The organism is Cupriavidus sp. 10L45 (assembly GCF_056395225.1).
In genome coordinates this window covers 1-55,595 of sequence record NZ_JBFTJC010000005.1, presented here as the reverse complement: position 1 = coordinate 55,595, position 55,595 = coordinate 1, and the positions used below count along the sequence as shown (strand labels likewise).

Sequence of the window (55,595 nt, the reverse complement as noted above, 5' to 3'; positions counted from 1 at the left end):
GCGCGGGACTCCGCCGACCTGATCTCGAAGTGGCACAACAAGGGCCGGCTCGCCTACGCGATCACGCCGCGCTTCGCGCCGACCTCCACCGAGGCGCAACTGGCCGCCTGCGGCGAACTGGCGCGCGCGCATCCGGACGCCTTCATCCAGACCCACGTGGCCGAGAACCGCGACGAGGTGAAATGGGTGGCCGAGCTGTTCCCCGACGCCCGCAGCTACCTGGACGTGTACGACCGCTACAGCCTGTTGCGCCCCGGCGCGTTCTACGGCCACGCGATCTACCTCGACCAGGACGACCGCCGCCGGCTGGCCGACAGCGGCGCCGCCGTGGCGCACTGCCCCACCTCGAACCTGTTCCTGGGCAGCGGCTTCTATGACTTCCACCAGTCCGATGCCCACCGCCTGAACGTGACGCTGGCCACCGACGTGGGTGGCGGCACCTCGTTCTCGATGTTCCGCACCATGAACGCGGCACACAAGGTGGCGCGCATGGGCGGCTACCACCTGACCGCCCTGCGCATGTTCTACCTGGCCACGCGCGGCGCGGCCGAGGCGCTGGGCTGGGCGGACCGCATCGGCAGCTTCTCCGTGGGCTGCGAGGCCGATTTCCTGGTGCTGGACCCCGAGGCCACGCCGCTGATCGCCCGCCGCAGCAGCCGCTCCGAGACGCTCGAAGAGCAGTTGTTCGCCTTCGCCATGCTCGGCGACGACCGCGTAGTGGACAACGTCTACATCATGGGCGAAGCCACGCGGGAACTGGCGGGTTGATCGCTTTTGGGCGACGGACGGCAGGCAAATACGTGTTGTCGCCCGTCCGCCTTGACCAGCATCAACACAACCGTCATCAAAGCCTTCTAGGCTGTCGCATTGCCCGCCCCCGGCTATCGGGTGCGCCAAGACAGACCCAAAAAGACTGACATGACTGCCCGATCTCTGGATGTATCGCCGGCCCAGACTGCTGAGCCGGCTTCCCACCCTGCCCACCCGCCCCGCAAGCTCGCCGGCGTTCCCCTGCCGGAACCCATCGCCTTCGAGGCCCCCTTCCCTAACCGCAAGACCATCCGTGGCTGGCTGATTCCGCTCGGCGAGCGCAGCGTGGCACGCGCGCTGACGCTGTTCGCGCTCGACTACGCGATCTTCGCCGCGGTGCTGGCCGGCGTGGTCCTGGCGCCGCAGGGGTGGGCCAAGCTCGGCCTCGGCGTGCTGCTGGGTCTGGTGATCGCCCGGCTGTTCATCATCGGCCACGATGCCTGCCACCAGAGCCTGACGGACCGCCGTGGCCTGAACAAATGGCTCGGCCGGCTGACGTTCCTGCCGTCGCTCACGCCCTACAGCCTGTGGGAAGTCGGCCACAACGTGGTCCACCATGGGTACACCAACCTCAAGGGCTTCGACTTCGTCTGGGCGCCCTACTCGCTCGAGGAATTCCGCGCGCTGCCGCGCTGGCGCCGGGTGATGGAGCGGGTCTACCGCAATGGCTTCGGCGCCGGACTCTATTACCTGATCGAGATCTGGTGGTTCAAGCTGTTCTTCCCGAGCAAGCGCCAGATGGCCACGCGCCGCGCGATCTTCATGTGGGACTGCACGCTGGTGGCCACCTTCGGCGCCATCTGGATCGGTGCGCTGGCCTGGCTGGCCGTGGCCACGGACCAGTCGGTCCTGGGGCTGGTCGGCGCCGGCTTCGTGCTGCCCTTCCTGATCTGGAACCTGACCGTGGGCTTCGTGCTGTATGTCCACCACACGCACACGAGCGTGGCGTGGTACGACACCAAGCCGATGTGGGCCAAGGCCCAGCCGTTCGTCTCGACCACCGTGCACCTGCGCTTCCGCTTCGGCATCGGCGCCGCGCTCCACCACATCATGGAGCACACCGCGCACCACGTGGACATGAGCGTGCCGCTGTACCGGCTCAAGCGCGCCCAGGCCCTGCTGGAGCATGCGCTGCCGGGCCGCATCATCATCGAGAACTTCTCGTGGCGCTGGTACTTCCGCACGGCGCGCCGCTGCAAGCTGTACGACTTCAAGGCCCTGTGCTGGACCGACTTCCGCGGCCGCCAGACCAGCGACAACTCGCCCGTGCCGGTCTGACCTGACCCGCATTGCCCAACAGCCATGCCAAAGGCGGTGGACAGTGTCCGCCGCCTTTTAGTACAATTACGACTTCCATTGGGGAGTAGCCGCCCTCGTCTCACCGCGCCGCGCAATGCGGCACACGGCAGACAGGGGCGTACGTCAACAGACTTGACCGTGGTGTCCAGCATCAACGGTTATGGCGTACGCAGCGCAGGACCCGAGCGGGCTTCGTGCCTGACTCCTATGTCCAACGCCTGGCGAGACCGATGACCATACCTTTCTGGCCGGGCCGGGAAAGGTGTGCGTCATTGGCATCTCGCGATGCGTGTGCGGCCCGGTATCAATCCTATAAGAATGGAATCGTTCCTCGTCTCCACAGGTATCGTCGCGCTCGCAGAAATGGGCGACAAGACGCAATTGCTGTCGCTCGTGCTGGCCGCGCGCTATCGCAAACCCCTGCCGATCATCGTCGGCATCCTGATCGCCACCCTCGTCAACCATGGCTTCGCCGGCGCGCTCGGCGGCTGGATCACGCAGGTGCTCGGCGCCAACCTGCTGCGCTGGATCCTCGGCCTCGGCTTTATCGCCATGGCCGGCTGGATGCTGATTCCGGACAAGCTCGACGAGGCAGAGGAAGCCAAGCCGGCCAACGGTGCCCTGAGCATCCTCGGCACCACGATCGTCGCCTTCTTCTTCGCCGAAATGGGCGACAAGACGCAGATCGCCACTGTGGCCCTGGCAGCACGCTTCCATGGCGAAGTGCTGGCCGTCGTGGCAGGCACCACGTTCGGCATGATGCTGGCCAACGCGCCCGCCGTGCTGCTCGGCGACCGTTTCGCCAACCGGATGCCGATCGCCCTCGTGCACAAGATCGCCGCGGTGATCTTCCTTGTGCTCGGCTTGCTGGCGCTGTTCAACGTCGGCGGCCACTGAGACAAGCCAGAGTCGTCGCGCTATAAAAAAACGGGGCTTGCGCCCCGTTCAAACCCTCGCCGGTCCGGTACTGCCGGCCGCCGGGACTGCACAGCCCCGGACCGTCGATCACCGATGCCCGGTCAAATTCAGTTGGTGGTCTTCGCGCCGCCCTCGAACCACTGGCCCAGCAGCGCGCGCTCGTCTTCCGTGATCTGCGTGACGTTGCCCAGCGGCATGGCCTTCTGCTGCACCGCCTGCTGGTAGATCAGCTGCGCATGCGCCTTGATTTCGTCGACGGTATCGAGCTTGATGCCCTTGGCGGCAGTCGGCATCATCTTGGGCGCCTCCGCGTGGCACTGCACGCAGCGGGCGTTCACGATTTCCTGCACCTTGGCGAAGCTCACCGCGTTGGCGGCGTCGCCCGCGGCGTTGCTGGCCACTTGCGGACGCGGCTGCGGCGCAATCATCACCGCCACCACACCCAGCAGCGCCACGCCGGCAGCCGGCCACGCCACGTTGATCTTGCCCTTGTGCTTCAGGATGAAGAACTGGCGGATCAGCACGCCGGCCAGCATGATCAGGATCAGCACCAGCCAGTTCTGCTTGTGCGCGTACGTCATGCTGTAGTGGTTCGACAGCATCGCGAACAGCACCGGCAGCGTGAAGTAGGTGTTGTGCACGCTACGCTGCTTGCCGCGCTTGCCGTGGATCGGGTCCACCGGCTGGCCGGCCTTCAGCGCCGCCACGACCTTGCGCTGGCCCGGGATGATCCAGATCAGCACGTTGCCGCTCATGATCGTGGCGATCATCGCGCCGGTCAGCAGGAACGCCGCGCGGCCCGAAAAGATGTGGCAGGCCGCATACGCCGCCACGCCCACGAACACCGCCACCAGGATGCCCACCAGGCGGTCGCTCTTGCCGAACAGCCGGCAGATCGAGTCGTAGACCACCCAGCCGATGATCAGGTACGAGACCGCGAAGCCGACCGCCGCGCCGGGCGACATGTCGAACACGTTCTTGTCGATCAGGTAGGTGCTGGCGTTGAACAGGTACAGCACCACCAGCAGGCCGAAGCCGGTCATCCACGTGGAGTAGGACTCCCAATAGAACCAGTGCAGGTTCTCGGGCAGCGCCTTGGGCGCGGTCATGTACTTCTGCGGGTTGTAGAACCCGCCGCCATGCACGGCCCAAAGTTCGCCGCCGACGCCCTTCTCCTTCAGGGCCGGATCGCCGGGGGGCGTCAGGCTGTTGTCGAGCCAGACGAAATAGAACGAGGAACCGATCCACGCGATGGCCGTGATGACGTGCACCCAGCGCAACAGCATGTTGGCCCAGTCGAGAATGTAACCTTCCATGACTTGTCTCCTTTTCCCGTCCGCCTGGTACTCAGCTGCCGCGGTAGGTCGAGTACGACCACGGCGACACCAGCAGGGGCACGTGGTAGTGCGCAGCGGTGTCGGCAATGCCAAAGCGCAGCGTCACCACGTCGAGGAATGCCGGTTCGGGCAACTGCACGCCCTGGGCACGGAAATAGTCGCCGGCGCCGAACTCGAGTTCGTACACGCCTGCCACGAGCGCATCGCCTTCCAGCAGCGGCTGGTCGCAACGGCCATCGTGGTTGGTCACGAGGCGCTTGAGCGTCTCGCGGCGATTGTCGACAATTTTATGAAGGGTGACCGACATCGCCTTGCCGGGCGTGCCGGCGGCCGTGTCGAGAACGTGAGTGGTCAAGCGTCCCATCCTGTTCTTCCTTTGCGGGTGTGGGTTGTGAGGGGCGCCGCTGCCTTCACTAGCACCATTTGTGGGAATGATGCCCGCTCGGTACGTCATTTAACGCATCCCGGCGCTGGATTGGTGCGTGGCGACAATGCGCCCGCCCAACCCGGATGACAACTCGGGGATTTCCCGTACTTGTCGAAAACCTTCTCAGGTTTTGTTGACAATAGTGCTTGCATATCCAAATAATTGTCAACAATTTTTAGATCCACGCGATGACATGACCAGTATCAAGACGCCTGATGTCGGCTTGATACCCACTCGCCAGGATCGTTGCGCCTCCCGATCATCCCCTCTGTCTCCCTTGCGAGTGCCCTGGATGTCCAAGAATCTCAAACTGATTGCCGCCGTGGCCGAAGCCCAGTCCACCCCCTCCGACAACAAGCCAGCCCGCAAGGGCTCCGTGGAGGAGCGCATGTACCACGAGATCTACGACGCGATCATGGAGCACCGGCTGCCGCCCCGCACCAAGCTGACCGAGCATTCGCTTTGCGAGATCTATGCCACCGCGCGCCACACCGTGCGCAAGGTGCTCTCCCGGCTGGCCGCGGACGGCATGGTCGATCTCGAACCGAACCGGGGCGCCTTCATCGCCAGCCCGTCCACCGACGAGGCGCACGACATGTTCGAGCTGCGCCAGATGCTCGAGCGCGCCGTGCTGGAGAAGCTCGCCAGCCTGCCCAACGTCCGCACCGTGATCGCCCCGCTGCGCAAGATGGTGGAGTCCGAACGGCAGGCCTTCCTGACGCATGAGCGCCCGCGCTGGATCCGGCTCTCGGCTGAATTCCACACCGCGCTGGCCGAGCTGTCCGGCAATGCCCTGCTGGTGACGATGATGCGCCGGCTGGTCTCGCGCACCACGCTGATGATCGCCAGCGTGGAGGCCCCCGGCCACAACGCGTGCTCGTTCGACGAACACGACGACATTCTCGACGCACTGGAACAGGGCGACGCCGCCCTCGCCCAGTCACGCATGGCGCACCACCTTGGCGCCTGCGCGGACCGCGTGCAGCCGGACGAACCCGGCAATTTCGATCTTCGCAGCGTGCTGGGCCGCTCCACCTAGCGCGATGTTCCCGCCGCCGGACAACAGCAGACCCCTGTTGCCGATGCCAGGCCCACAAATCTCGACGCCCCCAACGCCCGCCAGAGGCACGGCGCGAGACCCTCATAACAACAAGAGGCCATGGACCCCGGCGCGCGTTCCCATCAAAACCAAAGGAGAGGAGACACACCCATGACTTCCGCAAGCACCACGGTCCCCACGGACCTCACCAACGAGCGGCTGCCCTCCGGGCGCCTGCTGGCGCTGGGCCTGCAACACGTGCTGGTGATGTACGCCGGCACCGTTGCCGTGCCCCTCATCGTCGGCGGGGCGCTCAAGCTGCCCAAGGACCAGCTGGCGTTCCTGATCAATGCCGACCTGTTCGCGGCCGGGCTCGCCACGCTGATCCAGGCCATCGGCTTCTGGAAGTTCGGTATCCGCATGCCCGTGATGATGGGCGTGACGTTTGCCTCGGTGGCGCCGATGATCGCCATCGGCAACGACCCCAACGTGGGCCTGCTCGGCATCTACGGCGCGGTGATCGCGTCAGGGGTGTTCGGCGTGCTGATTGCGCCGATGATGGGGCGCATGCTCGGGCTGTTTCCGCCCGTGGTGACCGGCACGGTGATCACGCTGATCGGGGTGTCGCTGATGCGGGTGGGCATCAACTGGGCCGGCGGCGGGCAGCCGACCACGCGCAGCGTGATCGACGGCGTGGTCAAGGACGTGCCCAACCTCGCCTACGGCGACCTCGGCAACCTGGCCATCGCCGGCCTGGTGCTGCTGGTGATCCTGCTGCTCTCGCGCTATGGCCGGGGGCTGATCGCCAACTGCGCGGTGCTGCTCGGCATCGTGATCGGCACGGTGGTGGCGGCGGCGTTCGGCAAGGTCTCGTTCGAGGGCCTGGGCGACGCCAGCTTCGTGGCCGTCATCACGCCGTTCCACTTTGGCATGCCGACGTTCGAGATCACGGCCATCCTGTCGATGTGCATCGTGATGCTGATCACGCTGGTGGAGTCCACCGGCATGTTCCTGGCCCTCTCCGACATCACCGGCCGCAAGCTGAGCCGCAACGACCTGACCGCCGGCCTGCGCGCCGACGGCCTGGGCACCGTGATCGGCGGCATCTTCAACACCTTCCCGTACACCTCGTTCTCGCAGAACGTAGGCCTGGTCACCGTGACCGGCGTGCGCTCGCGCTACGTGGCGGCGGCCGGCGGCGTGATCCTGATCGCGTTCGGCCTGTTCCCGAAGATGGCGCACATCGTGGCGTCGGTGCCCCAGTTCGTGCTCGGCGGCGCCGGCATCGTGATGTTCGGCATGGTGGCCGCATCGGGCATCCGCATCCTGGGTAGCTGCGACTTCACGCGCAACCGGCACAACCTGTTCATCGTGGCGATCTCCATCGGCTTCGGCATGATCCCGACGCTCTCGCCCACGCTGTTCCAGTACCTGCCCAAGTGGACCGATCCGTTCACGCACAGCGGCATCGTGCTGGGCACCATCGTCGCGGTCGTGCTGAACCTGTTCTTCAACGGCATGCAGTCCGCCGACGAGGCCATGCGCAACGCGGCGGCCAACTCCCACGGCACGGAGTGAGCCCGACAATCCTGATCCAACAATCGTATTCAACATTTTTGTCCGACAGTTCTTGACGGTATTTGGTACGCAACCATCGCTAAAACATGTCAACAACGCCGGACTCGCATGAGACGCCTCTGGCACGCGCTTTGCGTAAGTGAAGTCGCTTCAGCCAGGGGCGATGACAACAATCGAAACCTTCGCTCATGCGAGCAGCAGATTTCTCCTGAAGCAGACATATAAGAGATGACACACGATAACTATCCACGCGATCTCATCGGCTACGGCGCCCACCCGCCGCACGCCCGCTGGCCGGGCGGCGCGCGCATCGCGCTGCAGTTCGTGCTCAATTACGAGGAAGGCGGCGAGAACAACGTGCTGCACGGCGACGCCGGCTCCGAGCAGTTCCTGTCCGAGATCATCGGTGCCGCGGCCTATCCCGAGCGGCACATGAGCATGGAAGGCGTGTATGAGTACGGCTCGCGCGCCGGGGTCTGGCGCATCCTGCGCGAGTTCGAGCAGCGCAAGCTGCCGCTGACGATCTTCGGCGTGTCGATGGCGCTCCAGCGCCATCCTGAGCTGACGCGCGCGTTCGTCGAGCTGGGCCACGAGATCGCCTGCCACGGCTGGCGCTGGATTCACTACCAGAACATCGACGAAGCCACCGAGCGCGAGCACATGCGCATCGGGATGGAAATCATCAAGGAATTGACTGGCGAAATGCCGCTCGGCTGGTACACAGGCCGGGACAGCCCCAACACGCGCCGGCTGGTGGTCGAGCACGGCGGCCTGCTGTACGACGCCGACTACTACGGCGACGACCTGCCCTTCTGGACCGAGGTGGAAGTCACCGGCGGCAAGAAGAAGCCGCATCTGGTGGTGCCGTACACGCTCGACTCGAACGACATGCGCTTCGCCACGCCGCAGGGCTTCAACACGGGCGACCAGTTCTTCCAGTACCTGAAGGACGCGTTCGACGTGCTCTATACCGAGGGCGACCCCCAGGGCCAGGACCGTCCCAAGATGCTGTCGATCGGCATGCACTGCCGGCTGCTCGGCCGCCCGGGGCGCTTCCGCGCGCTGCAGCGCTTCCTCGACTACGTGCAAGCGCACGACAAGGTATGGATCTGCCGGCGCGTGGACATCGCCCGACACTGGATCGAGACCCATCCGCACGGGAGCCAGGCATGAGCACGACCTACACCCTCGCCCAACTCAACACGATGCCCGAGGTCGAATTCGTCGAAGTACTAGGCGGCATCTACGAGCATTCGCCCTGGTTCGCCGAGACGGCCGCACGGCAGCGCCCGTTCGCCGATGCCGCCGCGCTGGCCGCTGCGCTGCGCGGTGCCGTCGATGCCGCGGGCGAGGCCGCCCAACTCAAGCTGGTGCGCGCCCACCCGGAGCTGGCCGGCAAGGCCGCGGTGCGCGGCGAGCTGACTGCGGAATCCACGCGCGAGCAGGCCGGCGCGGGACTCGACCAATGCACGGCCGAGGAGTTCGAACGACTGCAGGCGCTCAACGCCGCCTACAACCAGAAATTCGGCTTCCCGTTCATCCTGGCCGTTCGCGGCTATGACCGCCACGGCATCATCGACGCTTTTGCAAGCCGCCTCGAAAACCCGCCCGAGGTGGAGTTGCAAAGTTGCATCAATCAGATTCATCGCATTGCGCAGTTCCGGCTGAACGACTTAGTATCCGCGACTTAGTCGCCGCGTCACCCATCGCGCGGCAACTGGAGAAGAGAGAGAGAAAGATAGGCAGCAACGTTCGGCACACCAGAGAGACCCAGAAGGGTTCCGGCACACACAAGAAACGTTCTGAGCAGGCATCACAACCACGGAGGTCTTTACCATGCAGAAGCAGTACAACTACAAGCCGGCGTCCAAGCCGGCGATCAAGCTGGCGGCCGTCGCCGCCATGCTCTTTTCCGGCGCGGCCATGGCCCAGTCCAGCGTCACGCTGTACGGCCAGGCCGACATGTTCGTCGGTGGCGTCAAGAGCCCGGGCAACGGCGACCGGGCCTTTGTGGCCAATTCGGGCGGCATGCAGACGTCGTACTGGGGGATCAAGGGTGTCGAGGACCTGGGCATGGGTACCAAGGCCATCTTCGACCTGAACGGCTTCTTCCGCACCGACACCGGTTCGATGGGCCGCTTCAACGGCGACTCGATGTTCAGCCGCAATGCCTACGTCGGCCTGCAGAACAACACCTACGGCTCGGTCAAGCTCGGCCGCAACACCACGCCGTACTTCGTCTCGACGATCCTGTTCAACCCGCTCGTCGACTCGTATGTGTTCTCGCCGCAGATCTTCCACACGTACTTCACGGTCAACAACGGCCGGCTGTACGATCCGGGCATCATCGGCGATTCGGGCTGGAACAACTCGATCGTCTACTCCACGCCGACGTTCGGCGGCCTGACCGCCAACTTCATCTACAGCCTGGGTGAGTCGGCCGGCAACAACAGCAAGAACAAGTTCGGCGCCAACCTGACGTACTTCGCCGGCAACTTCGCCGCGACGGTGGCCTACCAGCAGGTCAAGTTCGACAGCACGCCGGGCGACCTGACCGGCTCCACCGGTAGCCCCAACAGCCCGTACATCCAGGGCTTCGACAAGCAGAACGCCGTGCAGGTCGGCCTGTCGTACGACTTCAAGGTCGTGAAGGTGTTCGCGCAGGGCCAGTACATCAAGAGCGACGTCAACGCCAACGTCAACGGCGACATCAAGCACATGGACGGCCAGGCCGGCGTCTCGGTGCCGGTGGGCGCGGGTAACGTGCTGGCGTCGTACGGCTACGTGAAGACGCTGAACGAAGTGGCCAGCTTCAAGCGCAACACGTTCGCGGTGGCCTACGACTACAACCTGTCGAAGCGCACCGACGTGTACGCAGCGTATTTCTACGACAAGATCACCGGCCTCGAGCACGGCGATACCTTTGGCGTGGGCATGCGCCACAAGTTCTGATCCGGGTCACCGGTCAGTAAGAGGCCGTTTCGGCGGCGATGCCGTCCAGCCAGGTGCTGGACGGCATTTTTTTTGGGCCGCACACGGACGGTGCATCATGATGCACGCCCCATCGCGTCCTCATTCCGGCTACCAGCGGCGATTGGCGCGATCGGGCCTTTCGGCCAAGCGAATCCTTGCAAAAATCCGCCTATAAATAGGTCAGGCTGGCGGCACTTTGCGAGGAACGACGCCTCATGAATCCGAATCAGATCGCCATCGAGAACGCAGCGGAAACACGCGAGCCCGTGCTCGATGTCGTCGATCGCGTGTCAGAGATGTTGTTTGGACTGTTCATGGCCCTGACGTTTGTGGGCGCCGTCTCCACTTCGGTCGGTCCAGACGCAGGGCACCTGATGCTACGCGCGGCCTTGGGCTGCAACCTTGCCTGGGGGCTCGTCGACGCGGTCATGTTCCTCGTGCGGACGCTGGCCAACCGCGGCCAGCGGATCAAGCTGGCGCTGGCGGTGCAGCACGCCGCCGATCCCGCGGAAGCCGTGCGGATCATCCGCGACACGCTGCCGCCGGTGATGAGGACGCTGGTCGACGACGCCGAACTCGAAGCCATCCGCACCCGGCTGGCCGGCGCGACCACCCTGCCGTCGCGCCCCGCCCTCGACGCCGCCGACTGGCTTGGCGCGGTGCGCATTTTCTTCATCGTCGTGCTGTCGACGTTCCCGGTGGCACTGCCGTTCGTTCTGATCGACCACGTGCCGCTTGCGCTGCTGATCTCACGCGCGCTCTCGATGATCATGCTGTTCGTGGGTGGCATGGCGCTCGGGCACTATGCAGGCTTTGGCGCCATACGCGCTGGCATCGGCATGCTGGCGTTGGGTCTGGCGCTGACCATGGCGGTCATCGCACTGGGTGGCTGACATGAGCCCCCGATGCCGGGCGATAGTCGGCGGCGTCGGCGGCGTCGGCATGGCAATGGCAATCGCCATGGCCTGCCAGGACGCGCATGCCGAAGCGGGGGAAAACGAGAAGGAAGCCGGCGGCCCGGAGAAAAGCCTCGCCGCCACGGCCTACTGGAACATACCGCGTCATGGCGAGCAGTATGTGACCGGCATCGTCGGCGCGAATGTTGGCGCGCTGCGTCTGGAGACGCGGGTCAACTACGAGGCGCGACGCGCAATGTCGGCCTTCGTCGGGTGGACGTTCGCCGGCGGCGAAGCCCTCACCTACTCCGCTACGCCGATCGTGGGCTGGGTCGGCGGCGACGTCCGAGGCCCGATCGGCGGCCTGGAGGCCAGTCTTGCCTGGCGGAAGTTCGATTACTACATCGAGATCGAATACGTGCATGACCAGCGCGAGCGCGAATCGAGCTACGTCTACGCGTGGAGCGAACTCGCCTATCGGCCGGCGGACTGGCTCCGGCTCGGCCTGGCGGTGCAGCGGACGCGCGCCTATCAGTCGGATCGCGACATTCAACGCGGTCCGTTTGCGCAGGTGACGTTCAAGCGGGTCACCGCGGGCGTGTACTGGTTCAATCCTGCTTCGTCGGCGCAGGTGGTGGTGGTGTCGATGGGGATCGCGTTCTAGCGCAGCGGATGGCCAGGACGGCGGCGATTGCTGCGCTGCGGGATAGATGCCAGGATCGGAAGCCGGCGCTCCATAGGCGGATTCAATTGGCGACTGCCCCGCCCGCTGCATAGATTAATTGTCCGGACTGTGGGCCGGACCACGAACCAGCGCGAATCCCGCGGCGAACCAAAGAGGTGACTCATGAGGCGCTATGCGAAGACCCGGTCGGAATTGATGGCTATCCTGAGCCAGTGCCTGGACAACAACCCTGAATGCGGCGAGGCGGAACTTCACGCGATGCGCGTGCACCAGCCGGACCATACGGGTTGCAACTGGAGCGCTGAGGTTGATTTTCGCGAGGATACCTTCGACGACCTGTCCCATCGCATGGCAGCGGCACGCTCGATCATCGTGGTAATGCGGGAGCAGTACAACGTGCTGCAATAGTGCAATCGCCCCGCCGACGCGCTGGCAACCCCGGCAGACGCTGCCAGCGCACCGACATGAAAAAACCGGGCCTGAGTTTCCTCAGGCCCGGTTTTTCTTTGGTACCGGCGGTTTCGGCAGGTAGCGCGGCTTAGCGCACCGCGCTCGACTCCGCGACGGCCACGGCCGTCATGTTGATGATACGCCGCGTGGTGGCCTGCGGGTTCAGGATGTGCACCGGCTTGGCCGCGCCCAGCAGGATCGGGCCCACCGTCACGCCCTGTCCGCCCGTGATCTTGAGCAGGTTGAAGGCGATGTTGGCGGCATCCAGCGTCGGCATGACCAGCAGGTTGGCGCTGCCGGCCAGCTTGGTGTTCGGCAGGAAGTGACGGCGCACGTCCTCGACCAGGGCGGCATCACCCTGCATCTCGCCTTCCACTTCCAGTTGCGGCGCCACCTTGGCCAGGATCGCGGCGGCGTCGCGCATCTTGCGTGCCGACGGGCGGTTCGACGAGCCGAACATCGAGTGCGACATCATCGCCACCTTCGGGTGCAGGCCGAAACGCTGGATTTCCTCGGCGGCCAGTTGCGTGATGGCGGCCAGTTCCTCGGCGCTCGGGTCGTCGTTCACGAACGTGTCGGTGATGAACAGCGTGTACTTCTCGAGCATCAGCGCGTTCATCGCGGCGAACACCTTGGCGCCCGGCGCCAGGCCGATCACGTCGCGCACGTGCTCCAGGTGGGCTTCGAAGCGGCCCACGGTGCCGCACAGCAGTGCATCGGCATCGCCCATATGCATCAGCATGGTGCCGATCAGCGTGTTCGAGCGGCGCAGCGCCACCTTGGCCATGTCCGGCGTCACGCCATCGCGGCCGCGCAGCGTGTGGTAGGCCTCGTGATAGGCGCGGTAGCGCGGATCATCCTCGGGGTTGATCAGCTCGAAGTCCACGCCCGGGCGCAGGCGCAGGCCGGCCTTCTCGATGCGCATCTGGATCACGTGCGGACGGCCGATCAGGATCGGCTTGGCCAGGCCCTCGTCCACCACGCCCTGCACGGCGCGCAGCACGCGCTCTTCCTCGCCCTCGGCGTAGGCCACGCGCTTCGGCGCAGCCTTGGCGGCCGAGAACACCGGCTTCATGATCAGGCCGGTGTGGTAGACGTAGTGCGTCAGTTGCTGGCGATAGGCTTCCAGGTCCTGGATCGGACGCGTGGCCACGCCCGATTCCTCGGCGGCCTTCGCCACGGCCGGCGCGATCTTCTCGATCAGGCGCTGGTCGAACGGCGTCGGGATGATGTAGTCCGGGCCGAACTTCAGCTCACGGCCACCGTAGGCGGCGGCCACGGCGTCGTTCAGCTCGGCTTCGGCCAGCTCGGCAATCGCCTTCACGCAGGCCAGCTTCATTTCCTCGGTGATCTTCGTCGCGCCGCAGTCCAGCGCGCCACGGAAGATGTACGGGAAGCAAAGCACGTTGTTGACCTGGTTCGGATAGTCCGACCGACCCGTCGCGATAATGCAGTCCGGGCGCGCGGCCTTGGCCACTTCCGGGCGGATTTCCGGTTCCGGGTTCGCCAGCGCCAGGATGATGGGCTTGTTGGCCATGGTCTTGACCATCTCGCCGGTCAGCACGCCGGCGGTGGAGCAGCCCAGGAACACATCGGCGTTGTTGACGATGTCGGCCAGCGTGCGGTTGGACGTGTCCTGCGCGTAGCGGGCCTTGTTGACTTCCATGTTGGCGTCGCGGCCCACATAGATCACGCCCTTCGAGTCCACCACGGAGATGTTCTCGCGCTTCAGGCCCAGGCTCACCATGGTGTCCAGGCAGGCGATGGCAGCGGCGCCGGCGCCCGACACGGCCACCTTCACGCTGCCGATTTCCTTGCCCACCACCTTCAGGCCGTTCAGCAGCGCCGCGGCCGAGATGATGGCCGTACCGTGCTGGTCGTCGTGGAAGACGGGGATGTTCATGCGCTCGCGCAGCTTCTTCTCGATATAGAAGCACTCGGGCGCCTTGATGTCCTCGAGGTTCACACCGCCGAGCGTGGGCTCCAGCGCGGCGACGATCTCGACGATCTTGTCCGGGTCGCGGGCATCGAGTTCGATGTCGAACACGTCGATGCCGGCGAACTTCTTGAACAGGCAGCCCTTGCCTTCCATCACCGGCTTGCCGGCCAGCGGGCCGATGTCGCCCAGGCCCAGCACGGCGGTACCGTTGGTGATCACGGCCACGAGGTTGGCGCGCGAGGTGTACTCGGCGGCCATCGACGGATCCTTGGCGATCTCCTCGCAGGCGTAGGCCACGCCCGGCGAGTAGGCCAGCGACAGGTCGCGCTGGTTGGACAGCGCCTTGGTGGCGGTTACCTGGATCTTGCCCTTGGTCGGGCTGCGGTGATATTCCAGCGCGGCGAGACGCAACTGCGCTTCAGGGCTATTGGGGGCATGTTGCGGTGCATCACCGCTTGTCTTGCTGCTCATTTGCTCGTACCGGAAAAAATCGAGGAGCCATTCTAGCCCAGCCATTTCGCGGCTGGTTGCGCTTTGCCGCGTGCTGGCGGGGGTTTTTGCGCGATTCACGCGCAAAACTCCTTTTACCGCACGGTAGGCAATCGCCTTGTCTTATGGATGAACCAGCGCGCGTCCCATGCGCCGCGCCGGGGATTACTTCTTGTCCTTGTCGACTTCCAGCGTCACGCGCCGGGGCCGGCCGCTCTCGGACGGGAATTCGGTCAGCGCGCTGCGGATCATGTACGGCATCACGCCCGCCAGGCTGCCGCCCTCGGTGGTGTTGCGCGCCGTGATCTGGTACACGCGCTTGCCGCTCGCGGCGTCCTTGAAGAAGATGCGCAGGCTGGAGAACGTCACCGGCACGTCGCGCACCACGGTCTGCGGCGGCCAGTAGCCCGGATAACCCGGCCCCCATCCCCACGGGCCATAGGGCCGGTAGTAGCCGCCGTACGGCCCCCAGTACGGTCCCCACGGGCCGTACCAGGGATCGGAATAGTAGGTTTCGGCCACGCGCACCATGCCGGGCACGGCGCCGTAGTCCATGCTGACGAGGTAGCGCGCCTGCGCCGGCGGCTTCTGCTCGAAGCCCACGCCGGCCAGCGCGTCGGCCAGCCACGCCTGGTAGGTCTCATATTCGAGCTGGGAGTCCTGCGCGGAGAACTGCTGGGCCTGCGGCTGCTGGGCGGCGGGTTGCCCGGCCTGCCCTGCCTGACCGGCCGGTGCCGGCATCGGCGCACGCTCGAAGGCGTAGGTGCGCGGCGCGTCGTTTTGCCACCCGGCCTGCCGGAAGGCGGTGACCTCGGTGGTCACCGTGCTGGCGCAGCCAGCCAAACCCAATACCCCCAGCGCTCCAAGCGCCACCACGGCCCGTCGACCCATCCCTGCCACGGCATTCCACATCGCGATACCTCGTTCTTGTTCGTTCGTCCTACCAGACTTCAGACACGGGCGCTCTCCCGGAATTCCCCGCCGCCCTTGGCTACAATGGGGACTTCCGCGGAACCTCCGCACCGCCACCCGCCGTGGCGCCCGCCCCCGGTCACTCCGAAGACAGGATTCCCCATGCTGCGCACCGATACGCCCGTTACCGTCTATCGCAAGGACTATACTCCGCCCGCCTTCGCCATCGACCACGTCGACCTGGTGCTGGAGCTGGACCCGCAACGCACCGTCGTCGCCAGCACGCTGACCTTCCAGCGCGCGCCCGGCGCGGCCGGCGACGCCCCGCTGGTCATGGTCGGCGAAGCGCTGGAACTGCTCGGCGTGACCCTCGACGGCCAGCCGTTCGCCAGCACGAAGGAAGACGCCGGCACGCTCACGCTGACCGGCCTGCCGGCGCAAGGCACGCTCGTCATTACCACTGCCTGCAATCCGGCGGCGAACACCACGCTGTCCGGCCTCTACGTCTCCAACGGCAACTTCTTCACCCAGTGCGAAGCCGAAGGCTTCCGCCGCATCACCTATTTCCTCGATCGCCCCGACGTGATGGCGACCTACCGCGTCACGCTGCGCGCCGACCGCGCCGCCAGTCCGGTGCTGCTCTCCAACGGCAACCTGCTGTCCGAGCGCGCCTTGCCCGATGGCCGGCACGAGGCCGTCTGGGAAGACCCGTTCCGCAAGCCGTCCTACCTGTTCGCGCTGGTGGCCGGCAAGCTGGCCTGCATCGAGGAACGCATCACCTCCGCATCGGGCAAGGAAAAGCTGCTGCAGGTCTGGGTGGAGCCGCAGGACCTCGACAAGACCCGCCACGCCATGGACTCCCTGATCCATGCCATCCGCTGGGACGAGCGCCGCTTCGGCCTGGAACTCGATCTCGACCGCTTCATGATCGTCGCCGTGAGCGACTTCAACATGGGCGCGATGGAGAACAAGGGCCTGAACATCTTCAATACGAAGTACGTGCTCGCCAATGCGCAGACGGCCACGGACGTGGACTTCGCCAATATCGAGTCGGTGGTGGGGCATGAGTACTTCCACAACTGGACCGGCAACCGCGTGACCTGCCGCGACTGGTTCCAGCTCTCGCTCAAGGAAGGGTTGACGGTGTTCCGCGACCAGGAGTTCTCGGCGGACATGATGGGCTCCGAATCCGGCCGCGCGGTGAAGCGGATCGAGGACGTCCGCGTGCTGCGCCAGGTGCAGTTCCCCGAGGATGCCGGCCCGATGGCCCACCCGGTGCGCCCGGACAGCTACGAGGAAATCAACAACTTCTACACCGTCACGGTCTACGAGAAAGGCGCCGAAGTCGTGCGGATGTACCAGACCCTGCTGGGCCGCGACGGCTTCCGCAAGGGCATGGACCTGTACTTCCAGCGCCATGACGGCCAGGCCGTGGCCTGCGACGACTTCCGCGCCGCCATGGCCGACGCCAACGGTCGCGACCTGACCCAGTTCGGGCTCTGGTACAGCCAGGCCGGCACGCCGGTGGTCAGCGTGAAGACCGCGTGGGACGGCGCCGCCGGCACGCTGGCGCTGACGCTGACCCAGCGCTGCCCCAAGGTCGGCATCGAGACCCGCGCGGGCACGCCCGAGAAGCAGCCGTTCCACGTCCCGTTCGCGGTGGGCCTGATCGGGGCCGATGGCGCCGACCTGCCGCTGCACCTCGAAGGCGAGTCCGCCGGGGAAGCCACCCCGCGTGGCACCACCCGCGTGCTCGACTTCACGCAGGCCGAGCAGACCTTCCGCTTCACCGGGCTGCCGCGCGGCGACAAGGCGCCCCTGCCCTCGCTGCTGCGCGACTTCTCGGCGCCGGTCATCGTCGACTATGAATATTCCGATGCCGAACTGACCTTCCTGCTGGCCCACGACAGCGACGCCTTCAACCGCTGGGAAGCCGGCCAGCGCCTGGCCACGCGCGCGCTGCTGAAACTGGTGGGCGAGGTGCAGGCCGGCCGCGAACTGAAGCTCGATCCGGCGCTGGTGGCCGCCTTCCGCGCTGTGCTGACGGACGGCTCGCTGAGCCCGGCGTTCCGCGAGCAGGCGTTGATGCTGCCCGCCGAAGCCTATCTGGCCGAGCGGATGGGCGTGGCCGACCCGGCCGCGATCCACCATGCCCGCCTGTTCATGCGCGAAGGCCTGGCCAGCGCGCTGCAACGCGAGTGGCTGGCCGCATATGAAGCCAACGCCACTCCGGGGCCGTACAGCCCCGATGCGGACGCGATGGCCCGCCGCGCGCTGCGCAACCTCGCGCTTGGCTATCTGGCCGACAGCGGCGACGCCGCCATGCAGGCGCTGGCCGACACCCACTACCAGCAGGCCGACAACATGACCGACCGCGCCGCGGCGCTCTCGGCGCTGGTCAACAGCTTCGCGCCGGGCCGCGAGCACGCGCTGGCGGACTTCTACCAGCGCTTCGAGCAGGATGCGCTGGTCATCGACAAATGGTTCTCGCTCCAGGGCATGCAGCGTGGCGACGTGGGCCCGCACGCCGGCAAGCGCACCATCGACACCGTGCGCGCGCTGATGGACCATCCCGCCTTCAACCTGCGCAACCCGAACCGGGCGCGCTCGCTGATCTTCAGCTTCTGCTCGGGCAATCCGGCGCAGTTCCATGCCGAGGACGGCTCCGGCTACGAATTCTGGGCCGATCAGGTGCTGGCGCTGGACGCCATCAACCCGCAGGTGGCCGCCCGGCTGGCGCGGGTGATGGATCGCTGGCAGAAATACGCGCTGCCGCTGCGGGACCGCATGCGCGCCGCGCTGGAGCGCGTGGCGGCGTGCCAGACGCTCTCGCGCGACGTGCGGGAGATCGTCGGCAAGTCGCTGGCTGCCTGACCCCGGGGGTGAGGACGGAGAGGCAACCATTCGTAAAACTGCCATGTCCGTAGCGGCAGACATGTAGAATTGCGGCCATCGAAGGAGAACCACATGACACGCATCAGCCTCACCCGCTATCTGGTCGAGGAGCAGCGCAAGCACAACACGATCCAGCCGGAGCTCCGGCTGCTGATCGAGGTGGTGGCGCGCGCCTGCAAGGCCATTTCCAACGCCGTGAGCAAGGGCGCCCTCGCGGGCGTGCTCGGCTCGGCCGGCACCGGCAACGTGCAGGGCGAGACCCAGCAGAAGCTGGACGTCATCGCCAATGAAGTGCTGCTCGACGCCAACGAGTGGGGCGGCCACCTGGCGGCGATGGCCTCGGAGGAAATGGACTCGTTCTACGAGATCCCGAACCGCTATCCGAAGGGTGAGTACCTGCTGCTGTTCGATCCGCTCGACGGCTCGTCGAATATCGACGTGAACGTGTCGATCGGCACGATCTTCTCGGTGCTGCACATGCCCAAGCCGGGCCAGACCGTGACGGAGCACGACTTCCTGCAGCCGGGCACGCATCAGGTGGCGGCCGGCTACGCCGTGTACGGCCCGCAGACGACGCTGGTGCTGACGGTCGGCAACGGCGTGCACATGTTCACGCTGGACCGCGAGGCTGGCAGCTTCGTGCTGACCCAGTCGGACGTGCAGATTCCCGAAGACACCAAGGAATTTGCGATCAATATGTCGAACATGCGTCACTGGGCCCCGCCCGTGCGCGAGTACATCGACGAATGCCTGGCCGGCGAGGAAGGCCCGCGCGGCAAGAACTTCAATATGCGCTGGGTGGCGTCGATGGTGGCCGATGTGCACCGCATCCTGACCCGCGGCGGCGTGTTCCTCTATCCGTGGGACAAGCGCGAGCCGGAGAAGCCGGGCAAGCTGCGTCTGATGTACGAGGCCAACCCGATGGCGTTCCTGGTCGAACAGGCCGGCGGCGCGGCCACGAACGGCCACGACCGCATCCTGGACGTGCAGCCGACGCAGCTGCACCAGCGCGTGTCGGTGGTGCTCGGCTCGAAGAACGAGGTGGACCGCATCACGCGCGCCCACCGGGAAGCCGAAGGCAAGGCGTAAGCCAGTCCCTCTCTATATATAGGGGGATGCAGGACAAGACAGGGCGCTCCGGCGCCCTGTTTGCATATCAGCGCGGCACCTCGATGAGCCACTGCATGCGGAACGTGACCGACTCCCCGGGCGCCAGCGCGCGCAGGCCGGTGCCCTCCCAGCCCCGGGCGCACAGGTTGACGGCGTCAGCCACGTGCGAGACCGGCTCCAGGCAGACGAAGTCGCACCCGCCGGGCGCATGGAGGATCAGATGCTCGAGCGGCTCGGCGGCGCGCAGGGTCAGCGTGGCGCCGTCCGCGCGTCGCAGTGTGGCCTGGCGCTTCCAGCCGCTGTAGTAGACGGAGAGATCCGCATCGGGCAGATGACGCTCGCGCAGGAAGGCCTCGCGCCGCCCGATGGCCGCACGGCCCGTGGCCACCCCGCCGCCGTCCGCCGGCCAGACGTGGGCCGCATCGAACTGGATACGCAGACCGGGCGGCCGGGCGAAGAACGGATGGAAGCCGCCGCCCACCGGCATCGGCGTATCCCCCACGTTTCGGATGTCGAGCGCGGCGGCGAGGCCCGCCTCGTCCAGCACCAGCGACTGCCGCGCCAGCACGGCCCAGGGCCAGTCGGTGCCGGGCGGATGCTGGAGCGCCAGCGTGATCGCATTTTCCTGAGATTCCACCACCTGCCACGGCCGGACGTGCCCGAAGCCATGCATCGCGTGCGGCTGGCCCGGATGCGGCGGCAACTGGACCTCGCGCCCCTGCCAGCGGAAGCGGCCATCGCGGATGCGGTTCGAATACGGCAGCAGCGGATAGCTGCCGGCCTTGGGCCAGGCGCGGGCCTCGAAGCCCTCGCGCAGCGCCTCGGCCGGCATGGGTGCGAGCCAGTCGATGGCGGTGCCATCGGCGCGCGTGGTGGTCAGCGCGGCCATGCGGCCACCGGCGGCGGGCGCCACGGTCAGGACGTGGGCGCCCGCGCGCACGGTGTGCAGTGCGCCGGGGGTCAGCCAGCCGCTCACTTCAGCAGCAGGTCCGGCAGCCACATCGAGAACGCCGGCACGTAGGTGACCATCAGCAGGGCCGCCAGCAGCGCCCCGTAGAACGGCCAGATCGTCTTCATCACCTGCCCCACCGACACCCCGCCGATGGCGCAGCCGACGAACTGCGTCGTGCCAACCGGCGGCGTGTTCAGCCCCAGCGCGCAGTTGATCAGCATCATCATGCCGAACTGCACCGGCCCCATGCCGAAGTGCTGGCAGATGGGCAGGAAGATCGGCGTGCAGATCAGGATGGTCGCGGCCATGTCCAGGAAGGTGCCGAGGATGAACAGCATCACGTTCACCATCAGGAAGATCATCCACGGACTGGTGGACAGCGAACTCAGGAACTGCCCGGTCAGCTCGGCCACGCCATAGAGGCTGATCAGGTAGCCGAAGGTGCCGGAAATGCCGATCAGCAGCAGCACCACGCCGGTGGTCTTGACCGCCTTGGCCGCGGCCTTGACGAACTGCTCGCGCGTCAGCGAGCGGTAGACCAGCACAGTCAGCGCCAGCGCGTAGAGCACCGCCACCGCCGCCGACTCCGTCGCCGTGAACACGCCCGACAGGATGCCCACCAGGATCAGCACCACCACGAACAGCCCGGGCAGCGCCGCCGCCAGCGAGTGGCCGACGATGTCCCAGCCCGGGAACTTGCCCGCCGGATAGCCCCGGCTGCGCGCCACGAAGTAGGCGGCGGCCAGGTTGCAGATCGTCAGGATCAGCGCCGGCAGCACGCCGGCCAGGATCAGCGCGGCAATCGACACCTTCCCGCCCGCCGCCAGCGTGTAGATGATCATGTTGTGGCTGGTCGGCATCAGCGCGCCGACCAGCGCCGCGTGCGTGGTCACGTTGACCGCGTAGTCGGCGTGGTAGCCCTCGCGCTTCATCATCGGGATCATCACCGCGCCCATGGCCGACACATCGGCCACCGGCGAGCCGGAGACGCCCCCGAACAGCGTGCACGCCAGCACGTTCGACATGCCCAGCCCGCCGCGCACATGGCCGGCCATCGACTTGGCGAAGTTGACGATGCGGTCCGCGATGCCGCCGTACAGCATCAGCTCGCCGGCGAAGATGAAGAACGGGATGGCCAGGAACGAGAACGCGTTCATGCCCGAGGTCATCTGCTGGAACACCACGGCCAGCGGCAGGCCCTCGTACAGGATGGTGATGACCGCCGACAGGCCGATCGAGAACGCCACCGGCACGCCAAGGACCAGCAGGCCGAAGAAGCTGATGGAGAGAATGATCAGTGCCATGCCGGCTCCACTTCCGTGCCTTTCAGCACCGCAATGATGTGTTCGATCGAAAACAGCACGATCAGCGCGCCGGCGATCACCGGCGGCAAATAGCGCCAGCCCTCGGAGATGCCGAGGGTGGGCAGCTTGTAGTCCGCCACGGACAGCGCCAGCAGCGCGCAGTTGTAGGCCATGACCGCGCCGAAGGTGCCGACCAGCACGTGGATCAGCAGCTCGATCTTGGTACGGATGCGTTCGGGCAGCAGCACCAGCAGGGACTCCAGGCCGATGTGGCCGGCGTCGCGCACGCCCACGGCCGTACCGAGCATCGTCACGTAGAGCACGAGCAGCATGGCGATGGTTTCGGCCCAGGTGGGCGTGTCGTTCAGCACGTAGCGGCCGAACACCTGCGTAAGCACGGCAAGGACCAGCAGCACGAGCCCGGTCACGCCCAGCGCCATGCAGGCGCGGGCCAGCGTGGCGCAGAAGCGGGTGTAGAAGTTGACGCCGGCGGGGCCAGCGGGGCTGGTGACAGGCGCCGGAGCGGGCCCCGGCGTGCCGTCCACCGGCGTGGCCGGGGTAGGGGAAGACGAAAGCATGATGGGGCCCTTACTTCGTATCCTGCGCGCGGCGCACGAGGTCCTTCATCTGGGCGCTGGTGATGAAGCGGTCATAGACGGGCTTCATCGCGGCCTGGAACGAGGTCTTGTCGACGCTGATGATCTGCACGCCGGCGGCCTCCACCATCTTGCGCGACTTCAGCTCGCGCTCGTCCCACAGCTTGCGCATGTACGGCACCGAGTCCTTGGCGGCCTGGCGGACCATCGCCTGGTCATCCTTGGACATGCGGTCCCACATCACCTTCGAGAACAGCAGCATTTCGGGCGCCATCGAGTGCTCGGTCAGCGAGTAGTACTTGGCCACCTCGAACTGGCGCGAGCTTTCGTAGCTGGGCCAGTTGTTCTCGGCGCCATCGACCAGGCCGGTCTTCAGCGCGGTGTAGACCTCGCCCCACGGCATCGGCGTGGCGTTGGCGTGCATCGCCTCCAGCAGCGAGACCCAGAGGTCCGACTGCTGCACGCGGATCTTCATGCCCTTGGCATCGGCCAGCGTGCGGATCGGGCGCTTGGTGGTGTACATCGAGCGCGAGCCGCTGTCATACCAGGCCAGGCCGATAAAGCCGTTCTTCTCGCACGACTTCAGGATGTCGTCGCCGATCGGGCCGTCCAGCACGTGGCGCATGTGGTCGGTAGAGCGGAACAGGAACGGCATCGTCGGGACGATGGTCGCCTCGCAGATGTTGTTCATGGCCGCCGAGTTCACGCGGACCATCGAGAGCGCGCCGATCTTGGTCTGCTCGATCGCATCCTTCTCGCTGCCAAGCGAACCCTGCGCGAACACCTTGACCGTCAGCCGGCCATTGGAACGCTGCTTGAGCAACTCGCCCATGTGGCGCACGGCCTGCACGGTCGGGTAGTCCTCGGGGTGGATGTCAGCCGAGCGCATGTCCGCGGCCTGCGCGGCCATCGGCATCGCCACGGTGGCCAAGGTGGCAGCAGCGGCGGCCATGGCGGCCATCAGGGCGCCCAGGCGGACGCGCGGGAGTTGGGTAGAAAACATGAAGTGCCTCCGGATTTGTAGTTTTTCGATCAAGACTTCAAGACTTGGGGCTTGCGGGCAAGCAATGCGGTGATACGGCAATACGGGTGTCAGGCGCGCAGCGTGGGCTCCTCGAGGCCGCGCACGCCCGGTTGCAGCGCGAACACCGCGCCCGAGAGCGGATCGGTGTCATCGGTGCGGATCGACGTGACATAGAGGGTGTCCAGCCCGGCGCCGCCGAACGCGCACATCGCCGGCTTGGCCACGGGCACCGCCAGCGACCGGTCCAGCCGGCCATCGGGCGTGAAACGGTGGACCTGCCCGGCGTCGTTGCCGCAGATCCAGTAGCCGCCCTCGGCATCCACGGCGGCACCGTCGGGGCGGCCCGGGTAGCGGTTCATGTCGATGAACAGGCGCGGGTTGGTCGGCGTGCCGGTGTCGGTGTCGTAGTCGTACGCCCACACGGCCTGCCGCGCGGGGTGCGAATCGGACAGATACATCGTGCGGCCATCGGGGCTGAAGGCGAGCCCGTTGGGGGTGATCAATTCGTCACGCATGACGTCCAGTGCGCCGGTGGCGGGGTCATGGCGATAGAGCTTGCCGTCGGGCGCGGCCAGCGACATGTCCATGACCATCGTGCCGGCCCAGAAGCGGCCTTGGCGGTCACAGCGGCCATCGTTGAAACGCATGCCGGCGCGCGCATGCGCCACCGTGGCCACGCGTTGCAGCGACGGTGTGGCCTGCCCCGGCACCAGCCGGGCCACACGGAACAGCCCGGTCTCCATCGCCAGCAGCCAGCCGCCGTCCGGCGTCATCGCCATGCAGCCGGCCATCTCGGGCAGGCTCCAGTGGTCGGTCTGCCCGCTGGCCGGGTCGTATCGCCACAGCGTGCGGCCGGGAATATCGGTCCAGTACAGCGCGGCCTCGGCGGCGTGCCAGACGGGGCTTTCGCCCACGCCGCAGCGCATGTTGCCGATGCGTTCGATCGGGGTGACTTGCGAAACTTGGTCGCTCACGGCGTCAGTCCCCGAACGGGCCGGCCTTGACGAAGGCGCCGCCCTGGTACCAGCCCGCCGAATCATCCGCCGGCAGCGGCGGCACCGATTCCACCTTGGCCCGGAACTGCTCCGACGACTCCACCGGCCGGAAACCGAGCCGCGCCGCCTTGCTGTTGTCCCACCAGCTATCGCGGTTGGCCGAGGCGCCGTAGACGATCGTGAAGCCCACTTCCGGCACGAAGACCGCGCGCTTGATCAGCTGCTCCAGATCGTCGTAGCCGAGCCAGGTGACCAGCATGCGGCGGTCCTTCGCCTCCGGGAACGACGAGCCGATGCGCAGCGCCACGGTCTCGATGCCGTAGCGGTCGAAATAGAAGCTGCCCAGCTGCTCGCCGAACGCCTTGCTCACGCCGTAATAGCCGTCCGGGCGCGGCGGCGAATCGGCGTCGAGCACCTCGCCCTGCTTGTAGAAGCCAATCACGTGATTGGAGCTGGCGAACACGATGCGCCGCACGCCATGGCGCCGCGCCGCCTCGTAGAGGTGGTAGGTGCCCTGGATATTGGCCGGCAGGATCTCCTCGAACGGACGCTCCACCGACACGCCACCCAGATGGACGATGGCATCGACGCCCGCCACCAGCGCGTGGACGGCCTTGGGATCAGACAAATCGCAGGGCACGACTTCTTCCTGCGCGCCTGCCGGGCCGAGGTCGGCGATATCGGAGATACGCACCACATCGGCATAGCGCTTCAGGCGGTCACGCAGGACCTTGCCGAGGTTGCCGGCCGCGCCGGTCAGCAGGATGCGATGGCAACGGGTGACGACACCGTCGAGCGGATCTTTGGGGGCGAGGGACATAGGTTCGGGATGCGCTGGCGTGGCCCCGCCAAGGGCCTCGCGGGATATGTGGATAGGTTGATTGATCTGTCGTCATACAACGTGACTGGAATCTAATCGTCCGTCAACCTGCGGTCAAGGCGGTGCAACGTCAGTGAATTCCCTAGAAGTTTTAGTTTGCAGACAACTGAAACGGATTGGCGCGTATTGGGGTTTAGGATGATTTTGGTGCTTTGAAAACGGTGTCTTTTGACAGGGGCCGGCGAGACCCATCGACCGGAGATCGGCCATCCATATGGGTTGGCTCAAATCCATCGGCAGCGTCCAGGCTTTCGTGCATCGTCCCTGCATCGACGACGGCATCTCGACGGAGATGCCGAAATGTCTGCCATCCGACCATCCTCCCGCAAAACTGACAGGCGGCTCTAGTGTTGCGCGCTGACTAATGTCTCGTCCTATGTCTTGCGATGTTATTTTTCTGTAAGGTACGATGTCATAGGACATCTGACGACTTGGGTTGCCTTTCCCAACCCCGGAAATCAGCGGTCCCGGCGCCCCGGATAGCCAGTCCGGGGCTGCCTTCACGCCACGCCGGTGCAGGTCAACGCCTGAGCCAAGGACGTCGCAGAAGTCCACAAAGAAACAGGCACCGGCCATTCCGCAACAACAACCGATAACGAGCCAGGATGGAGACGCAAACCATGAAGCGAGCCCTCGCGCCCTTCTTCACTACCGCAGCACTCGGCGCCGCCGCACTGGGCGCCACGGCGCCCGCCCACGCGCAATCCAATGTCACGCTGTACGGCATTGTCGATACCACGATCCGCTACACCTCGAACGAATCCGCCGCCGGCAACGGCAAGGTCCAGATGACCGACGGCGTGCTTACCGGCAGCCGCTGGGGCATGTACGGCCTGGAAGACCTGGGCCGCGGCTACCAGGCGCTGTTCGTGCTCGAATCGGGCTTCTCGCCCGACGCCGGCCAGAGCCTGCAAGGCAACCGCCTGTTCGGCCGCAAGGCATACGTCGGCCTGCAGGGCGACTTCGGCACGGTCACGTTGGGCCGCCAGTTCACCGTGATCCACGAAGTCATCGCCAGCTACGACGCGATGGCGCTGGCCAACCTCGCCATCGTCGGCTTCCAGGGCGGCAACTACACCGGCGGCGTGCGCCAGGACAACATGATCAAGTACTCGGGCCGGTTCGGCGGGTTCTCGATCGCGGCGCAGCACGCCTTCGGCGAGGTGGCGGGCAGCTTCTCGAATTCGTCCTCCACGGGCGCCAGCGTGAGCTACGCCTCGGGCCCGTTCATGGTCGGCGGCGGCTACCAGATCATGCGCGACACGGCGGCGTACTACGGCGTGGCCGTACCCGTAAGCGACCAGAAGGTCTGGACGCTCGGCGGCACCTACAAGGTCGGCCCGGCCACGGTCTACCTCGGCTACACCAACAGCAACGTCGACAACGCCGGCTACAAGAACCAAGCCGGCTACCTGGGCCTGCAATACGCGTTCACCAACGCGTGGTCCGTGATCGCGACCGGCACCTACGACCACCTGAAGCACGGCGACGACTCCGGCAACCGCTTCACCGGCGCCCTGATGCTCGACTACGCGTTCAGCAAGCGCACGGACGTGTACCTCGAAGCCGACTACACGAACCTGACCGACGCCTGGCGCACGCTGGGCGGCCAGTCCACCTTCCAGACCCCCTTCTACGGCCACGGCAGCCGGGTTGGCGTGATGGCAGGCCTGCGCCACAAGTTCTGATGTGACGCCTGTGGCGCGCCGCCGGCTTTCCGTGTTGTTCCGGCGGCGTTGCCACAGCAAGAATCGCGCAAAAAATCTGCACAGGGGTCTTGCCAAACCCAAAACTCACCGCTAAGATTGCGGGCTCAGTTCGATTGTTTCGCAAGCAACGCAAGGCGCTGCAAACACTCAACGGTGTTGCCGAAGTAGCTCAGTCGGTAGAGCAGCTCATTCGTAATGAGAAGGTCGGGGGTTCGATTCCTCTCTTCGGCACCAACAGCATTACCGGCGACGCCAGTTTTTCCGCGTCGCCTTCAAAAACCCGCACCGCGCAAGCGCTGCGGGTTTTTTCATGGGCGGCGCACTTGGGGCGAAGCTCAGGTCGCGGGCTGGAGCGAGCGCACGCGCAGCTCGCTGCGGTACTGGTCCACCTGCCACAGGTCGTACGCGGCCTGATGCGCGAGCCAAGACTCGGCGCTCTTGCCGAACGCCAGTTCAAGCCGAACCGCCATCTCCGGCGTGATGCCAGCCCGGCCATTCACGATCTCGGAAACCGTCTTCCGCGAAACATCGAGCGCCGCGGCGGTATCGGTAATCGTCAGCCGCAGCGGTTCGAGCCAAAACTCCGCAAGCAACTCGCCCGGATGCGGTGGATTGTGCATGCGCATGGCGCCCCTCTCACTAGTGATAGTCAATGTAGTTGACGATGTGCGCGTCCCCGTTCTCGAACCGGAAGGTCACCCGCCAGTTCGCCTGCACCGTCACGGCCCAAAGCTCCGCGCGGTCGCCCTTGAGCGCGTGCAGTCGCAAGCCGGGCGCATCCATATCGCGCGCCGAGGCTGCCTCGTCCAGCAGCGCCAGGATCAGCCGCAACCGCTTGGCGTGCATCGCGGGAATCGCCGCCGTGCTGCCTGTGGTGAAGAAGCGTTCGAGACCCTTGTGCGCAAATGAGCGAATCATGGTGAGACGGCAATCGTCGGCGGAGAGTGTAACCCCTAGGGTTACGTAACGCAAAGATTCCTCTCAATCGCCACGTTCGCGACCCGCCAAAAAGAAAAGCCAACCCGCTAGCAGGTTGGCTTTTCTGATTCCAGTGCCTCGTGATCCGGTTCCGCGTAACGCCTTCGCAGTGTGCTGGACCGCGTCTTCATTCGCTGCCCGGAACTAGCTGTCGCGGATCCTGCGGCACCCCAGGACACGCTTCCAGCTTAGTCCAGATTTCCCGCCATGGTGAGCGTGGTTCAGCGGGCGTCGTTCAGCATGCTCGGCGCGCCGCCGGGACGACGATGGCGTGGGGTGGATGCAGCGGCTGCCAGGCTTCCGAGCGGGGTGCCGGCTGGGGCATGGCGCCCGTGTCGCCCAGCAGGTGCCGGATGCTTGCCTCCAGCCGTTCGATCGAGGCCGATTTCGGCGCGTGCGCCATCACCCCGCAGACCTGTAGCGATGACGGCACGTGCAGCCAGATGTTGTCGGAGAGCAGCAGGATGCGCGCCTGCGGCATCCTGCGATGCAGCCGGCGCAGCAGCGCCCAATTGTCGGTGGACTCGCTCGACATGCCGTACACCACCAGCACCCGCTCGTCGGCCACCGCCAGCGTCCCCACGGCCTCCGGGTCGATGCTGAGGACGGGACCGATGTCCGGCAGGTGCTCCAGCATCCGCAGGATGCCGATCCGCACCAGCGGCTGGCTGTCGATGATGATCGCGCGCATGGCTGTCTCCCCGTTGGTCTTGCCGGGGAGCCATCCGCAAGGGCCATGCCAATGGAAGAAGGGGAAGCCGATCGGCCCGCAAACCCTTGCCGGACAAGGGAGTCGCGCCGCCGGGCAAGCCGGCCGGCGGGGCCCCTCCGATGTTACGACAGCCGTAACGTCCGCCCAATCCGCCGTAACACCACGCCGGTCAGGTCACCGAGATCCGGTCGTCCACCACGCGCACCTGGCCACCGGTCTTGTCCTCCATCACCTTGAGGATCTTGTGGCCCACCTGCATCGTCACGCCGCCATGAATGCGCCGTCCCACGGCGATCACCGCCTCGTCGGATGGCTTCATCTGCTCGGTCAGCTTGGCGATCTCGGCGTCCAGTTCGAACAAATCTCGGTTGATCTTGTACATCGTCGCGCGCGCTTTTTCGCGGATGTCGCCGACGGCGCGCTCTGGATGTTTCGCGAAAAACGCGGCCAGTTGCTGGAGCTTGGCCTGCTCCTCCAGGATCTTGCGCCGTTGCTCCTCCAACTCCGCCTTCTGCTGGTCGGCAAACGGGTTGAGGCCCACCTGCACCGTCGTGGCCGTGCCGGCTGGCGCGCCTAGCATGGCGGTGCTGACGCTGGCCAGCGCGCGTGTGCGGCCGCCGCTGATGCTGCCCTGGCCGGTCGGGCTGCCCACCGTGACGCGCTCGCCCGCCGAGACGTCGCTCTGGCGGATGCCGCTTTCCACCACGACCTCGGTGGCCGCCTCGACAATCGCATTCTGGATATAGCGCGCATGCACCGCGCCCTTGCTGCGCACACTCGCAATCTCGCCGGAATCGGCGCCGTGCGCGGTCTCGGCCTTGCCGATGATGCCGCCCTTGACGATGACGTCGCCGCCGGCTTCCACGTGCGCCGCCTCGATCGTGCCGCTGACCACCACGTCGCCGGTCACGCGGACCGACATGCCGGTGCGAATGTCGCCCGACACGCGCAGCGAGCCGTCGAACGTGACGTTGCCGGAGTGCAGGTCCACCGCCTCCACGTCCACTACGGGGCTCACGATCACGCCACTCGGCAGGACGCGCGGCGATCCGGCGATCACGGCCAGCAGCAGCAGCGGGTCGTTGGGGTCGATGGCCACGCCGGTCAGGTCCGCGGCGAACGGCGTATCGATCATCGGGTCAGCCGGGATCGGTTTGCCCAGGATGTCCATGCCGTCCTGGCCCGGGCGGGCCGGGGTGCGGCGCATCAGCGCCGTGCCGGGGTTCACCAGCAGCAGGCTGCCCAGGTCGCGCAGGTCGAAGCGGTCGTCCTCGTTCTCGGTCTGCGCGGGCTTGCGCGGCTGCACCAGGCTGTCGAAGCGCGCTGCCTGGCCCTGCACCGGCGCCACACCGCGCGCGATTTCGCGCCCTTCGCAGCTGCCGGCCTCCAGCGCCACTTCGATGGCCGCCTTGTCGAGCAGCGCCACCACGTTCATCGAGGTCGCCGCGGCGGCAATGTCCTCGATATTGATCGCCCGGCCGCCCTCGGGCGGCATCAGCGTCAGCAGCAGGGACAGCTTGTCAGCAGTGATTTCGAGTTCGAAGGCCCCGTCGAGCAGGCTGCCGATCACGCCGTCGACCTCGCCGTCAGCCAGTTGGCACTGGGTCAGGAAGGCGTTCACCGCGCCCTGGTCGAGCCGCGCGCCGCGCCAGCCATGTTCCTCGAGGCTGGCTTCGAGGGTGGCGCGGTCGGGCGGCAGGCGTCCCGGCTCCGGTGCAAAGCACGCGCGTACGTGGTCCCCTGGCTGGCTCAGTTCCAGGCGTAGTCCGGCGTCGGCTGTCATGTGTCCCCGCTTCTGTGTGGCAGGCGATGGCAGTCCGGCCGGGCCGTGGCCCCGATCCTTCCGCAAGGATCGCCGTTTGCTGCCGCCAACTCTGCTTGTCGTCGATCTTTGATCAACGGCAGCGGGCGGAGTGAACTTTAGCCCACAAAAGTGGGGTATCACTCCTGCTGAGCCCCCCGGAAATCGGGCGATGACGGGCCGGGCGGCGGGATTTCGGTAAACTGTCGCCCTCCGATGTCCCCCGCCGCAGGTTTTGCCCTCCATGTCCAATAGTTACGAAGTCCGTCCCGGCCAGTCCATCGAGCTGCTCAAGGCACTCCACATCCTGACGCGCGACGGCAAGATGAACCAGGACAGCCGCCGCAAGCTCAAGCAGGTCTACCACCTGTTCCAGTTCATCGAGCCGCTGCTGCGCGAGGTGGCGGACGCGCGCGGCGCCGTCTCGCTGGTGGACCATGGCGCCGGCAAGTCCTATCTGGGCTTCATCCTCTACGACCTGTTCTTCAAGGATCTGCCTGAGGAACAGGGCAAGAACTCGCACATCTACGGTATCGAGACCCGCGAGGAGCTGGTGAAAAGCTCACAGGAGCTGGCCGCGCGCGCGGAATTCCCGGGCATGTCGTTCCTGAACCTGTCGGTAGCCGAATCCATCACCTCGCCCGCCCTGCCCGCCACGGTGGACGTGGTGACCGCGCTGCACGCGTGCAACACCGCCACGGACGATGCCATCCGCTTCGCCCTGGCCCGGCAGGCACGCCACATCGTGCTGGTGCCGTGCTGCCAGGCCGAGGTGGCCAGCGTGCTGCGCAAGCACAAGGGCAAGCTGCTGGCCGGCAATCCGCTGACGGAGATCTGGCGCCATCCGCTGCATACGCGCGAGTTCGGCAGTCAGGTGACCAATGTGCTGCGTTGCCTGCAGCTCGAGGCGCACGGCTACCAGGTCAGCGTGACCGAACTGGTGGGCTGGGAACATTCGATGAAAAACGAGTTGATCATCGCCCAGTACAAGGACCTGCCGCGCAAGCGGGCGGCCGACCGGCTCCAGAACGTGCTGGAAACGCTGGGACTCGAGGAAATGGGCGAGCGGTTCTTCACCGCGCCCTGACGGGGCCGCCCGGGCAGGCTGGGGTCAGCCTTCGTCTTGGGATTTTTCCGACATCCACTGCCGATAGCCGTCGACGCCCAGCCGCCGCATGGTGGCCTGGTTGCGCTCGTAGATATCGGCGGCGTCCGGAAACGCCTCGGCGGCGCGCGCGATGCTGTCTTCCCGCAGCAGGTGCAGGATCGGATACGGCGCGCGGTTGGTGTAGTTCTCGATGTCGTCCGGCTCGGTGCCTTCGAACTGGTAGTCCGGGTGGAAGCTGGCGATCTGGAGTGTGCCGGCCAGCCGCAGGCTGCGCAGCAGGCGCTCGGCGAAATACAGGAAGTCGTTGTAGGTGAGGAAGTCCGCCAGCGCGTGCGGCACGATCAGCAGCGTGGTGTCGGTCTGTGCCGGATCGGCGTCCGCCAGCCCGCGCAGTTCACCCTCAAGTTCCTCGAGCAGGTCTTCCGCCCCCATGGCCGGGCTGACCACGTAGCGCACCTGATCCTTCACATAGACGCTCTTGGCGAACGGGCACAGGTTCAGGCCGATGACGGCGCGCGACAGCCAATGGCGCACGGCCTCGACGATCTGGGCATCGGTGGCATCGGTGGCATCGGCGGAATCAGGAAAGGCGGGCGTGGCAGGCATGGCGGGGACAGCGGCTGGCAAAGCGCCATTCTACGCCCCGCCCCTGCCTCCCAAGTCAGGCCATGCGCGCCTTTTCTCGCCCCACCCGCTTGAGCGGCCGGCCATTGAACAGGTCGCCGATGGGCCCCATGCGATCCAGCATCCAGGCGATGGCGCACAGCAGCCCCAGCTCGATCAGCGCCAGCACCCACCACCAGTTGCCCAGCCGCGCCACTTCCACGCCGGCGCGGGTGGCCGTCTCGAACACGATCTTGTTGACGAGGTAGTTGAAGCCGAACACGGGCAGCGTATGCGTGCCGAGCCAAACCACCGCGCGGGAGGTCGGCAGCAGCACCACCACCTGCCACAGCAGCGCGGTGCCGGCGAAGGCTGCGAGCAACGTCATCGCCATCGCCATGGGCGTGGTGCCGATGCGGTTGCGCGACACATTCAATACATCTGGCGCATGCCGGACGGCCAGCACCCAGACCGCCAGCGTGACCACCAGCAGCAGGGCGCGCCGCATGGTCAGCGAGGCCGGCGTGAACTGCATCGGCCCCACCGCCGCGGCACGGGGCCCCTTGCCGCCGCCCATCCAGAGCCCGGCGCCGTAGAACACCATGGCGCAGCCCACGTTGCGCAGCGAAAACGGCCACTCCACCGGGTTCACGTCCGACCACGTACCGCCACCCTGCGTGAAGACGATCCAGACCAGCCCAACGCTGGTCATCAGCGCCCCGGCCACGCTCGGGCCCAGCCGCGACAGCGCGGTGGCCACCACGTCCAGCCAGAACAGGCAGAACAGCGACCACAGCGGCGTGCTCAGGAAATTCCATTCGTTGATGGCGGACCCGGTCATGGTGCCGACAAAGCGCATGGTGAACTCATCGTGGGGAAAGCGGCCGAGCGCCCACGCGACGATGTAAGGTACCGCCAGCACCAGCCCCATGCCCCAGGCCGGCACCACCAGCCGCATGAACTTGCCCCACAGGTGCGAGGCCGGCGCGGCCACCGCCCGCGAGGGCTGGAACACGAGCCCGGCCCGCAGCAGGAAGGCGGGAAAGGCCATCGAGTAGATCGCCCGATACACCGGATCGGGCAAGGCCCAGGCATGGCTGAAGACCACCAGCGCGATGCCGATGCCCCTGCACATGTCGATGGTGGGATTGCGCGGTGCTGAGCTCATGGAAGCCTCCCCTGTTTCGCACGAGTCTGGCCGGCGCCGGGAGCGCCCGCTGTGCGCCACCGCACGTCCGCGCACGGTCGTGGTGCCGGGGCGCTGTCACCTATAATGCGCGGCGTCCCGCGTCTCTTCCCCCTGCTCCGCCAACCGGCAACCGCCCATGTCCGCCTCCTCCATTTCAGCATCCGCCCCGTCTGGCACGCCCCACGCCGTGGTCATCGGCGGCGGGCCGGCCGGGTTGATGGCGGCCGAGGCGCTGGCCGGGCGCGGCGTCGCGGTAGACGTCTACGACGCCATGCCCTCGGTCGGCCGCAAGTTCCTGATGGCCGGCAAGGGCGGCATGAACATCACGCATTCCGAGCCCGCGCCGGCCTTCCTGGCGCGCTACGGGCAGCGGGCCAACCGCATCGCGCCACTGCTGGCCGAGTTCGACGGCCCGGCGCTGCGCGCCTGGGTGCACGGGCTCGGCATCGACACCTTCGTCGGCAGCTCAGGCCGTGTCTTCCCCACCGAGATGAAAGCCGCGCCGCTGCTGCGCACATGGTTGCATCGGCTGCGGGAATCGGGCGTGCGCGTGCACACCCGACATCGCTGGCTGGGCTGGGACGATGCAGGCCAACTCCGCTTCGCCTCGCCGGCGGGCGAATCGACGGTGTCGGCGCCAGCCGTGGTGCTGGCGCTGGGCGGCGGCAGCTGGGCGCGACTGGGATCGGACGCAGCCTGGGTACCCTGGCTCGCCGAACATGACGTGACCATCACCCCGCTGCGCCCCGCCAATTGCGGATTCGACGTGGACTGGTCCGATGTCTTCCGCGAGCGCTACGCCGGCCAGCCGGTGAAATCCGTGGCGATGGCGGTCACCACGCCGGACGGCACGCCGCTGCATCGCCAGGGCGAGTTCGTGATCAGCGCGACCGGCATCGAAGGCAGCCTGGTCTACGCGCTGTCCGCCCCGATCCGCGATCTCATCGAACGGGATGGCAGCGCCGAGATCCGCCTGGACCTGGCGCCCGGCATGAGCGCGGCGCGCGTGGCCGACGAGATCGCCCGCCCGCGCGGCTCGCGCTCGGTGTCGAGCCACCTGCAGAGCAAGCTCGGCATTACCGGGGTCAAGGCAGGGCTGCTCTATGAAGGCGTGTCGAAGGCCGACATGCATGATCCGGCCGCCCTCGCGGCGGCCATCAAGGCGCTGCCGCTGCGGCTGGTGCGCGCGCGGCCCATCGACGAGGTCATCAGCACGGCCGGCGGCGTCGCGTTCGAGGCGATGAACGATCACCTGATGCTCAACGCCATGCCGGGCGTGTTCTGCGCGGGGGAGATGCTGGACTGGGAGGCGCCCACCGGCGGCTATCTGCTGACAGCCTGCTTCGCCAGTGGGCGGATGGCCGGCCTGGGCGCGGCCAACTATCTGATGGGTATGTAACGGCTAGCTGTTGGCGATGTCGAGCGCCACGGCTTCGGCCACCTCGATACCGTCGATGGCGGCCGAGTAGATCCCGCCCGCATAGCCGGCGCCCTCGCCCGCCGGGTACAGCCCCTTCACATTGATGCTCTGGTAGTCGTCGTTATTGCGCCGGATCCGCAGCGGCGACGACGTGCGCGTCTCCACCCCGGTCAGCACGGCGTCGTGCATCGCAAACCCGGCAATCTTCTTGTCGAGTTCCGGCAGCGCCTCGCGGATCGCGTCAATCACATAGTCCGGCAGCGCCGTGCTGAGGTCCGTCGGCGTCACGCCCGGCTTGTACGAGGGCTCGACCGAGCCCAGCGCCGTGGACGGCCGTCCCGCGATGAAATCCCCCACCAGCTGGCCCGGCGCGCGGTAGTCGCTGCCGCCGAGCACGAAGGCACGCTCCTCCCAGTGACGCTGGAGGGCGATGCCGGCCAGCGGGCCACCCGGGAAATCGACCTCCGGCGTGATACCCACCACGATGCCGGCGTTGGCGTTGCGCTCGGCCCGGTAGTACTGGCTCATGCCGTTGGTCACCAGCCGGCCCGGCTCGGATGCCGCCGCCACCACCGTGCCGCCCGGGCACATGCAGAAGCTGTACACCGCGCGCCCATTGCTGGCGTGGTGCACCACCTTGTAGTCCGCCGCGCCCAGCAGCTTGTTGCCAGCGAACTTGCCGAAGCGGCTGCGGTTGATCAGCCCCTGCGGATGCTCGATGCGGAAGCCCAGCGAGAACGGCTTGGCCTCCATGAACACGCCGCGGTCGTGCAGCATGTGGAAGGTGTCGCGCGCGCTGTGGCCCACGGCCAGCACCACGTGGTCGCACTCGAGGTAGTCGCCGGTGGAGAGCTTGAGCCCGCGCACCTGGCCGTTCTCGATGTCGATGTCGTCCACGCGCGTCTCGAAGCGGATTTCGGCGCCCAACGACAGCATCTCGGCGCGCATCTTCTCCACCATGCTCACCAGCCGGAATGTGCCGATGTGGGGCCGCGCCTTGAAGAGGATGTCCTCGGGTGCGCCCGCGCGCACAAATTCATCGAGCACCTTGCGACCGTAGTGGCGGGGGTCCTTGATCTGGCTGTAGAGCTTGCCGTCCGAGAACGTGCCCGCGCCGCCTTCGCCAAACTGCACGTTCGACTCGGGATTGAGCACGCTCTTGCGCCACAGGCCGAAAGTGTCCTTGGTGCGCTCGCGCACTTCCTTGCCGCGCTCGAGGATGATCGGGCGGAAGCCCATCTGCGCCAGCAGCAGGCCGGCCAGCAGCCCGCACGGACCCAGGCCGATCACCACCGGGCGCAGCGTCGGCCCGCCCGCCGGGGCCTGTGCCACGAAGCGGTACGTCATGTCGGGCGTCACGCTCCAGTTGGGCTTGCCGGCCATGCGCTGGAGGGCGGCGGCCTCGTCGCGGACTTCGATATCGACGATGTAGGTCAGCTTGATATCGGCGCGCTTGCGGGCATCGTGCGCGCGGCGGAAGACGGTGAACGCGACCATCCCGTCGCCTTTGACACCGATCTGCGCGAGGTGGCTGCGCACGGCTGCCTCCAGGTCGCTCTCGGTATGGTCGAGCGGGAGTTTGACTTCACTTAGACGTAGCATGGGGAACGGGTATTTCAGCGGCCTTGGTGTCTGGTGGCCGGGCGTTACCCAGCAGGAGGCCAGATCGGCCGAAGCGGGATTTTATCAGTCGCCACCATCCCGGGGGCGGCGCCGGCTGCATGATGTGCACGGTTGCCGCGCCGTGGGCCGCCAACGTGGTCCAGCCGGCGATGCCGGCGATGTACACCGCGCCGGGCGTGAGCGTGGCGGCAGGCCGGCTAACCGTCTCGGCCAGCCAGGTTGGCGGGCCCGCCACGGTCAGGCGACCGGATGCGAGGTGCACCACGGCGCCGGGCTTCAGGTGCAGCTTGAGCCACTGACCGGCGGCCAACTGGTAGGTTTCGGTCGAGAATTTCGCTTGGGACATGATCGCGCTCCGGGTCCAGAATCAGGTCTCCAGCCTATCCGGCGACCCGCCAAGCCAACAGGCACAAGGGATTGCGGGTGCGACCAGAACAGATCGCACAGTCCGGCTCTGTTACGATACAGACACCCTTCATCTGTATCTGTTGTGCCCGCGCCCCGTGGGCGATGATCGCGCCATGACTGCCACGCACCCCTCCCTCCCCCTTTATCAACAGGTGGCCGGCCACTACCGGCAGGCCATCGCCGCCGGCACGCTGGCCGTGGGCGACCGCATGCCGTCGGTGCGGTCGCTGATGGGGCTGCATGAGGTGAGCCTGTCCACGGCGCTCCAGGCGTGCCGGGAGCTGGAAACCGCGGGCCTGCTCGAAGCGCGGCCGCGCTCGGGCTACTTCGTGCGCGCGCCGTCGCGCCCGGCGCTGGCGCAGATCGAGGAACCGGCCGCCGGCCTGCCTGACCCGGCGCAATACGTCGGCATCCATCAGCGCATCTCGGCCATCCTCGCGCGCGGCCAGCATCGCGATATCAAGATCAACTTTGGCGGCGCGTGCGGCGCGCCCTCGCTCTACCCCACCGCTGCGCTGCGCACCGCCACGGCTCGCGCGCTGCGGCGCTATCCCGATCTCTTCGGCACCGCAGCCGAGGCGGACGGCCACCCGTCCCTGCGCGCCGCACTCGCCCGGCACGCGCTGCGCTCGCGGATCCAGCTCGCGCCTGAGGACGTCGTCGTCACCCACGGCTGCACCGAGGCGCTGAACCTCGCCCTGCGCGCCGTGGCCAAGCCTGGCGATGTCATCGCCGTGGAATCGCCCACGTATTACGGTTTGTTGCAGATTCTCGAGAGCCTGGGCATGCGCGCGCTCGAAATCCCGTGCAGCCCGCAGACCGGCATCTCGCTGGAGGCGCTGGAACTGGCCGCGCAGACCTACGACAACATCAAGGCCGTGGCCGTGGTGCCGAATCTGCAGAACCCGCTCGGCTGCGTCATGCCCGACGCGCACAAGCAGCGCCTGGTGGCGTGGTGCGAGGCGCGCGGCATCACGCTGATCGAGGACGATAGCTGCGCCGCCACCTACGAGGGCGAGACCCCGCTCGCGGCGGCCAAGACGTGGGATACAACGGGCAACGTGATCCACTGCGCCTCGCTCCACAAGGTGCTGGCACCGGGCATGCGGCTGGGCTGGATCGCCGCCGGCAAGTGGCAGGCGCGCGTGGAGATGCTCAAGTTCGGCCTGTCGCGCCCCAACGAGATGCTCGCGCAGATCGCCGTGGCCGATTTCATGGGCACCGGCGCGTTCGAGCGCCATCTGCGCCGCCTGCGCGAGCAGTTGCGCATCCAGCGCGAATGGATGGCGCAGGCTGTGGCGGGCAGCTTTCCGGCCGGCACGCGGCTCACGCTGCCGCGCGGCGGGCTGCACCTGTGGATCGAGTTGCCGGCCGGGATGTCGTCCGAAGCCGTCTTCGAGGAGGTATTGAGCCATGGCATCCGAGTCATGCCTGGCTCGATGTTCTCGAATTCGAACCGCTTCGATCACTATCTGCGGCTCAACTGCGGCAATCCGCGCGAGCCGGCGCTCGAACGCGCGTTGGAAACGGTGGCCGGCGTGGTGCGTCGGCTGGCACCCTGACGCCGCCCTGCCCTCCCGCTCCCCCGCGCCCGGCACCGTTCCTGCGAGACTTCCGCTAGGATTTGTCCCAAAATGGCGGCGCCCTCGCCTATGCTTGTGCGCGGACACCGACTACCAGAACCAGGGAGAGCAAACTTGGGCAGTGCACCCGCCGCTTCGCGGCTCGACGACGATTATCAAACGCTGTTTCAGCTCGCGCCTGTCTCGCTCTGGCTCGAGGACTTCAGCGCCGTGCGGCTGGCCTTCGATCAACTGCGCGCGGACGGGGTCACCGACCTGCGCGCCTATCTGCGCGAGCGCCCGGCCGAAGTGGCGCGCTGCTCGGCCCTGATCCGCGTGCTCGACGTCAATCGCCGCACGCTCGACCTCTTCCGCGCCGCCGACCTGGCGGACCTCGTCGCCAACCTCGACACCGTGTTCCGTGACGACATGTTCGACCAGCACGTCGAGGAACTTGGCCAGCTCTGGGACGGCGGCCGGCACTTCGCCAGCCAGACCGTCAACTACACGCTTGACGGCGAACGGATCGACATCCGGCTCGACGCCACGGTCATGCCGGGCCACGAGCAGGACTGGTCGCGCGTGCTGTTGTCGATCGAGGACATCACCACGCGCGTGCGCAGCGAGCGCGACCTGCGCCGCAGCCAGCAATACGCTCAGGGACTGTTCGAACACTCGCCGGTCTCGCTCTGGGTGGAGGACTTCAGCGCGGTGAAGATGCTGCTGGACGAGGTGCGCGCGGCCGGCATCACCGATTTTCGGACTTTTCTGAATGTGCACCCGGACTTCGTCTCGCGCTGCATGCAGGAGATCCGCGTGCTCGACGTCAACCAGCAGACGCTGACGATGTTCGCCGCGCCGAGCAAGGACATCCTGCTGTCCCGGCTGGGCGACGTGTTCCGCGACGACATGCGCATCCACTTCGCCGAGCAGCTGATCGACCTCTGGCACGAAAAGCTCTGGCAGCAGCGCGAAGTTATCAACTACGCGCTCGATGGCCGCTCGGTGGACGTATTCATGCAGTGGTCGGTCTTCCCGGGCCGGGAGGCGGACTGGGATCAGGTGTTGGTGTCGCTGACCGACATCACCGCGCGCAAGAAGGCCGAGGCCTACGTCGAGTTCCTGGGCAAGCACGACGTGCTGACCAAGCTCTACAACCGCGCGTATTACGAGGATGAACTGGCGCGCCTGGGCCGCAAGGGTCCGTGGCCGGTCAGCGTGGTGGCGGTGGACCTCAATGGCCTGAAGCAGGTCAACGACCAGTACGGCCACGGCGACGGCGACGCGCTGCTGCGCCGCACGGGCGAGGTGCTCAAGAAAGCCGTGGGCGAGCAGGCCTGCGTGGCCCGCATCGGCGGCGATGAATTCATGGTTTTGCTACCCGGCAACGACGAACGCGGCGCGGCCACGGTAGTCGATCAGATCCAGCAGGTGGTGGAGCTGAACAACCAGTTCTATCCGGGTGCGCGGCTGTCGTTTTCGATTGGCGCCGCCACGTGCACGCAGGGCGACCGGCTGACCGATACGGTCAAGCTGGCCGACAGCCGCATGTACGAGGACAAGCGTGCGCACTACGAGGCCGTGGGCGCCGAGCGTCGGCGGACGGGTGCCGCCGAGCCCTGACTATCGGGAAATCGATCGCAAAAATCAGAGGAAAACAATCAGCGCGACGCCGCCGAGGATCAGCCCGAACTTGGTCACGTAGTAGACGTTCTTGTTCCAGGACTTGAAGCGGCGGCGGTACTGACCGCCCAGCCAGACGAAGCGGAACAGCTTGTTGATGGCGCCGGTCTGGTCGGATTCCTCGTTCGGCGAGCTGGCGGCCGTCATCACCTTGCGGCCCAACCAGTGGTTGACCGCGGCGGTCCAGCGATAGCGCATCGGACGCTCGATGTCGCAGAACAGGATCAGGCGATCCTTGTCGCTGCGGTTCTCGGCCCAGTGCAGGTAGGTTTCGTCGAACACCACGCCGTGGCCATCGCGCCAGCTATGGCGCTCGCCGTCCACCTCGATGAAGCAGCGGTCGTCGTTCGGCGTGGACAGCCCGAGGTGATAGCGCAGCGAGCCGGCAAACGGGTCGCGGTGCGGGTTCAGCTTGCCGCCCGGCGGCAGCTCGGCAAACATCGCCGCCTTCACGGTCGGCAGTTCGCGCAGCAGCGCCACGGTCTTCGGGCACAACGTCTCGGCGGACGGGTGCTGCGCCTCGTACCATTTCAGGTAGAAACGCTTCCAGCCGTACTTGAAGAACGAGTTGAAGCCGGCGTCGTCATTCTTGTCGGCGGCCTTGATCTTGCGCATCGCGACCAGGGCCAGGCCCTCGTCACGAATCTGCGGCCATGCAGCGCGCAGCTTCTCCAGGTCCGGGAACCGCTCGACGCCAATGTACGGCGTACGCGGCACGCCCGAGAACATGTACATGAAGCAGTTGACCGGCGCCACCAGCGCGGAGTGGTCGAGCAACTGGCGCATGAACGGCAGTCGCACCTTGCCGCGGAAATGCACATACAGGATGGCACCCAGATATGCAGCGACGATAATCCACTTGATCACGCGTAAAACCTCCAGAAATCAGGCCCAGGCCCGATTGAAGCCGGTATTTTATCCAAACGCCGGCCCCCGCGCATCGTGTGATGCACGGGCCGCTTTTTATCGCTGGAGGATTCACGCCCCGCCGCGCGACTGGCGGGCGATACGGTCGATCAGCGCCTTGGCGTCGTCGGGCAATCCCTGCAAGGTCAGCAGCCGCGCGTTGAGCACGATGTTCTCGAGCACGAGCTTGGCCGTGGACGCCCAGAGTGTCGCCAACAGCGCTTCCTGCGACATCCCCGACAGCTCCAGTTCCGTCGATCGTTCGGCGATCAGCTTGCAGGCGAGCGCCCGCAGCGCGTCATCGTCGAACGGCAGGTTGGCGTAGTCGATGGGGTCCGCACGCTCCACCTCCACCATCAGTTGCAGCAGCATATCCTCGGTCATCGGCAAACTCCTTAGGACGATTCTGATTTTACGCGGGCATCAAACCTGGAAATCGGCAGCCATGTCGGCATCGGTACGCGCGGCGAGCCGCCCCGACCGGCATGCTGCGGCGAAGGCCTCGTAGTCGCGGTCCACCTGGTCGGCATAGGCGTTGGCGTAGCCCACCAGCGCCTCGGCCATGGCGTCGCTGGTGCCCAGGTAGCCGCTGATCTCCGGCGCCAGGTTGCTCGCCTTGGCATGCGCGCGGGCCAGCGCCCGGCCGCACACGCGCCCGTAGCCGGTCAGCAGTTCGGCATCCATCAGTTCGATCTCGGCCGAGAATTTCATGTCGCGCAACTGCCGGGCGTAGAAGTGGCGGCCGGAGGGCCCCTTGGTCCAACCCAGGAACAGGTCGCTGGCGGCCTGCATCAGGCGCTGCCCTTCCACCACGCGCCGGCCCTCGTGCGTCACCGCCGGGGACTTGAAATAACGCGCCACCACCGATTGCGTGGCCTCCTTGAACTGGAGGAACAGCGGCTTGTCATGGCTGTCCGTGAGTAGCTGGATCAGGCAGCGCGTGCCCACGCTGCCCACGCCCACCACCTTGAAGGCGATGTCCTGGGAGATGAAATGCGAGAGCAGTTCGCGGCGATCGGCGGCCAGCGTGGAGGTGTAATCGCTGAAGCACTTGGCGATCACGTCGGCATCGACGCTCTTCTTCAGCCAGTCGTCGTCCTTCGTGAACAGCGTTTGCTCGCCCCGGATATGGAAGACGGCCGGCGGGGCGTCCAGGATGCGCCAGCGGTGCCCTGAGCGCGCGCTCAGCTTCGGCAGCAGGGTCTCATGCGTACGCGTGGCGGCACGCTCCATCGCGCGGCGGATCTCCTTCTGGGCCGTGGGGTTGAGTGCCTCGGCCAGCAGGCGGTCGAACGTAATGCGGTCGTACCAGGTTTCCAGCACGCCCATTTCCGCATACATGGCCATGCGGTCGCGATAGCTGTTGACCACTTCGCAGACCATATTGTCGGCGGCAGTCTTGCCGTGACGCAGGTGGCGCGCGGCGACGACCATGCTGGCGGTGAGCCGCTTCAGGCCCCACTCCCACGGGCCTGGACTGGTCTCGTCGAAATCGTTCACATCGAACAGCAGCGCGCGCTCGGGCGTGGCAAACCCGCCGAAATTCGAGAGGTGACAGTCGCCGCAGATCTGGATGGTCATGCCCGAGGCCGGCGTACCCGCAAGGTCGTGCGCCTGGACGATCGCGCTGCCTCGGAAAAATGTAAACGGGGACTGGATCATGCGCCCGTAGCGCAAGGGCACCAGCCGCTCCACCCGGCCAGCGCTGCTGGTCTCGAGTAGCGGAATCGGGTCCCGATCCACGTTGCCGACCGCTGCGTGTGTCCGTCGCGGCACCAGTTGGCGCAGCGCCTTGCCACGGGCGCGCCGTTCGTTCAGATCCGCTACATGTTCCACCATGCCTCCATGCCTTGGGCCGGGACAACGATTCAGGAAACAGCGATGTGCAGAGTATGTAACGAAGCTAAGACAAGCGTCGCCCAATGTCAATTTGGCAGCGCACGTCGCATGCATCACATTCGGCCGTGCCTTTGCGGAAAAATCAGACGCCTCCCTACAAAGGTGTCACAACTAAGCGTGTAAGCTTGGGTCTCATCTCGCAGCACTACAACAAGGAACCGTCGAGTCCATGACAAAGAATTTTCTTGCAGCCATGCGTCAGTACGTGTGGTTCAGGGGGGTGAAGCACCATGTGGTCCAGGGCGTGGAAGCCCTGGCCGACCTGCTCAAGTCCCCTTCCGTCGCCGCCCGTGCCGTGGCCGCGATCGTTTCCGAAACCGAACAAGGCGTGCAGGTGTGGGTCTCGTACTTCGGCAAGCCGATGGACCCGCATACGAACTACGTGCTCTGGCCCACGCGGGCGCTGAAGCCCGCCCGACGGCGCATCACGCCGCAACTGCCCCGGTCCTGATCCCGCCGGCCCTGCGTCTCACATCGCCTCTCTCAATCGTTCGACAAGGAGCAGCCATGCCCGAACCGCAACATGATGAAGCGCTGGTCAACAATTTTCTGGAGCGCGTGTCCGCGCTGTCGGTCAGCGCCTTCGATGGTGCTGACGTGACGCAGGAACTCACGCAACTGATGCGCGATGCATCGACCAAGCTGGGCGGCGGCGGCAATATCGCCGTGCTCAAGGGCCGCCTCACCGATCGTGCCGAGGCGGCGGAGCGCGAAGGCCAGCCGCAAGTGCGCGATACGTTCGCGAAGGCGGCGTCGCTGGTGCACGCGTAAGCGTCAGGCGTTGAAATTACGAACTTTGGAAAGTACTGCCAGGAACGCTCTGCCGTGATCGGCAGAGGTTTTTGAAGAGGGCTTCAGAGGTGTTGGTTGCGGGGGCAGGACTTGAACCTGCGACCTTCGGGTTATGAGCCCGACGAGCTGCCAACTGCTCCACCCCGCGTCCGAAGGAGATGGATTATGGGGGATCGTCCCGCATAAGGCAAACACTATTTCCACTTTCTGCACCGTGAAGAAGAACACGCCCGCGAAGGGCGTTTTCTTTTTGTGCATCACCGATGCGGATCATGCGATCCGCCGCACCGTGTGCGCGTCATCGAGATCATCGAGCGTCGAAGCGATGTAGTGGTTCACATGCTCGAGCGCCTCGAGCTTCGTATCGAAAGGATGGCTCGGAAAAGGATTGTGGCGAGCCATCAGGATTTCGCCGTCCACGCGCCGGATGATCTCGATCACGATCCCCCACTTGCCCTTCGGCAAATGGATCACCTCGTAGACGATCTTGAATCCTTCATACTCGGACATGGTGGCTACCTCCGGTCTGCTGCAAGGCGCGAACATCGCGCTTCACATCCAGCCTAGGTGCCACCCCACCGATCAAAAATGATCCAGATCAAGTTCCGCCCCGACAGGCAGGTCACGCCGTGACATACGTCATTGCGCTACCCGCAAGGAACTTTGCTGTCTATCTGACCGGTCCTAAAAGTTTGTCGATGAGTGCATAGGCGGCACTGAAAGCCGCCACTTCGGCAGCGTGCCGCGTGGCAAATTCGTGGCCGCCGCTGGAGAGGATCTCCGTATCGCCGGTATCGGAGGGATCGACACCCTCCTGCGCGATGCGCACCTCGTAGCCGTACGTTTCCGTATCAGACACGCTGCCAGCCACGGCCTGCCGATGCGACGACAGCAGCACGTAGGCATCCATGCCCCGATAGCCCTCTACCCGCCATTCATCCTGGTTCATGCGCGTTCTCCGTGCGATCGACAAGGACCGATGCAGGTTTGAGCGGTATGCGGGCGGAGTGTTCCGGGAGGGAAGGGAAATGCGGGGAGGGAATGCAAAAAGGGCTTCCGTTTCCGGAAGCCCTTTTTGACTCGATAGGTGGTGCGGCTGGCAGGATTCGAACCCACGACCCCTTGGTTCGTAGCCAAGTACTCTATCCAACTGAGCTACAGCCGCACTCGAGAAATGAGATTATATAGAAGTTTTCAATTTTGTGAACCCCCTACGCCGCATTTTTTTCGCCCGGCGCGCTCCGGCCGCGCAACTTCCTATAATGACTACCCGAAGAAGTGATCCGGACCATGAACAAGGCTTTTGTCAAAGAGTCGTCGGACGATGATGACGACGACCTGCCCGAGGGCGCCACGCCGGTGCCTGCCGGCACCAAGAACTACATTACCGCCACGGGCTACAACCGCCTGCGCGACGAGCTGATGCACCTGATCGACGTGGACCGTCCCGAGGTGGTGCAGATCGTCTCCTGGGCCGCCTCCAACGGCGACCGCTCCGAGAACGGGGACTATCTCTATGGCAAGAAGCGGCTGCGCGAGATCGATCGCCGCATCCGCTTTCTCACGCGCCGGCTCGACAAGGCCGAAGTCGTCGACCCCTCGCTGCAGGGCGACAACGACCAGGTCTTCTTCGGCGCCACGGTCACCTATGCGAACCAGTCCGGCGACGAAACCACGATCACCATCGTCGGCATGGACGAGGTGGACCTCGACAACAACCATGTGAGCTGGATTTCGCCGATCGCCAAGGCACTGATCAAGGCGCGCGAGGGCGACACCGTGCCGCTGCGCACGCCGGCCGGGATGGAACAGATCGATATATTGGAAGTCCGTTACCCGGCGAAGGGCGCGGTGAACTAGGCGTCAGCCGTCGTTGCGGTCGCGGAAGATCCGGATCACGTCCGGGTTGCGCCGCAGCCCGCGCATCACGTTGGCCAGGTGCAGGCGGTTCTGGACCTGGATCACGAACTGCATGTACGTGGCTTCCTGGTGGCCGCCCTGCTGCTGCTCCATGGCCACGTGGGCCACGTTGGCGTCGGCGGCGGTCAGGTCCGCGGCCACGCGCGCCACGATGCCCTTCACGTTGCGCACCATGACCTTGATCGACACGTCGAAGGCGCGGGTCGTCTTCTTGGCCCACATGACCTCGATCCAGTGCTCCGGGTCCTTGCTGTGCAGCCGCTTGGCCACCTTGCAATCCTGCACGTGGATCTGCAACCCCTCGCCCTTGCCGAGATAGCCGACGATCGAATCGCCGGGAATCGGCCGGCAGCAGGCCGAGAAGATCATCGACATGCCTTCGTCGCCGGTAATCGGCACGGCCGGCGCTTCCTCGCCCGCGAAGGTCTGCACGGCAGCCAGCAGCGCGCTGTCGACGTCGCCGGACAGCTCCTGCAGCAGGATCTCCATGCGCCGCGCCACCACCGCCGGCACGCGGCGGCCGAGCGCCAGGTCGGCGAAGATGTCTTCCTTGTGCTTGTTGCCGGTCCACTGGATCATGCGATCCCAGACCGCCTGCGGCACCGCCTTGAGCTCGATGCCAAGCTGGCGCGCCGACTGCTCCAGCAGGCGTTCGCCCAGCTGGATGGCCTCGTCGAGCTTGGTCGTCTTCAGGTAATGTCGGATCGCCGCGCGCGCCTTGCCCGTGCGGACGAAGGCGAGCCACGCCGGATTTGGCTTCGAGTACGGCGCCGTGACCACCTCGACGATATCGCCGCTCTTCAGCTCGGTACGCAGCGGCAACAACTCGTTGTTGATCTTGACCGCCACGCACTGGTTGCCGAGGTCGCTGTGCACCGCGTAGGCGAAGTCCAGCGCGGTGGCGCCGCGTGGCAGCGCGCGGATATGGCCCTTCGGCGTGAACACGTAGACCGCGTCCGGGAACAGGTCGATCTTGACGTGCTCCAGGAACTCCTGCGAGTCGCCGGTCTGGCTCTGGATGTCCAGCAGCGACTGGAGCCACTGGTGCGCCTGCTGCTGGATATCGTTGGCGTGATCGGCCTGGTGCTTGTACATCCAGTGCGCAGCCACGCCGGCCTCGGCAATCTGGTGCATGCCGCGCGTGCGGATCTGGAACTCCACCGGCGTGCCGAACGGGCCCACCAGCGTCGTGTGGAGCGACTGGTAGCCGTTGATCTTCGGAATTGCGATGTAGTCCTTGAACTTGCCCGGCATCGGCTTGTACAAGCTGTGCAGCGCGCCCATCGCCATGTAGCAGTGCATCTGCGTTTCCACGACCACGCGGAAGCCGTAGACGTCCAGCACCTGCGAGAACGACAGCTGCTTGTCGTGCATCTTGCGATAGATGCTGTACAGCGTCTTTTCGCGCCCGGACAGCTCGGCCACGATGCCGGCGTCGGCCAGCGCGCGCTCGGCGGCTTCCAGGATGCGCTTGACCACCTCGCGCCGGTTGCCGCGCGCGGCCTTGACGGCCTTCTCGAGCGTAGCGTAGCGGAACGGCGAGCCCACCTTGAACGACAGTTCCTGGAGCTCGCGGTAAATCGTGTTGAGACCCAGCCGATGCGCGATCGGCGCGTAGATCTCCATGGTTTCGAGCGCGATCCGGCGCCGCTTCTCGGGCGGCACGAAATCGAGCGTCCGCATGTTGTGCGTGCGATCGGCCAGCTTGACCAGGATCACCCGCACATCGCGCGCCATCGCCAGCAGCATCTTGCGGAAGCTTTCCGCCTGCGCCTGCTCGCGGCTCTGGAATTCGAGCTTGTCCAACTTGGTCAGGCCATCCACCAGTTCCGCGACCTTGGGACCGAATTTCTCGGCCAGTTCGCTCTTGGTGATGCCCTGGTCCTCCATCACGTCATGGAGCAGCGCGGCCATGATCGACTGGACGTCCAGCTTCCAGTCCGCGCACAGTTCCGCCACCGCCACCGGGTGGGTGATGTACGGCTCGCCGCTCTGGCGGTACTGGCCCAGGTGGGCTTCGTCGGAAAACTGGAAGGCTTCGCGCACCAGCGCCTGATCGGCGGGCTTCAGGTAGGTGAGCGTCTCCATCAGCCGGGAGATGGAGATGACCTGCTGGCGCGGCGGGACGGCCGGCTGCGAGGTCGGACCGAAGAAGTGCCGGTATGACTGCGCCAGCACTGCGTCGATGAACAATTCGCCCGCCGGCGCGGCAGGCAGGGTGCCCTCGATGRGCTCGGCCACGAGGTCGTTGGCCAACCCAGCACGTGACTTGCCTTGCAGCGGCGGCACGACAGACCGTTCCCCGACGACGTTGTCGCCGAGCGGATCGGGCAGGTTCGGGGCGCCGGTTCGGGCGGTCATCGGCATCTGGCCAGACATGGTGCGCCTACCCCCGGGTGAACCCGGCGGCGCAGGCGGCAAGCCGACCGACACCGGCAGTGCGGAGGGCGTGGCAGGCAAAGGGGCGCCCGGGGCCACGCTGGCGGCGGCAACGGGGCCCGGTGCCGGCCGTTCGCCGTCCGTCCGTACGCCGGGCGGACCCGGCAGGACGATCGCGGGATGGATCGCGGACTTGGACGACGATGAAGACATGGGGGCGGCCCCTGGAATCCGGACGAATGCGCGGCTGAATCCGCACGTACGCGAGACAACGATGCACCACAGGCCGCCCTGGCAATCAGGTCGGTACCTTCTTCAGCATCTCGATGCCGACCTGACCGGACGCGATCTCGCGCAGCGCCACCACGGTGGGCTTGTCCTTGGCCTCAACCTTGGGCGTGTGGCCCTGCACCAGCTGGCGTGCCCGATACGTCGCGGCGAGCGCAAGCTCAAAGCGGTTCGGGATGTGTTTCAGACAATCTTCGACGGTAATACGCGCCATATTGAATCCACCTTGAGACAAAACCTGTTCGACAGGCCGTCATTTTACAGCACGCGGCCGAAAACGTTCCGGCCGACCCTTGGGCACCGACCTTCGGTCAGTGAATGCCCAGCTCGATGAACAGCTCGTTGTGACGTGCCTTCTGCGACGAAAAGCGCAGACGGGTGGCACGGACGACGTCTTTCAGCTGCGCCAGCGCGTCATCGAACACCTCGTTGATGATGACGTAATCCGATTCCGACGCATGCGACATTTCGCTGCCCGCGGCCAGCAGGCGGCGCACGATCACGTTCGGCTCGTCCTGGCCGCGTTTCTTGAGCCGCTCCTCGAGCGCGGTCAGCGACGGCGGCAGGATGAAGATCTCCACCGCGTTCGAGAACCGCTTGTGCACCTGCTGGGCGCCCTGCCAGTCGATTTCGAGCAGCACGTCGTTGCCCTGGGCCATCTGCTGCTCGATCCAGACCTGGGACGTGGCGTAGTAATTGCCATGCACCTCGGCCCATTCCAGGAATTCTCCCCGGTCGCGCGCGACGCGGAACTCGTCCACGGTCGTGAAATGGTACTCGCGGCCGTTTTGCTCGCCCGGGCGCGGCTTGCGCGTGGTGTGCGAGATCGACAGGCGGATGGCCGAATCCTGCGACAGCAGCTTGTTCACCAGCGTGGACTTGCCGGCCCCGGACGGGGCCACCACCATGAACAGGTTGCCGGGGTAGGCGGTGTCGATGGCGACGTGCGGCGCGGACTGGGACGCGGTGTGGGACGTTTCACTCATGGTTTAGGACTTATTCGAGATTCTGGATCTGTTCGCGCATCTGCTCGATCAGCAGCTTGAGCTCCATCGACGCGTCGGCCAGCTCCTTAGCGGCGGCCTTCGAGCCGAGCGTGTTCGCCTCGCGGTTCAGCTCCTGCATCATGAAGTCGAGCCGCTTGCCGACCTGCCCGCCCTTCTTCAGGATATGCCGCGTTTCGTTGAGGTGGGCCTGCAGGCGCGACAGTTCCTCGGCAATATCGATGCGGATGCCGTACACCGTGGCTTCCTGGCGAATGCGCTCGCCGATCTCGTCGCGGCTCATCGACGGCATGCCGGACGGCGCGGCCAGGTTGAACGCCTCCTGGAGGCGCTCGGTCAGCTTTTCCTGATGATGGGCGATCAGTTGGGGGATGGTCGGCGTCAGGCGCTCGACGATGGCCAGCATCGCGTCGATGCGCTCCATCAGCGTGGCCTTGAGGGCCTCGCCCTCGCGCCGGCGCGCTTCCAGCAACTGGTTCAGCGCCTCACGGGCGGCACCCGTGACGGCCTCGCGCAGGGATTCCTGCGACAGTTCCGGCTCGACCAGCACGCCGGGCCAGCGCAGGATCTCGCCCATGCGCAGCGAACCGGCGCCGCTGAAGGTGGCGGCCACGGTGGACTCCAGCGCGCGGATCTGGTCCAGCAAGCCCTGGTTCAGCGCCAGCGTGGCGCCGCCGGTATCGGTGCGCTGCAGGTTGATACGGCATTCCAGCTTGCCGCGCGACAGCTCGCCCATGAGCATCTCGCGCAGGGCGGGCTCGAACGCGCGGCATTCCTCGGGGGCGCGGAACAACAGGTCGAGAAAACGCGAATTGACAGTCCGGAATTCCACCGAAACCGATGCGGTCCGGCCGCTGGGCTCGCCCTTGGCGTTTGTCAGCGGCGCCTGGCGCGTCGCCAGGCCATACCCTGTCATGCTGTGGATCATTGTCGGTTATCTCGCGTAAGAGTCGGAAAGGGTCGAAATACGGGTAAATCGGAGCGGTTATCGCGCCCGCCGGGGCGCGCAAAGCCAGCACCGGGGCGGGGGCGCCGGCAGCGCGCCGGCCGGGCAGAAAATCAACGAAAAATCCGGTTGGAAAACGCGGATTTTTGGCAACAGTCCCCGCTAATGTTTTCTTTACAAGTGATCGATTAGCCGGGAGAATCCGGGAGCAAATGAGGTCCCGAATCCTATGACAGAGTCCAAGGGCGCTAACCAACCCAAGAGTGCGCCGCTGCCCATCGGCACGCTGCTGGCCAACTACCGTATTGTAAAGAAGTTGGCCAGCGGGGGGTTCAGTTTCGTCTACCTCGCCACCGATGAAACCGGCGCCCCGGTGGCCATCAAGGAATACCTGCCGTCCTCGCTGGCCCGCCGCAACCCGGGCGAGCTGATTCCGGTCGTCCCGGAAGAGAACGCGGCCTCGTTTCGCCTGGGCCTGAAATATTTCTTCGAGGAAGGCCGCTCGCTGGCGCGCATTTCCCATCCGAGCGTGGTGCGCGTGGTGAATTTCTTCCGCGAGAACTCCACGGTCTACATGGTCATGAACTACGAGCTGGGCAAGACGCTGCAGGAGCATATCCTGCAGGCCCGGCAGCAGGGCAAGCCCAAGGTGCTGCGCGAGCGGTTCATCCGCAAGGTGTTCCACGACCTGATGAGCGGCCTGCGCGAAGTCCATATCCACAAGCTGCTGCACCTGGACATCAAGCCCGGCAATATCTACCTGCGCGAGGACGAATCGCCGATCCTGCTCGACTTCGGCGCCGCGCGGCAGATCCTGACCATGGAAGCCGCCCGCTTCCAGCCGATGTACACCCCCGGTTTCGCCGCACCCGAACTCTACGGCAAGCACAGCGACCTCGGCCCCTGGACCGACATCTACAGCCTGGGCGCCACGCTCTACGCCTGCATGGCCGGCATGCCGCCGCAGGAGGCCAACCAGCGCGAGAAGGAAGACCGCATGGGCGAGTCGATCTCCCGGCTGCGCGCCACCTATACCAACGGGCTGGTGGACCTCGTCGAATGGTGCCTCCGGCTCACGCCGTCCGAGCGCCCGCAAAGCGTGTTCCGCCTTCAAAAGGAGTTGCGCGACCAGAGCAACGCGCTGGGCGAGCAATCGGCCGCCGCGGCGGCAGCCAACCCTGCTGGGCCCGTTACCGAACGCATGAACGCGACGAGCCGCTTCATGACCTTGCTGCGCCGCCGCGACGACACCGCCACGACGCAGAGCGGCGATTAAATCACTACGCGTCGGCCCCGCGCACCCGCCGGGCTGACCCTGACCGAACCTCACGACAACATGCGATTCTCCGTCTACCAGGAAAGCCGGAAAGGCGGCCGCCGTATCAACCAGGACCGCATGGGCTACTGCTTCACGCGCGATGCCCTGCTGATGGTGCTGGCCGACGGCCTGGGTGGCCATGCGCTGGGCGAAGTCGCCGCGCAGCAAGCCCTGCAGACGCTGGCGCGCCAGTTCCAGACCCAGGCCCGCCCGGCCATCCGCAATCCGGCGGACTTCCTCCAGGACACGGTCATGCTGGCGCACCGCGAGATCCATCGCTATGCCGAAGCCAACCGCCTGGCGGACGTGCCGCGCACCACCGTGGTCTGCTGCCTGATCCAGAACGGCCAGATCCACTGGGCCCACGCCGGGGACTCGCGCCTGTACCTGATCCGCAAGGGCACCCTGCTCACCCGCACCCGGGACCACTCGAAGATCGAAAACCTGCTCCAGCAGGAGCGCGTGCTGCCGATGGACGTCGCCAACCACCCCGAGCGCAACAAGCTCTACAACTGCCTCGGCTCGCCCAACCTGCCGCTGATCGACATCGGCGGCCCGGTGCGCCTGGAACCGGGCGACGTGGCGATGCTGTGCTCGGACGGCCTGTGGGGCGCGCTGGAGGAGAAGGTCATTGTCGACCGGGTGACCAGCCTGTCGGTGGTGCACGCCATCCCGGACATGATCGAACAGGCGCTTCAAAACGCCGGCGAAGGTGCCGACAACACCACAGCCATCGCCATGATGTGGGAAGCCGACGCCACCGTGCCGAACGACGACGCCGTGCTGACCGACACCCTGCCGCTGAACGCCTTCACCACGTCGATCCTGGAACGGACGGGCAACGAGAGCGACCTGCTGTCCGAGGAAGAGATCGAACGGTCGATTGCCGAGATCCGCGCCGCGATCGACAAGACCACCAATTTCATGCGCTGAGGTATCGCGCACGGGACTCCGGCGGGCACGCATGGCCCGCCGGCGTTAGAATCGCGGTCTCACCCGATTCCAACGAAAGATCCCCATGCGACCCAGCGGACGCGCAGCCGATGCGCTGCGACCCATCACCCTGACCCGCCAATACACCCGCCACGCGGAAGGTGCCGTGCTGAGTGCCTTTGGCGATACCAAGGTGCTGTGCACGGCCAGCGTGCTGGCCAAGGTGCCGCCGCACAAGAAAGGCAGCGGCGAAGGCTGGGTCACGGCCGAGTACGGCATGCTGCCCCGCGCCACGCACACCCGCTCCGACCGCGAGGCCGCGCGCGGCAAGCAGACCGGCCGCACGCAGGAGATCCAGCGCCTGATCGGCCGCGCCATGCGCACGGTGTTCGACCTCGGCGCGCTGGGCGAGTACACCATCCATCTCGATTGCGACGTGCTCCAGGCCGACGGCGGCACCCGCACGGCCGCCATCACCGGCGCCTTCGTGGCCGCCCATGACGCCGTGAGCAAGATGCTGGCCGATGGCCTGATCGCAAAAAGTCCAATTCTTGACTTCGTGGCCGCGGTCTCCGTGGGCATGGTCGACGGCGTCCCCGTGCTCGACCTGGACTACGCCGAGGACAGCAGCTGTGACACCGACATGAACGTGGTCATGACCGGCAGCGGCGGCTTCGTCGAAGTACAGGGCACCGCCGAAGGCGTGCCGTTCAGCCGCGCCGACCTCGACGCCATGACGCGCCTGGCCGAAGCCGGCATTGCCGACCTCGTGCGCCACCAGAAGCTGGCGCTCGGCCTGTAAGCGACGAGAAACGTGCAAAGCAAAAGGGGATGACGATGCAACGCCTTGTGCTGGCCTCCAACAATCCCGGCAAGCTGAGCGAGTTCGGCGCGCTGCTGATGCCGCTTGGCATCGACGTGGTGCCGCAGGGCGACCTTGGCATTCCCGAAGCCGAGGAACCGCATCCGACCTTCGTCGAGAACGCGCTGGCCAAGGCGCGCCACGCCAGCCGCCTCGCCGGCATGCCGGCGCTGGCCGACGACTCGGGCATCTGCGTGGACGCGCTGGACGGCGCGCCGGGCGTGTACTCGGCCCGCTACGCGCAAAGCGTGGGCAAGCCGAAGTCCGACGCAGCCAACAACGCGCACCTGATCTCGCAGCTGGCCGGCAAGCTCAATCGCCACGCGCATTACTACTGCGTGCTGGTGCTGGTGCGCCATGCCGACGACCCGCGCCCGATCATCGCCGAAGGCACCTGGGCCGGCGAGGTGGTCGATGCCCCGCGCGGCGCCGGCGGTTTCGGCTATGACCCGCATTTCCTGCTCCCGCGCATCGGCAAGACGGCCGCCGAACTGAGCGCGGAAGAGAAAAACGCCATCAGCCATCGCGCGCTGGCGCTCCAGGGGCTGGTGGCCCGGCTCCAGGCGGCCAGCCTGAAGGTTCGCGCATGATTCCGATTCACCCCGTCAGCAGCGGCAAGCCCGCTGTCTCGGCTCCCGTCTCTCCCGCCGACAACCAGCAACTCTGGCTCAAGCCGGGCCAGATCGCCCTGCCCGGCTCCCCGCCGCTCTCGCTCTACGTCCACATCCCGTGGTGCGTGCGCAAGTGTCCGTATTGCGATTTCAACTCGCACGCGGCGCCGGGCACCGTCGGCGGACAAGACAGCCACGACATCCCCGAAGACGCCTACCTCGACGCCCTGCGCGCCGACCTGGAACAATCGCTGCCGCTGGTCTGGGGCCGCCCCGTGCATACGGTGTTCATCGGCGGGGGCACGCCGAGCCTGCTGTCCGCCGCCGGCATGGACCGGCTGCTGTCGGATATCCGCGCACTGCTGCCGCTCGATGCCGACGCCGAGATCACGATGGAAGCCAACCCCGGCACCTTCGAGGCCGAGCGGTTCGCGAGCTATCGCGCGAGCGGCATCAACCGGCTGTCGATCGGCATCCAGAGCTTCAGCGACCGGCATCTCCAGGCGCTGGGCCGCATCCACGGCGAACGCGAGGCGCGCGCGGCCATCGACATCGCGCAGGCCAGCTTTGACAACGTGAACCTCGACCTGATGTACGCGCTGCCGGGCCAGACCGTGGAGGAATGCGTGCGCGACCTCGAAGCGGCGCTGGCCTATGGCACCACGCACCTGTCGATGTACCACCTGACGCTGGAGCCGAACACGCTGTTCGCCAAGTACCCGCCCGCACTGCCGGACGAGGACATCGCCTACGAGATGCAGGACATCATCGAGGCCCGCACCGGCGAGGCCGGTTTCCGGCACTACGAGACCTCGGCCTACGGCAAGCCGCACCGGGAGGCGCGGCACAACCTCAATTACTGGCGTTTTGGCGATTACCTCGGCATCGGGGCGGGCGCGCACGGCAAACTGTCGTTCCCGCACCGGGTACTGCGCCAGATGCGGCACAAACACCCCGCCACCTACATGCGCGAGGCGATGGCCGGCAACGCCGTGCAGGAATCACGCGATGTGAGCGCCGACGAACTGCCGTTCGAGTTCATGCTCAACGCGCTGCGGCTGACCGACGGCGTGCCGGCATCGAGCTTTCACGACTACACCGGCCTGCCGCTGCACACCATCAGCAAGACGCTGGCCGAGGCCGAGAAGAAGGGCCTGCTGGAAGCCGACCTCGCCACGATCCGCCCGACCGAACTGGGCCGGCGCTTCCTGAACAACCTCCAGGAGATGTTCCTGAAGGACTGAGCCGGCGCCCTCCTGCCCCAATGAAAAAAGCCACGCATGTTGAACTGACCCCCAGAAGTTGGACGGTTGATGGCTAGGCCGGAAAGGGCTGAGTCCTGTATTGCACGGGACTCAGCCCTTTTAGTTTGAGCTTGATGCGGTCATGATTGTAGTAGTGAATGTATTGGCGCAGTCCATCCTGCAGTTGCT

Annotated in this window: 54 protein-coding genes, 3 tRNA genes and 1 riboswitch (1 of these 58 running past the window's edge); of the genes, 27 read left to right on the top strand and 30 right to left on the bottom strand. The window is 66.1% G+C overall.

Translation table 11 applies throughout. The features are described 5' to 3' along the window. The 3 genes from guaD to AC1DFU_RS10280 form a co-directional block, all read left to right on the top strand. A protein-coding gene (guaD, locus tag AC1DFU_RS10290) for a guanine deaminase (RefSeq protein ID WP_441591945.1) crosses the window boundary here: on the top strand, positions 1-768 show its 3' portion. It extends 555 nt beyond the left edge of the window; the window shows 768 of its 1,323 coding nt (coding positions 556-1,323); its start codon lies off the left edge, out of view; its stop codon occupies positions 766-768. Between the two features lie 150 nt (positions 769-918). Continuing rightward, entirely contained in the window at positions 919-2,088 is a 1,170-nt protein-coding gene (locus AC1DFU_RS10285; protein WP_441591944.1) for a fatty acid desaturase, read from the top strand. Between the two features lie 68 nt (positions 2,089-2,156). Continuing rightward, positions 2,157-2,364, top strand: a riboswitch (yybP-ykoY riboswitch). Positions 2,365-2,427: 63 nt separating this feature from the next. After that, positions 2,428-3,006, top strand: a complete 579-nt coding sequence (locus AC1DFU_RS10280) for a TMEM165/GDT1 family protein (RefSeq protein ID WP_441591942.1) — start codon at positions 2,428-2,430, stop codon at positions 3,004-3,006. A gap of 128 nt (positions 3,007-3,134) precedes the next feature. Here the strand turns inward: AC1DFU_RS10280 and AC1DFU_RS10275 are convergent, their stop codons facing one another. Together AC1DFU_RS10275 and uraH are read right to left on the bottom strand one after the other, a co-directional pair. Then, positions 3,135-4,343, bottom strand: coding sequence for a urate hydroxylase PuuD (locus AC1DFU_RS10275; protein ID WP_441591940.1), 1,209 nt, complete (start codon positions 4,341-4,343; stop codon positions 3,135-3,137). Between the two features lie 31 nt (positions 4,344-4,374). After that, on the bottom strand, positions 4,375-4,728 hold the full coding sequence (uraH, locus tag AC1DFU_RS10270; protein ID WP_092292315.1) for a hydroxyisourate hydrolase: 354 nt from the start codon (positions 4,726-4,728) through the stop codon (positions 4,375-4,377). Between the two features lie 355 nt (positions 4,729-5,083). On the opposite strand from uraH, the gene AC1DFU_RS10265 reads away from it, so the two are divergent. The 8 genes from AC1DFU_RS10265 (at position 5,084) to AC1DFU_RS10230 (ending at position 12,370) form a co-directional block, all read left to right on the top strand. Further along, positions 5,084-5,830 (top strand): GntR family transcriptional regulator, encoded by a 747-nt coding sequence (locus AC1DFU_RS10265; protein WP_441591938.1) that lies wholly within the window; start codon positions 5,084-5,086, stop codon positions 5,828-5,830. 171 nt (positions 5,831-6,001) lie between these two features. After that, a complete protein-coding gene (locus AC1DFU_RS10260; RefSeq protein ID WP_092292311.1) occupies positions 6,002-7,408 on the top strand; it encodes a nucleobase:cation symporter-2 family protein in 1,407 nt (468 codons plus the stop codon). 228 nt (positions 7,409-7,636) lie between these two features. Then, complete coding sequence (gene puuE / locus AC1DFU_RS10255; RefSeq protein WP_092292309.1) at positions 7,637-8,581, top strand: allantoinase PuuE; 945 nt, start codon at positions 7,637-7,639, stop codon at positions 8,579-8,581. After that, positions 8,578-9,099, top strand: a complete 522-nt coding sequence (gene uraD, locus AC1DFU_RS10250) for a 2-oxo-4-hydroxy-4-carboxy-5-ureidoimidazoline decarboxylase (RefSeq protein ID WP_441591936.1) — start codon at positions 8,578-8,580, stop codon at positions 9,097-9,099. Before puuE ends, uraD begins: the two co-directional genes overlap by 4 nt. Positions 9,100-9,244: 145 nt before the next feature. Next, positions 9,245-10,360: a porin gene (locus AC1DFU_RS10245; RefSeq protein ID WP_092292305.1), complete on the top strand. Its 1,116-nt coding sequence runs from the start codon at positions 9,245-9,247 to the stop codon at positions 10,358-10,360. Between the two features lie 236 nt (positions 10,361-10,596). Continuing rightward, positions 10,597-11,274, top strand: coding sequence for a VIT1/CCC1 transporter family protein (locus tag AC1DFU_RS10240; RefSeq protein ID WP_092292303.1), 678 nt, complete (start codon positions 10,597-10,599; stop codon positions 11,272-11,274). A gap of 49 nt (positions 11,275-11,323) precedes the next feature. Next, positions 11,324-11,941, top strand: coding sequence for a hypothetical protein (locus tag AC1DFU_RS10235; protein WP_255370738.1), 618 nt, complete (start codon positions 11,324-11,326; stop codon positions 11,939-11,941). Between the two features lie 183 nt (positions 11,942-12,124). Then, positions 12,125-12,370 (top strand): hypothetical protein, encoded by a 246-nt coding sequence (locus tag AC1DFU_RS10230; RefSeq protein WP_092292299.1) that lies wholly within the window; start codon positions 12,125-12,127, stop codon positions 12,368-12,370. A 130-nt stretch (positions 12,371-12,500) separates the two neighbouring features. Here AC1DFU_RS10230 and AC1DFU_RS10225 read toward each other — a convergent pair whose 3' ends face one another. Both AC1DFU_RS10225 and AC1DFU_RS10220 read right to left on the bottom strand, forming a co-directional pair. Beyond that, entirely contained in the window at positions 12,501-14,822 is a 2,322-nt protein-coding gene (locus tag AC1DFU_RS10225; protein ID WP_092292297.1) for an NADP-dependent malic enzyme, read from the bottom strand. 183 nt (positions 14,823-15,005) lie between these two features. Continuing rightward, entirely contained in the window at positions 15,006-15,731 is a 726-nt protein-coding gene (locus AC1DFU_RS10220) for a DUF4136 domain-containing protein (RefSeq protein WP_441591933.1), read from the bottom strand. Positions 15,732-15,914: 183 nt separating this feature from the next. Between AC1DFU_RS10220 and pepN the strand changes: the two genes are divergently transcribed. Further along, positions 15,915-18,626, top strand: a complete 2,712-nt coding sequence (gene pepN, locus AC1DFU_RS10215; RefSeq protein WP_441591932.1) for an aminopeptidase N — start codon at positions 15,915-15,917, stop codon at positions 18,624-18,626. Positions 18,627-18,719: 93 nt separating this feature from the next. Next, positions 18,720-19,736: a class 1 fructose-bisphosphatase gene (locus AC1DFU_RS10210; RefSeq protein WP_441591930.1), complete on the top strand. Its 1,017-nt coding sequence runs from the start codon at positions 18,720-18,722 to the stop codon at positions 19,734-19,736. Positions 19,737-19,803: 67 nt separating this feature from the next. On the opposite strand, the gene AC1DFU_RS10205 is transcribed toward AC1DFU_RS10210, so the two are convergent. The 6 genes from AC1DFU_RS10205 to AC1DFU_RS10180 form a co-directional block, all read right to left on the bottom strand. Then, entirely contained in the window at positions 19,804-20,757 is a 954-nt protein-coding gene (locus tag AC1DFU_RS10205) for an aldose 1-epimerase (RefSeq protein ID WP_441591928.1), read from the bottom strand. Beyond that, positions 20,730-22,013, bottom strand: coding sequence for a TRAP transporter large permease (locus AC1DFU_RS10200; RefSeq protein WP_092292289.1), 1,284 nt, complete (start codon positions 22,011-22,013; stop codon positions 20,730-20,732). Before AC1DFU_RS10200 ends, AC1DFU_RS10205 begins: the two co-directional genes overlap by 28 nt. Next, positions 22,004-22,453: a TRAP transporter small permease gene (locus AC1DFU_RS10195; protein WP_092293275.1), complete on the bottom strand. Its 450-nt coding sequence runs from the start codon at positions 22,451-22,453 to the stop codon at positions 22,004-22,006. Before AC1DFU_RS10195 ends, AC1DFU_RS10200 begins: the two co-directional genes overlap by 10 nt. A 148-nt stretch (positions 22,454-22,601) precedes the next feature. Further along, positions 22,602-23,570: a TRAP transporter substrate-binding protein gene (locus AC1DFU_RS10190; protein ID WP_369823397.1), complete on the bottom strand. Its 969-nt coding sequence runs from the start codon at positions 23,568-23,570 to the stop codon at positions 22,602-22,604. Positions 23,571-23,701: 131 nt separating this feature from the next. Continuing rightward, positions 23,702-24,559: an SMP-30/gluconolactonase/LRE family protein gene (locus AC1DFU_RS10185; RefSeq protein WP_441592172.1), complete on the bottom strand. Its 858-nt coding sequence runs from the start codon at positions 24,557-24,559 to the stop codon at positions 23,702-23,704. Positions 24,560-24,611: 52 nt separating this feature from the next. Beyond that, on the bottom strand, positions 24,612-25,448 hold the full coding sequence (locus AC1DFU_RS10180; protein WP_092292283.1) for an NAD-dependent epimerase/dehydratase family protein: 837 nt from the start codon (positions 25,446-25,448) through the stop codon (positions 24,612-24,614). Between the two features lie 680 nt (positions 25,449-26,128). Between AC1DFU_RS10180 and AC1DFU_RS10175 the strand changes: the two genes are divergently transcribed. Both AC1DFU_RS10175 and AC1DFU_RS10170 read left to right on the top strand, forming a co-directional pair. Then, the gene (locus AC1DFU_RS10175; RefSeq protein ID WP_092292281.1) at positions 26,129-27,196 is read left to right on the top strand and encodes a porin; all 1,068 of its coding nucleotides are present in this window, start codon (positions 26,129-26,131) and stop codon (positions 27,194-27,196) included. Between the two features lie 179 nt (positions 27,197-27,375). After that, a tRNA-Thr gene (locus AC1DFU_RS10170) sits at positions 27,376-27,451 on the top strand. 101 nt (positions 27,452-27,552) lie between these two features. On the opposite strand, the gene AC1DFU_RS10165 is transcribed toward AC1DFU_RS10170, so the two are convergent. From AC1DFU_RS10165 to AC1DFU_RS10150, 4 genes are all read right to left on the bottom strand, one after another. Next, entirely contained in the window at positions 27,553-27,843 is a 291-nt protein-coding gene (locus AC1DFU_RS10165; protein ID WP_441591925.1) for a HigA family addiction module antitoxin, read from the bottom strand. A 13-nt stretch (positions 27,844-27,856) separates the two neighbouring features. Beyond that, a complete protein-coding gene (locus AC1DFU_RS10160; RefSeq protein WP_092292277.1) occupies positions 27,857-28,135 on the bottom strand; it encodes a type II toxin-antitoxin system RelE/ParE family toxin in 279 nt (92 codons plus the stop codon). A 295-nt stretch (positions 28,136-28,430) separates the two neighbouring features. Beyond that, positions 28,431-28,886 (bottom strand): response regulator, encoded by a 456-nt coding sequence (locus tag AC1DFU_RS10155; RefSeq protein ID WP_441591923.1) that lies wholly within the window; start codon positions 28,884-28,886, stop codon positions 28,431-28,433. 190 nt (positions 28,887-29,076) lie between these two features. Further along, positions 29,077-30,690 (bottom strand): DUF342 domain-containing protein, encoded by a 1,614-nt coding sequence (locus AC1DFU_RS10150; protein ID WP_092292275.1) that lies wholly within the window; start codon positions 30,688-30,690, stop codon positions 29,077-29,079. A 262-nt stretch (positions 30,691-30,952) separates the two neighbouring features. Between AC1DFU_RS10150 and AC1DFU_RS10145 the strand changes: the two genes are divergently transcribed. Continuing rightward, positions 30,953-31,795, top strand: a complete 843-nt coding sequence (locus tag AC1DFU_RS10145) for a class I SAM-dependent methyltransferase (RefSeq protein WP_092292273.1) — start codon at positions 30,953-30,955, stop codon at positions 31,793-31,795. Between the two features lie 24 nt (positions 31,796-31,819). On the opposite strand, the gene AC1DFU_RS10140 is transcribed toward AC1DFU_RS10145, so the two are convergent. Together AC1DFU_RS10140 and AC1DFU_RS10135 are read right to left on the bottom strand one after the other, a co-directional pair. Beyond that, positions 31,820-32,422, bottom strand: a complete 603-nt coding sequence (locus tag AC1DFU_RS10140; protein WP_441591921.1) for a DUF1415 domain-containing protein — start codon at positions 32,420-32,422, stop codon at positions 31,820-31,822. Between the two features lie 55 nt (positions 32,423-32,477). Beyond that, positions 32,478-33,587 carry an acyltransferase family protein gene (locus AC1DFU_RS10135; RefSeq protein ID WP_441591920.1) on the bottom strand — a complete coding sequence of 370 codons (1,110 nt, stop codon included), beginning with the start codon at positions 33,585-33,587 and terminating at the stop codon, positions 32,478-32,480. Positions 33,588-33,744: 157 nt separating this feature from the next. Between AC1DFU_RS10135 and AC1DFU_RS10130 the strand changes: the two genes are divergently transcribed. Further along, positions 33,745-35,007, top strand: coding sequence for a TIGR03862 family flavoprotein (locus AC1DFU_RS10130; protein ID WP_441591918.1), 1,263 nt, complete (start codon positions 33,745-33,747; stop codon positions 35,005-35,007). 3 nt (positions 35,008-35,010) lie between these two features. Here the strand turns inward: AC1DFU_RS10130 and AC1DFU_RS10125 are convergent, their stop codons facing one another. Both AC1DFU_RS10125 and AC1DFU_RS10120 read right to left on the bottom strand, forming a co-directional pair. Next, positions 35,011-36,630: an NAD(P)/FAD-dependent oxidoreductase gene (locus tag AC1DFU_RS10125; RefSeq protein WP_092292265.1), complete on the bottom strand. Its 1,620-nt coding sequence runs from the start codon at positions 36,628-36,630 to the stop codon at positions 35,011-35,013. Then, positions 36,614-36,997: a hypothetical protein gene (locus AC1DFU_RS10120; RefSeq protein ID WP_441591917.1), complete on the bottom strand. Its 384-nt coding sequence runs from the start codon at positions 36,995-36,997 to the stop codon at positions 36,614-36,616. The genes AC1DFU_RS10125 and AC1DFU_RS10120 overlap by 17 nt, the downstream gene beginning before the upstream one ends. A 175-nt stretch (positions 36,998-37,172) precedes the next feature. On the opposite strand from AC1DFU_RS10120, the gene AC1DFU_RS10115 reads away from it, so the two are divergent. Both AC1DFU_RS10115 and AC1DFU_RS10110 read left to right on the top strand, forming a co-directional pair. After that, entirely contained in the window at positions 37,173-38,621 is a 1,449-nt protein-coding gene (locus AC1DFU_RS10115; RefSeq protein ID WP_441591915.1) for an aminotransferase-like domain-containing protein, read from the top strand. Positions 38,622-38,711: 90 nt separating this feature from the next. Then, complete coding sequence (locus tag AC1DFU_RS10110; protein WP_441591913.1) at positions 38,712-40,244, top strand: sensor domain-containing diguanylate cyclase; 1,533 nt, start codon at positions 38,712-38,714, stop codon at positions 40,242-40,244. 24 nt (positions 40,245-40,268) lie between these two features. Here AC1DFU_RS10110 and lpxO read toward each other — a convergent pair whose 3' ends face one another. The 3 genes from lpxO to AC1DFU_RS10095 form a co-directional block, all read right to left on the bottom strand. After that, entirely contained in the window at positions 40,269-41,171 is a 903-nt protein-coding gene (lpxO, locus tag AC1DFU_RS10105; RefSeq protein WP_092292257.1) for a lipid A hydroxylase LpxO, read from the bottom strand. A 111-nt stretch (positions 41,172-41,282) separates the two neighbouring features. Next, positions 41,283-41,594: a hypothetical protein gene (locus AC1DFU_RS10100; protein ID WP_092292255.1), complete on the bottom strand. Its 312-nt coding sequence runs from the start codon at positions 41,592-41,594 to the stop codon at positions 41,283-41,285. Positions 41,595-41,633: 39 nt separating this feature from the next. Next, positions 41,634-43,049 (bottom strand): DUF2252 domain-containing protein, encoded by a 1,416-nt coding sequence (locus AC1DFU_RS10095; RefSeq protein WP_477159779.1) that lies wholly within the window; start codon positions 43,047-43,049, stop codon positions 41,634-41,636. A gap of 229 nt (positions 43,050-43,278) precedes the next feature. Here AC1DFU_RS10095 and AC1DFU_RS10090 point away from each other — a divergent pair, with 229 nt between their 5' ends. Then, entirely contained in the window at positions 43,279-43,560 is a 282-nt protein-coding gene (locus AC1DFU_RS10090; protein ID WP_092292251.1) for a hypothetical protein, read from the top strand. 56 nt (positions 43,561-43,616) lie between these two features. Further along, the gene (locus AC1DFU_RS10085) at positions 43,617-43,880 is read left to right on the top strand and encodes a hypothetical protein (protein WP_092292249.1); all 264 of its coding nucleotides are present in this window, start codon (positions 43,617-43,619) and stop codon (positions 43,878-43,880) included. Positions 43,881-43,973: 93 nt separating this feature from the next. On the opposite strand, the gene AC1DFU_RS10080 is transcribed toward AC1DFU_RS10085, so the two are convergent. The 4 genes from AC1DFU_RS10080 to AC1DFU_RS10065 all read right to left on the bottom strand — a co-directional run bounded on the left by AC1DFU_RS10080 (position 43,974) and on the right by AC1DFU_RS10065 (position 45,066). Next, positions 43,974-44,049 (bottom strand) — tRNA-Met (locus AC1DFU_RS10080). Positions 44,050-44,171: 122 nt separating this feature from the next. Continuing rightward, positions 44,172-44,411: a hypothetical protein gene (locus AC1DFU_RS10075; protein ID WP_441591910.1), complete on the bottom strand. Its 240-nt coding sequence runs from the start codon at positions 44,409-44,411 to the stop codon at positions 44,172-44,174. Between the two features lie 160 nt (positions 44,412-44,571). Beyond that, a complete protein-coding gene (locus AC1DFU_RS10070) occupies positions 44,572-44,850 on the bottom strand; it encodes a hypothetical protein (RefSeq protein WP_092292245.1) in 279 nt (92 codons plus the stop codon). A gap of 139 nt (positions 44,851-44,989) precedes the next feature. Then, positions 44,990-45,066 (bottom strand) — tRNA-Arg (locus AC1DFU_RS10065). A 125-nt stretch (positions 45,067-45,191) separates the two neighbouring features. Here AC1DFU_RS10065 and greB point away from each other — a divergent pair. Continuing rightward, positions 45,192-45,761 (top strand): transcription elongation factor GreB, encoded by a 570-nt coding sequence (greB, locus tag AC1DFU_RS10060; RefSeq protein WP_092292243.1) that lies wholly within the window; start codon positions 45,192-45,194, stop codon positions 45,759-45,761. Positions 45,762-45,764: 3 nt separating this feature from the next. Here the strand turns inward: greB and AC1DFU_RS10055 are convergent, their stop codons facing one another. The 4 genes from AC1DFU_RS10055 to AC1DFU_RS10040 all read right to left on the bottom strand — a co-directional run bounded on the left by AC1DFU_RS10055 (position 45,765) and on the right by AC1DFU_RS10040 (position 50,420). Next, complete coding sequence (locus tag AC1DFU_RS10055; protein ID WP_477159858.1) at positions 45,765-48,182, bottom strand: RelA/SpoT family protein; 2,418 nt, start codon at positions 48,180-48,182, stop codon at positions 45,765-45,767. Between the two features lie 316 nt (positions 48,183-48,498). Next, positions 48,499-48,702 (bottom strand): DNA-directed RNA polymerase subunit omega, encoded by a 204-nt coding sequence (gene rpoZ / locus AC1DFU_RS10050; RefSeq protein ID WP_006578656.1) that lies wholly within the window; start codon positions 48,700-48,702, stop codon positions 48,499-48,501. 97 nt (positions 48,703-48,799) lie between these two features. Further along, positions 48,800-49,474: a guanylate kinase gene (gene gmk / locus AC1DFU_RS10045; protein ID WP_092292241.1), complete on the bottom strand. Its 675-nt coding sequence runs from the start codon at positions 49,472-49,474 to the stop codon at positions 48,800-48,802. Between the two features lie 10 nt (positions 49,475-49,484). After that, complete coding sequence (locus tag AC1DFU_RS10040; RefSeq protein ID WP_092292239.1) at positions 49,485-50,420, bottom strand: YicC/YloC family endoribonuclease; 936 nt, start codon at positions 50,418-50,420, stop codon at positions 49,485-49,487. A gap of 247 nt (positions 50,421-50,667) precedes the next feature. Here AC1DFU_RS10040 and AC1DFU_RS10035 point away from each other — a divergent pair, with 247 nt between their 5' ends. From AC1DFU_RS10035 to hemW, 5 genes are all read left to right on the top strand, one after another. Continuing rightward, positions 50,668-51,714 carry a serine/threonine protein kinase gene (locus AC1DFU_RS10035; protein ID WP_092292237.1) on the top strand — a complete coding sequence of 349 codons (1,047 nt, stop codon included), beginning with the start codon at positions 50,668-50,670 and terminating at the stop codon, positions 51,712-51,714. Between the two features lie 60 nt (positions 51,715-51,774). Continuing rightward, positions 51,775-52,689 carry a PP2C family protein-serine/threonine phosphatase gene (locus tag AC1DFU_RS10030; protein WP_092292235.1) on the top strand — a complete coding sequence of 305 codons (915 nt, stop codon included), beginning with the start codon at positions 51,775-51,777 and terminating at the stop codon, positions 52,687-52,689. Between the two features lie 85 nt (positions 52,690-52,774). Beyond that, entirely contained in the window at positions 52,775-53,491 is a 717-nt protein-coding gene (gene rph, locus AC1DFU_RS10025) for a ribonuclease PH (protein WP_092292233.1), read from the top strand. A 35-nt stretch (positions 53,492-53,526) separates the two neighbouring features. Continuing rightward, complete coding sequence (gene rdgB / locus AC1DFU_RS10020; RefSeq protein WP_092293271.1) at positions 53,527-54,141, top strand: RdgB/HAM1 family non-canonical purine NTP pyrophosphatase; 615 nt, start codon at positions 53,527-53,529, stop codon at positions 54,139-54,141. After that, on the top strand, positions 54,138-55,406 hold the full coding sequence (gene hemW / locus AC1DFU_RS10015) for a radical SAM family heme chaperone HemW (protein ID WP_441591905.1): 1,269 nt from the start codon (positions 54,138-54,140) through the stop codon (positions 55,404-55,406). The genes rdgB and hemW overlap by 4 nt, the downstream gene beginning before the upstream one ends. A 73-nt stretch (positions 55,407-55,479) precedes the next feature. On the opposite strand, the gene AC1DFU_RS10010 is transcribed toward hemW, so the two are convergent. After that, on the bottom strand, positions 55,480-55,595 hold a 116-nt coding region (locus AC1DFU_RS10010), incomplete at its 5' end, for an IS3 family transposase (protein ID WP_441592170.1).

Excerpts from the sequence above, each read along its gene's own strand:
- AC1DFU_RS10285 (WP_441591944.1), top strand. The coding sequence starts at position 919 with ATGACTGCCCGATCTCTGGATGTATCGCCGGCCCAGACTGCTGAGCCG.
- AC1DFU_RS10280 (WP_441591942.1), top strand. The coding sequence starts at position 2,428 with ATGGAATCGTTCCTCGTCTCCACAGGTATCGTCGCGCTCGCAGAAATG.
- AC1DFU_RS10275 (WP_441591940.1), bottom strand. The coding sequence starts at position 4,343 with ATGGAAGGTTACATTCTCGACTGGGCCAACATGCTGTTGCGCTGGGTG.
- uraH (WP_092292315.1), bottom strand. The coding sequence starts at position 4,728 with ATGGGACGCTTGACCACTCACGTTCTCGACACGGCCGCCGGCACGCCC.
- AC1DFU_RS10265 (WP_441591938.1), top strand. The coding sequence starts at position 5,084 with ATGTCCAAGAATCTCAAACTGATTGCCGCCGTGGCCGAAGCCCAGTCC.
- AC1DFU_RS10260 (WP_092292311.1), top strand. The coding sequence starts at position 6,002 with ATGACTTCCGCAAGCACCACGGTCCCCACGGACCTCACCAACGAGCGG.
- puuE (WP_092292309.1), top strand. The coding sequence starts at position 7,637 with ATGACACACGATAACTATCCACGCGATCTCATCGGCTACGGCGCCCAC.
- uraD (WP_441591936.1), top strand. The coding sequence starts at position 8,578 with ATGAGCACGACCTACACCCTCGCCCAACTCAACACGATGCCCGAGGTC.
- AC1DFU_RS10245 (WP_092292305.1), top strand. The coding sequence starts at position 9,245 with ATGCAGAAGCAGTACAACTACAAGCCGGCGTCCAAGCCGGCGATCAAG.
- AC1DFU_RS10240 (WP_092292303.1), top strand. The coding sequence starts at position 10,597 with ATGAATCCGAATCAGATCGCCATCGAGAACGCAGCGGAAACACGCGAG.
- AC1DFU_RS10235 (WP_255370738.1), top strand. The coding sequence starts at position 11,324 with ATGGCAATGGCAATCGCCATGGCCTGCCAGGACGCGCATGCCGAAGCG.
- AC1DFU_RS10230 (WP_092292299.1), top strand. The coding sequence starts at position 12,125 with ATGAGGCGCTATGCGAAGACCCGGTCGGAATTGATGGCTATCCTGAGC.
- AC1DFU_RS10225 (WP_092292297.1), bottom strand. The coding sequence starts at position 14,822 with ATGAGCAGCAAGACAAGCGGTGATGCACCGCAACATGCCCCCAATAGC.
- AC1DFU_RS10220 (WP_441591933.1), bottom strand. The coding sequence starts at position 15,731 with ATGGGTCGACGGGCCGTGGTGGCGCTTGGAGCGCTGGGGGTATTGGGT.
- pepN (WP_441591932.1), top strand. The coding sequence starts at position 15,915 with ATGCTGCGCACCGATACGCCCGTTACCGTCTATCGCAAGGACTATACT.
- AC1DFU_RS10210 (WP_441591930.1), top strand. The coding sequence starts at position 18,720 with ATGACACGCATCAGCCTCACCCGCTATCTGGTCGAGGAGCAGCGCAAG.
- AC1DFU_RS10200 (WP_092292289.1), bottom strand. The coding sequence starts at position 22,013 with ATGGCACTGATCATTCTCTCCATCAGCTTCTTCGGCCTGCTGGTCCTT.
- AC1DFU_RS10195 (WP_092293275.1), bottom strand. The coding sequence starts at position 22,453 with ATGGCGCTGGGCGTGACCGGGCTCGTGCTGCTGGTCCTTGCCGTGCTT.
- AC1DFU_RS10190 (WP_369823397.1), bottom strand. The coding sequence starts at position 23,570 with ATGGCCGCCATGGCCGCCGCTGCTGCCACCTTGGCCACCGTGGCGATG.
- AC1DFU_RS10185 (WP_441592172.1), bottom strand. The coding sequence starts at position 24,559 with ATGCGCTGCGGCGTGGGCGAAAGCCCCGTCTGGCACGCCGCCGAGGCC.
- AC1DFU_RS10180 (WP_092292283.1), bottom strand. The coding sequence starts at position 25,448 with ATGTCCCTCGCCCCCAAAGATCCGCTCGACGGTGTCGTCACCCGTTGC.
- AC1DFU_RS10175 (WP_092292281.1), top strand. The coding sequence starts at position 26,129 with ATGAAGCGAGCCCTCGCGCCCTTCTTCACTACCGCAGCACTCGGCGCC.
- AC1DFU_RS10165 (WP_441591925.1), bottom strand. The coding sequence starts at position 27,843 with ATGCGCATGCACAATCCACCGCATCCGGGCGAGTTGCTTGCGGAGTTT.
- AC1DFU_RS10160 (WP_092292277.1), bottom strand. The coding sequence starts at position 28,135 with ATGATTCGCTCATTTGCGCACAAGGGTCTCGAACGCTTCTTCACCACA.
- AC1DFU_RS10155 (WP_441591923.1), bottom strand. The coding sequence starts at position 28,886 with ATGCGCGCGATCATCATCGACAGCCAGCCGCTGGTGCGGATCGGCATC.
- AC1DFU_RS10150 (WP_092292275.1), bottom strand. The coding sequence starts at position 30,690 with ATGACAGCCGACGCCGGACTACGCCTGGAACTGAGCCAGCCAGGGGAC.
- AC1DFU_RS10145 (WP_092292273.1), top strand. The coding sequence starts at position 30,953 with ATGTCCAATAGTTACGAAGTCCGTCCCGGCCAGTCCATCGAGCTGCTC.
- AC1DFU_RS10140 (WP_441591921.1), bottom strand. The coding sequence starts at position 32,422 with ATGCCTGCCACGCCCGCCTTTCCTGATTCCGCCGATGCCACCGATGCC.
- AC1DFU_RS10135 (WP_441591920.1), bottom strand. The coding sequence starts at position 33,587 with ATGAGCTCAGCACCGCGCAATCCCACCATCGACATGTGCAGGGGCATC.
- AC1DFU_RS10130 (WP_441591918.1), top strand. The coding sequence starts at position 33,745 with ATGTCCGCCTCCTCCATTTCAGCATCCGCCCCGTCTGGCACGCCCCAC.
- AC1DFU_RS10125 (WP_092292265.1), bottom strand. The coding sequence starts at position 36,630 with ATGCTACGTCTAAGTGAAGTCAAACTCCCGCTCGACCATACCGAGAGC.
- AC1DFU_RS10120 (WP_441591917.1), bottom strand. The coding sequence starts at position 36,997 with ATGTCCCAAGCGAAATTCTCGACCGAAACCTACCAGTTGGCCGCCGGT.
- AC1DFU_RS10115 (WP_441591915.1), top strand. The coding sequence starts at position 37,173 with ATGACTGCCACGCACCCCTCCCTCCCCCTTTATCAACAGGTGGCCGGC.
- AC1DFU_RS10110 (WP_441591913.1), top strand. The coding sequence starts at position 38,712 with ATGCTTGTGCGCGGACACCGACTACCAGAACCAGGGAGAGCAAACTTG.
- AC1DFU_RS10100 (WP_092292255.1), bottom strand. The coding sequence starts at position 41,594 with ATGACCGAGGATATGCTGCTGCAACTGATGGTGGAGGTGGAGCGTGCG.
- AC1DFU_RS10095 (WP_477159779.1), bottom strand. The coding sequence starts at position 43,049 with ATGGTGGAACATGTAGCGGATCTGAACGAACGGCGCGCCCGTGGCAAG.
- AC1DFU_RS10090 (WP_092292251.1), top strand. The coding sequence starts at position 43,279 with ATGACAAAGAATTTTCTTGCAGCCATGCGTCAGTACGTGTGGTTCAGG.
- AC1DFU_RS10085 (WP_092292249.1), top strand. The coding sequence starts at position 43,617 with ATGCCCGAACCGCAACATGATGAAGCGCTGGTCAACAATTTTCTGGAG.
- AC1DFU_RS10075 (WP_441591910.1), bottom strand. The coding sequence starts at position 44,411 with ATGTCCGAGTATGAAGGATTCAAGATCGTCTACGAGGTGATCCATTTG.
- AC1DFU_RS10070 (WP_092292245.1), bottom strand. The coding sequence starts at position 44,850 with ATGAACCAGGATGAATGGCGGGTAGAGGGCTATCGGGGCATGGATGCC.
- greB (WP_092292243.1), top strand. The coding sequence starts at position 45,192 with ATGAACAAGGCTTTTGTCAAAGAGTCGTCGGACGATGATGACGACGAC.
- rpoZ (WP_006578656.1), bottom strand. The coding sequence starts at position 48,702 with ATGGCGCGTATTACCGTCGAAGATTGTCTGAAACACATCCCGAACCGC.
- gmk (WP_092292241.1), bottom strand. The coding sequence starts at position 49,474 with ATGAGTGAAACGTCCCACACCGCGTCCCAGTCCGCGCCGCACGTCGCC.
- AC1DFU_RS10040 (WP_092292239.1), bottom strand. The coding sequence starts at position 50,420 with ATGATCCACAGCATGACAGGGTATGGCCTGGCGACGCGCCAGGCGCCG.
- AC1DFU_RS10035 (WP_092292237.1), top strand. The coding sequence starts at position 50,668 with ATGACAGAGTCCAAGGGCGCTAACCAACCCAAGAGTGCGCCGCTGCCC.
- AC1DFU_RS10030 (WP_092292235.1), top strand. The coding sequence starts at position 51,775 with ATGCGATTCTCCGTCTACCAGGAAAGCCGGAAAGGCGGCCGCCGTATC.
- rph (WP_092292233.1), top strand. The coding sequence starts at position 52,775 with ATGCGACCCAGCGGACGCGCAGCCGATGCGCTGCGACCCATCACCCTG.
- rdgB (WP_092293271.1), top strand. The coding sequence starts at position 53,527 with ATGCAACGCCTTGTGCTGGCCTCCAACAATCCCGGCAAGCTGAGCGAG.
- hemW (WP_441591905.1), top strand. The coding sequence starts at position 54,138 with ATGATTCCGATTCACCCCGTCAGCAGCGGCAAGCCCGCTGTCTCGGCT.